This window comes from Amycolatopsis sp. CFH S0740 (genome assembly GCF_004522315.1).
GTDB lineage: Bacteria > Actinomycetota > Actinomycetes > Mycobacteriales > Pseudonocardiaceae > Amycolatopsis > Amycolatopsis nivea.
Map to the genome: position 1 here is coordinate 57,672 of NZ_SDLS01000004.1, position 57,671 is coordinate 115,342.

Genomic DNA, 57,671 nt, shown 5'->3' on the forward strand with positions numbered 1-57,671 from the left:
TCGCTGTAGAGCTCCAGGTCGTACTGGCCTTTCGGCGCGATCAGCCAGGTGTAGCTGGGCCGCAGGAACGAGATCACCCGCCGGACGCCGGCCTGGCCCTCGGAGTACTGGTCGTGCCCGCTCCAGCCGTTGTACGCGTGGTAGGTGTTGGTCGGCAGGACCACGGCGATCTTCTGCGCGGGCGCCGCGGGCCGCACCACGAACGGGATGTGCTGCACCCGGCCGAACCGGCCGGTCAACCGCGCGGCGTACACCCCGGACGGCCAGGTCGCGGGGATGTCCGCGGCGTAGCGCTCGGCCCAGCCGCATCCGGCGGACCGGTAGTTCGCGCCCACCATCTGCAGGCCGCCGGTGACGGTGGTCGTCCCGGTGACCGCCTCCGGGGTGTCCCCGCCGGGCGCGACGCGCACGAGCTGCGCGGTGACCGTGCTGAACGCCGTCGACAGCGCGATGGACACCCGCCCGCCAGCGGGCACGCTCTGCTGCTGCGGGTACCCCTGCAGCCCGGCGCTGCGTTCGACGGTGAACCCGTGCCCGACGACGATCCCGGTGCCGTTGTTGATCCAGCGCGGCCCGCCGTCGGTGTCGACCGTCTCGTGGTTGGTGAGGCGCAGTTCGACGAGATCGCCGTCGTCGCCCGGCACCGTCGAGTGGTCGATCCGGATGAGATAGACCGCGCCGTTGCCGCCTCCGGCGAACAGGTCCCGGCGGAACAGCTCGAACCAGTCGTTGTCGCCGATCGCGATGGGCTGCCCGTTGTTCGCCCATCCGCTGCCGTCGCGGTAGCGGAACCAGGTGAGCGCGCCGGTGCCGCTGACCGCGTAGATGACGTTCGCGGTGTCGGAGAACAGATAGCGCGCGACGTTGAACCCGTCGCCGAGCGCCTGCGGCGTTTCGAACGTGCCGTTGATCCGCCGCGACCGGTACAGGATCCCGTTGGCGTCCACGCACCAGATGACGCCGCCCGGGCCGCCGAAAATGCGCGGGAAGGCGTTGAATCCGGTGCCCACGACCACCCCGGTGCCGTTGTTGGCCCAGCTCCCCGCGCCGGTGTCCAGGTTGGGGACGAGCCGCTGGTAGTACAGCACCGTCCCGTCCGCGCGCACGCCGTAAAGGACGCCGTTCAGATCGCCCAGCACCGTGACGAAGTCCTGCCAGCCGGACCCGATCAGCAGCCCGCTGCCCTGGTTGGCCCAGTCGAACGCGCCGGTGGCCCAGCCCCGGTGCCGGTACCAGTAAAGCGCGCCGTCCGCCTGCACTGCGTAGACGATCCCGTCGCCTCCGCCGACGAGCCTGCTCCAGCGCTGGTGCGGATCGAACGCTCCGGTTTGCAGCGCTGCTTCCGGACGTGCTTCCGCTGCTTCGGCGATCGGCAATGCCGGACGGCCGCTGAGAATCCCCATGTCTCCCCCAGGAGTTCGGTGTGCGTCCCCTCGCACACGTCTGATGGGGTAAACGCTCGTCCGGGCGCCGGGCGTTTACCCGGCGGCCGGACTACCACCCGATCAGCCCAACGGCTCAGCGGGCGAGGCGTTCGAGCAGGACGACGGTCACCGTGTCCCCGGCCTCCTTGCCGATCGCTTTCCGCAGCGAGGCGTTGACCGGGAGTTTGTGGGTGCCGTCGCCGAGCGCCATGAAGGAACTGCGGAACGGTTCGCCGTCGACGGTGCCGCGGACCTTCACCAGGCCGCGGGTGCCGAAGAACTCCGCGGAACCGGGCCAGATCAGGTACGTGTGGCCGCCCTTGGCCGGGCTCTTGCGCAGGGTCGCGGTGAATTTCTCGTCGAGTTCGCCGGTCTTCATCGGGTTCTCCTTCGGATCGGGCGGGACGTTCACCTCGAGGTACGAACCTGGCCGCGGGATTTCGACACGGTACCGGCGGATCCGCGGAAATACCCAGGATCGCGCACGCCCGGCGCCGGAACGGTCACCCGTCCCGGCGCCGGACCGCTCCCCCTTTACCGCGTCCCGCGCCGGCCCCGCGCCGCCGCCGCCGGGACTGGGCCTCCGGTGATCGTGAATTGCGAGCCCGGTTCGCGGACCACGTCGCCGGTCGACGAGTTCGTGATCGTCACGTTCGACAGCGTCGCGCTGCCCCGGGCGCCGCTCATCGCGAGGATGCCCGCGCCGTTGTTCGACTTGTCGATCTTGACGTTGCTGATCGTCACGTCCGGCATCGAGCCGCCGCCGGTTTTGAATTGGATTCCGTCGTAGGTCGAATCGTGGATTTCCGTGTCCCGCAGCACGATGCCGGGGATGTCCTTGCCCTGGGCGAAGAACGTGATCGCGCCGAATTTCTGCTGTTCGCCCCAGAACACTCCGCCGCAGCGGTACAGGGCGTTGTTCGCGATCAGCGTCTGCCCGGAGAACGGCAGCGGGTCGTGGTCGGTCGCCAGCATGATGCCCGGGTAGTTCATCGTGTCGGAGACCAGGTTGTTCTCGATCTTGTTCCCGTACCCGCCGTAGACCGCGATTCCGTTGGCCCGCCACGGAAGCTGGACGGTGTTGTTGCGGAACACGTTGTCGTGCGCGATGTCGACGGCCGGGTCCTTCACGTACTGGTTCGCCCAGACCGCGAGCGAATCGTCTCCGGTGGTGCGGAACGACGAGTTCACCACCCGCGAGTTCCGGGTGCCGTTGGTGAAGTTGATGCCGTCGGCGTAGGTGTCGCGGATCCGCATGCCGCTGAACTCCAGCCCGTCGGCCGGGCCCCACAGCGCCGGGATGTTGCTGTAGTCCCGGCCGACCCACACGCCGACGTTCGCGTGCTCGATCCACACGTTCGAGATCTTCGTGCCGGTGCCGAACCGGCCGTTCAGCCCGACGCCGCCTTCCGCCCCGCCGTCGCCGCCGCGGATCCGTCCGGAGCCGAAGATCGCCAGGTCGGAGATCTGGACGTTCTTGTCGATGTCGAACCCGAAATTGCCCTCGTGCGGATGGTTGATGCCGCCCGCGTCCTGCGGCTGGATCAGCGAGTACAGCTGCGAGTACCACATCCCGGCGCCGCGGATCGTGGCGTTCGAGATGCCGATCTGGTTGTACTGCCCGCCGCCGTTGGGCACGTTCGGGTCGTCGGTCAGGATCTTGCGTTCCTGCCGCCACTGGCCCGGCGGGATCCAGACGCAGCTGATCACGCCGTTCTGGTCGTCGGTGACCGCGCGCTGGATCGCCGCCGAGTCGTCGATCCCGTCGTCGGGCACGGCGCCGTAGTCGGTGATCGACGTGCATCCGGCCGGTTTCGGCAGGGCCGGTGCGACCTGTTCGAGGTCGATCAGGTCGATGACGTAGTACGCCGCGGTGTCGCCGTTGTCGCGTTGCAGCTTGAACTTCGTGCCCGGCGGGTACGACTGCGTCAGCAACGCGTGCGATTCGTCGAACAGCCGCCGCGCGTCGCCGCCGGGAGTGTTCGTCAGGCCTTCGGGGTCGTCGGTGGTGCCGTAGAGCCAGCTGTGCGTGGACGACAGGTTCAGCTTCTGCGCGAAGACGCCGTTGACGTACAGGCTGATCGTCGCGTCCTGTCCCCCGCCACCGGGTGCGTCCGGGATCGAGTTGCGGACCACGATCGAGTTCGCCTGGTTCGTCGAGGTGAATTCCACGTACTGGCCCTGGTTCGCCAGGCGCACGGACTTCCGGCCGGACGATTCGGTGGCGAAGTTCGTGTGCCCGAATGTCCGCAGCGGATCGGTCTCCAGCAGCTGGCCTTGGTACTGCGCGGCTTCCGCTTCGTACTCGACGTACGGCAGCGCCGCGCCACGGCCGACCACCATCGCCTGCGAAAGCATGTTGTTGGCTTCGTTGGTTTCCTCGACCGTGTCCGTCGCGTCGGCCGTCGCGGTGACGGTCGCGTTCGCGGCGGTCCACGTGCCGGGCAGCGCGACGTTCGCCGTCGCCCCGGCTGCGATCGCGGGGGTGTCGCCGTTCAGAGTGGTTTCACCGGCGGTCAGCCGGGTCACCGAGGCTCCCGCGCCGCTCGTGCCGCGGTTGTGCACGGCGACGGTGAACGACACCGGCGCGCCGACGGCCGGGTTCGGCGGGTTCGACGTGATGCCGGTGACCTCGAGGTCCGGTCCCGGGGCCTGCGCGATCACCAGCTGCGTCGGCGCGGTGAACGTGTTGTTGGTTTCGTCCTGCTCGATCACCGAGTCGGCCGGGTCGACGGTGGCGGCCACGCGGTAGGTGCCCTGGGGTCGCTTGCCCGCCTGCACGGTCACCGTGGTGGACGCTCCGGCGGCGAGTGCACCGACCGGCGCGGACCCGAGGACGGTGCCGCCCAGGCTGACGTTGACCGTCGTCGCGGCGGCAGCGGCAGAGCCCGCGTTTCGCACGGTCGCCGACACAGCGAGGTCGCTGCTTTCCGTCGGGTTCGACGGGGTCCAGGTCGTGTCGGTGACGACCAAGTCCGGGTTGGGCGCGGGCGTGCCGAGTACCTGGAATTCGGCGGCCTGCCCGCCGGGCGCGCCGGAGTTGGCGAAGAACCGCAGCTGCACGTCCGAGGCGCGGCCGCTGACCGGGATCGTCACGATGTTCTGGTTGGCGGCCGGGTCGAAGCGGTAGTCGGCTCGTGCGGACAGCGTGGTGAACTCCCCTGCGCCCTGGGCGCGGCCGAGGATCTCGAAGTTCTGCGTCCGCGCGCCCCAGATCGGGTCCGGGTTGAGCTTCACGACGACCGAAGACAGGTCTGCGTCGGCGCCGAGCTTTACTGTCAGGGTGTTCGGGTAGCCTGCGGAAGACTCCCAGTAAGTACCCGTGTTGTTGTCATTCGCGTTGGCGGCCGCGAACGCGCCGACCGTCGAGGACGCTTCGATCGGCTTGCCCGCGGCGAGGTTCTGGCCGGTCTGCGTCCCGGCCCGGACCACGTGGTTGCTGTCCGCGGACTCGTTCCCGGCCGCGTCCTTGGCGCGGACGAAGTATTCGATCCGCGTGCCCGCCGGCCGGTGCTCGGTGAACGCGGTGCCGGTGACGGTGGTGACGGGCGTGCCGTCGCGGTAGACGGTGTAGCCGGTGACGCCGACGTCATCGGTCGAGGGCGACCAGGTCAGCTTGACCTGCCCGGAGGCGGGTTCGGTCAGCGTGACGTTCGCGGGCGCGGTCGGTGCCTGCGTGTCGCCGGTGTCCGGGCCGTACAGCTCGAACTCCGAGAGCTGCGCGGCGGGCCACTGCGTGTTCGCGGTGACGTCCAGCCGTACGTAACGCGCGGACGCGGTCACCGGGATGGTCACCGTGCCGGAGGCGAAGGTGTAGCCGGTCGAGCGGACCAGGTCGGTGAAAGACGTGCCGTCGGCGCTGCCGCGCACGGTGAGCGTCTGGGTGCGGGATTCCCAGGTGGCAGGCAGTTTCAGCACGATCCGCGAGAGCGGCTTGACGGAGCCGAGGTCGGCTTGGATCCATTGCGGGAAGGCGTTGTTGGCCGATTCCCAGTAGGTGGCTTGGTTGCCGTCGAAGGCGTTGGCGACCGGGTAGCCGGGCTGCACGCTGCTCGCCGAGACTGTGCGCGTCAACGGCACGTCGGCGGCGTTCGGAGCCGGACCTGGCGAGGGTCCGCCGGCCGCGGCGGCTGGGGTGAGGCCTGCCGCGAGCAGCCCTGCGGCCAGGAATCCGGTGACGAGCCGGGACAAACGCATGCGTGTCATAGCGTCTTCTCTTCTTTCGCGGGGACGGGGAGAAAGGGCGGGTGCCCGCCGGGAGGACCGGGCGGGCACCCGCGCGCTCAGGTGCGGTTGATCGTGAACGTGGTCGTCGTGTTCCGGATGTCCTGGTCGTTGTCGCTCAACGCGAGCCCGGTGAACGTCGCCGACCCGACCGCCGGGCCCTGGCCGGGTTCGGGCAGTTCGTTGGCCCAGATCCCGATGCCGGACTTGGCGTCGAACTCGTCGCCGCTGCGGTGCGCCCCGCTGATCGACACGTTCGTCAGCACCGTGTCCTGGACCGGGTTCTCCGGCTGGCTGCCGTCGTATTTGGTCTGGAACATGATGCCGCTGTAGGTCGGGCTCTGGATGTCCACATCGGACACCCGGATGCCGCGGAACTCCTTGGACGCGGAGAACATCCAGATCGCCGGGAACGTCTGCTTGCCCCAGAAATGGCCGCCGGTGCGGACGAGCGAGGCGTTCTGGACAGTCGTCGGCTGCGGGCCGAACCCGAGGAACGGGTAGCCGAAGTCGAGCGAGCTGAGCGTGATCCCGGAGTACGTCAGCGTGTCCGCGATGTAGAGGTTCCGGAAGGTGTTGTTGTACCCGCCGTACACCGCGATGCCCGCCGCGCGCCACGGAAGCAGCACGGTCAGGTTCTCGAACACGTTGTCGTACTGGTTGCCCTGGTTGAGATCCGTGGCGGCGAACAACGCGAAGCTGTCGTCGCCGGTGGACCGGGCCTCGTTGTTGGTGACGTGGTTTCCGGTGCTGCCGTTGGTGAAGTTGACGCCGTCGGCGAAGGTGTCGCGGATGCGGGAGTTCTTCACCGTCGAATTGTCCACATTGGTCGCCCAGAGCAGGCACATCTGGTGCTCCACCCAGATGTTGTCGATGGTCATGTTCGTGACGCCGGTGAAGTTGAAGACCTTGCCCGGGCCGTCGATGCGGGACGTGTAGTTGCCGAACACGGCGAACCCGCTGAAGGTCGACCCGCTCGCGCTGGCCTGCGCGTCGAATCCGATGTCGGTGTTCTCCTGTCCGGACGGCGCGGTGAACCTGGTGAACCACGGCCCGGCGCCGAGCACCGTGACCGGTTTGCCGTACACGGTGACCTTGCTCGTCATCGGGTACTGCCCGGCCGGAAGGTAGACGCCGGTCAGGTTCGGGTCCTGGCGGACCTTGTCCAGCGCGGCCTGCACGTCCTGCTGGCTGAACCCGGCCGGGACCGCGTAGTGCGCCGGATCCGGGTTCGCGGTCGCGGCGGCCAGCTCGAAGTTCACGAAGTCGATCGCGTAGTTCGAGCTGTTCGCGGCGTCCTTCTGCAGTTTGATCTTGTGCCCGGCGGGGACTGTCGTGCCGAGCAGCATGCTGGCCTCGTCGTAAATGTGGCGGGCCGGTCCGGCGCCCGGCGAGTTGCCCGGCGAGGCTTCGGCGCCGTAGAGCCACGCGTAATGCGAGGTCAGGTCGATGGCCTTGAGGAACGTGCCGTCGACGTAGACGTTCAGCGTCGAGTTCTGCCCGCCGCCGCCCGCGGCGTCCGGCATCGAGAACCGGGTGACGAGCGTGTTGGTCGCCGCGCGCGTGGTGAACTCGACCGAGGAGCCGGTCGCGTTCAGCGTCACAGCTTTGCGGCCCGACGCCTCGCCCGCGAGATCGCCGATCGTCCGATTCGGACCGATCACCGCCGCACCGCCCGCGACGACGCCGTCTTCAGCTTCGTACATGTCGTACGGCATGTTGGCACCGCGGCCGACGAACAGCGATTGCGTACTGGTGTTGTTGCCTTGTTTAGCCGGAAGCTCGTTGGCATCGTTCGCGACGACCGTCTTCACTGTGTACCGGCCGTTCGCGGCGGTCCAGTTCCCGAGGTTGACCGACGCGGTGTCTCCGGGCGCGAGAACACCGGCGGAGGAACCGCTCAACGTCTTGACGACCGTCCCGTTCTGGTCGGCGACCGTGACCGTGACGCCGTGGGCACCGTCCGCCGAGGCGACTGTGCCTTGGTTGCGCAGGGTCGCGGTGAAGGTCACCGTGTTGCCCGCCGCCGGATTGTTCGGCGACCACGCGGTGGCCGCGACGAGGTCGGAACTCTGCACCGGGCTGACGACCAGCGGCGCCGAACTGGTGTAGGAGTTGTTGTCCTCGTTCTGTTCGACGACGGTGTTGGCCTCGTCGACCTTCGCGGTCACGTCGTAACTGCCCGCGTCCCGGGCGCCGATGTTCGCCGACACCGTCGCGGACGCTCCGGCCGCGAGCGCGCCGACCGCCGCCGTGCCGACCTTCGTCTTGCCCAGGTACAGGTTGACGTCAGTCGCGCCCGAGGCGGCCGTCCCGACGTTGCGGACGGTCGCCGACGCCGTGATCGCGTCGGTCTCCACCGGTTTCTGCGGCGTCCAGGACACGGCCGAGACCGTCAGATCCGGGTTCGGCGCGGGCACGCCGAAGACCTGGAATTCCGCCGCCTGGCCGCCGCCCGCGCCGGAGTTGGCGGTGAAGCGCAGGCGGACGTCGCTGGCCCGGCCGCTGACCGGGATGGTCACGAGGTTGCCGCTCGCCGGGTCGAAGGTGTACGGCTGCGCGGGCGCCAGCGTGGTGAAGTCAGTCGCGCCCTGGTCGCGGCCCTCGACGGCGATCGTCTGCGTTCGCGTGCTCCACGCCGGGTCCGGGTTGAGCTTCACGACGACCCGGTCGAGGTCGGCGTGCGCGCCGAGCGCGACGGTCAGCAGGTTCGGGTACGCCCCGCTGCCCTCCCAGTACGTGGTCGCCGAGTCGTCGTTCGCGTTGGCCGCGACGTAGGTCTGCTGGGTCGACGAGGCCGTGATCGGCTTGTGCAGCGCGAGATTCGTGCCGCTCTGGGCGCCGTTGCGGGTCACCGTGGCACTGTTCGCCGACTGGTTGCCCGCCGCGTCGCGAGCCCGGACGTAATACGCAACGCTCGCGCTGGCGGGCTGATTGTCGGTGTAGGTCAGCACATCCCCCGCGACACTGCCGCGGAGCTGGCCGTTGGCGTACACGTCATAGCCGGCGACGCCGGTGTTGTCGGTGGACGCCGACCAGGTCAGCCGGATCTGGCCGCTCGCCGGTTCGGTGTAGGCGAGGTTGCCGGGCGCGGACGGGGGCTGCGTGTCGCCGCCCGCCGGGCCGTGCACCTCGAACTCCGACAATTGCGCGGCGGGCCAGCCGGTGTTGGCCGTGATGTTCAGCCGGACATAGCGGGTGCTGCCGGTGACGTTCACCGTGACCGTGTTGCCGGTCGCCGGGTCGAACCGATAACCGGCCGACGGCACGAGGTCGCTGAAGCTCGCTCCGTTCGCGCTTCCCTGCACCGCGAAGGTTTCGGTGCGGGCCTCCCAGTTCGCGGGCAGCTTGAGCACGAGCTGGGCCACGTTCGTCGCGGCGCCGAGATCGGCCTGAATCCATTGGGGGAACTGGTGGTTCGTGCTTTCCCAGTAGGTGGCCTGGTTGCCGTCGCCCACGTTGGCGACGGGATAGCCGGGGAGCTGGCTGCTGGCGGTGTACGTCGCGGTGGCGGCCTGGGCGGCGGGCTGGACGGCTGGCTTCGCGGCCGGAGCCGGCGCAGCACTCGCCGGCCAGGCGGGCGCGGTCAGGAGCAGGGACAGGGCGGCAATCGCGGCGCGCGCGAGTAGTCGCTTCGTTCTCATGGGTTTCCTCTGATCCAAGGAGGAGGGGACGACTCGGGAAGAAGCGCCCCGCGTGGCGCGGGACGGCAGGGACCAGGGAGCGGACCGGCGGGAACCGGGTCCGGGGGCGCACGAGAACAGCGCGGAGCGGTCGACATGGCACCTCTTCGTTGAGGCAGGGCAGGACGCTTGCCGCGATTGCCCGGGATCTCGTCAGGGATTTTCACTGATTCGTTCAAGAATTACAGCCCAACGACGGCGGTAAGTCAACGCCGTTCGTCGATCAGCGCCCCGCCCGACCAGCGGTTTCACGGAGAGAGCAAGCAAACCGGCCGCCTCGTCGGAAACTTGCGCTGGTTTGCGGTAACTTTCACTCATGACACGTCGTCTTGCCGAAGTCGCCCGCCAGGTCGGGGTCAGCGAAGCCACGGTCAGCCGGGTGCTCAACGGCAAGGCCGGGGTGTCCGCGAGCACCCGGGCCGCCGTGCTCACCGCGCTGGACGTGCTGGGCTACGAGCGGCCGACGCAGCTGCGCGGCGAGCGGGCCCGGCTCGTCGGGCTGGTGCTTCCCGAGCTGCAGAACCCGATTTTCCCGGCGTTGGCCGAGGTCATGGGCAACGCGCTGGCGCAGCAGGGCTTCACTCCGGTGCTGTGCACGCGGACCGCGGGCGGGGTGTCGGAGGCGGAGTACGTCGAGATGCTGCTGCAGCAGCAGGTGTCCGGCGTGGTGTTCGCCGGCGGGATGTACGCGCAGGCCGACGCCGCGCACACGCACTACCACCACCTCGTGGAACGCCGGCTGCCGACGGTGCTGATCAACGCGGCCGTCGACCACCTCGGGCTGCCGCAGGTGTCGTGCGACGACGCGGTGGCCGTCGAGCAGGCGGTCGGGCACTTGAGCTCGCTCGGCCACGAAAAGATCGGCCTGGTGCTGGGGCCGAGCGATCACGTGCCGTCGCGGCGCAAGCTCGAGGCATTCCGGGTGCACGCCGCGAAACTCGGGCTCCCGGTGCTCGACGAACTGGTGGAGCACGGGATGTTCTCCATCGAGGGCGGGCACGCGGCCGCGGCGCGGCTGTACCCGCGCGGCGCCACGGCGGTGCTGTGCGCGAGCGATCCGCTGGCGCTGGGCGCGATCCGCGCGGCCCGGCGGCAGGGGCTGTCTGTGCCCGGCGACATTTCGGTGGTCGGCTACGACGACTCGGCGCTCATGAACTGCACCGACCCGCCGCTGACCACGACCCGCCAGCCGATCGAGGCGATGGGCCGGGCGGTGGTCGAACTGCTGGTGAAACGCATCAACGGCGGGGAGGTCGCGGTGGAGGAGCTGCTGTTCGCGCCGGAGCTGGTGGTGCGTGGCTCCACCGCCCGCCGGACCTCGTGAGTGTTTATGCCGGTTCTAACCGGCATAAACACTCACGACTCACCCCCCGCACCCGCACCACCGCTAATGTCCACAAATTGCAGATTCTCATCAACTTCTTGCGGAGACACCGTCCGCGGCTCTAGGGTGACCGCCATCACCTGCTGTGCTCCCCCGCGAGATGAGGCTTGAGATGAGCAGACCCTGGTCCCCCGCCGTTCCCCGCCGGACGTTCGCCCTGCTCGCCGCGGCGGGCCTGCTCCTGGGCGCCAGCGCGTGCGGGGGCGGCGGCGATCCGGGGAGCTCCGCCGGGGGCAAGGTCACCATCACCGTCACCGGCCAGCCGCCGACGAGCCAGCCGTTCGAACGCGGCGTGTTCGACGCCGACGTCAAGGAATTCGAGGCGACGCACCCGAATATCCGCATCGAACCGCACGAAGGGTTCATGGACCCGAAGACGTTCGGCGCGAAACTGGCGGGCGGGCAGCTCGAAGACGTCTACTACGTCTACTTCACCGATCCCGCGCAGATCATCGCCCGGCACCAGGCCGCGGACATCACCGAAGCGGTCAAGAAAGTCCCGCACATCAACGACATCAAACCCGAACTGCTCGACAATTTCCGCGGCCCGGACGGCAAGCTCTACGGCCTGCCGACGATGAATTACACGATGGGCCTGCTCTACAGCCGCCCGCTGTTCCAGAAGGCCGGGCTCGACCCGGACAAACCGCCGCGGACCTGGGACGAGGTGCGCGCGGCGGCCAAGAAGATTTCCGCGCTGGGCAACGGAATCGTCGGATACGCCGATTACAGCAAGAACAACCAGGGCGGCTGGCACCTCACCGGCTGGCTCGCGTCGATGGGCGGCTCCGTCGCGCGCAAGGACGGCAGCAAATGGGTCGCCGATTTCGACAACGAAAAGGGCAAAGCGGCGCTCACCATGCTCCACGACTTGCGCTGGACCGACGATTCCATGGGCAGCAAGCAATTGCTGGAGGCCCAGGACGTGCAGCGGATGATGGGCGCGGGCCAGCTCGGCATGTACATGGCCGCCCCGGACAACGTCCCCGTGCTCGTCAAGCAGTTCAACGGCAAGTACGAGGACTACGGCATCGCCGGGATGCCGGACGGCAAGGGCACGCTGCTCGGCGGCGAGGGCTACATGATCAACCCGAAGGCGTCGCCGGAGAAGATCAAGGCCGGTCTCGAGTGGATCCAGTGGAAGTACCTCAACCCGGACCGGTTCGAGAAGCACATCAAGCAGTACGTCGACGGCAAGCAGCCGGTCGGGCTCCCGGCCGAGCCGACTCCGGACGTCTGGCAGGGCGCGGTGCGCGACCAGCAGCTGGCGCTGAAGGCCAAGTACGCCAACGTCCCCGCGCGGAACTACCAGTCCTATGTGGACTCCACAGGCACGATCAAGGGCAGCGTCGAACCGCCGAACGCACAGCAGGTCTACGCGATCCTGGACAGCGTGATGCAGGCGGTGCTCACCGATCGGAACGCGAATATCGACCAGCAGCTCTCGTCCGCCGCGGCGAAGGTCACCAGTGTCCTCGCCCAGGTCAAGTAGCCTCCTCGCCTGGCCCGCGACGTCCTCGTCGCCGGCCAGGCGACCGGCCGCCTCCCCCGCCGCGCGGCGCCGGGCCCGGCTGCGCCGCAAGCTCAAGGAGAACCTCACCGCCTACGGCCTGCTCTGCGCCGCGCTGGTCGTGTTCGCGATGTTCTCCTGGTACCCGATCGTGCGCGGAGTGCTGCTGAGCTTCCAGCAGGTCGACTTCGTGAACCCGCCCACCTGGGTCGGGCTCGACAACTTCGCCCGGCTGTTCGCGGACCCGCTGTTCGGCGTCGCCTGGCGGAACACGCTGCTGTTCACCGGTCTCGCGCTGGTTTTCGGGTTCGCGGTCCCGTTCCTGACCGCGGTGCTGCTCAACGAGATGCGGCACGCCCGCGCGTTCTTCCGGCTCGCGGTGTACCTGCCGGTGATGCTGCCGCCGGTGGTGACCGCGCTGATGTGGAAGTGGTTCTACGACCCGGGTTCCGGCCTGTTCAACTCCGCGCTCGGCGCGGTGGGCCTGTCCGGGCCGCAGTGGCTCGATTCGAGCGGCACCGCGATGCTGTCGCTGGTGTTCGTCTCGACCTGGGCGAACATGGGCAGCACCACGCTGATCTACCTGGCCGCGCTCGGCACGATCCCCGGCGAACTGTACGAGGCCGCGGAACTCGACGGGGCCGGGATGTGGAAGCGGCTGCGGCACGTGACGTTCCCGCAGACCCGGTTCGTCCTGCTGATGCTCCTGCTGCTGCAGATCGTCGCGACCATGCAGGTGTTCACCGAACCGTACGTGATGACCGGCGGCGGCCCGGACGATTCGACGGTGACCGTGCTCCTGCTGCTCTACCGCTACGCCTTCGTCTACAACGACTTCGGCTCGGCGAGCGCGATGAGCCTGCTGCTGTTCCTGGCGCTCGGCGTGTTCTCCGCGCTGTACGTCCGGCTGACCAGGAAGGCGGACCAGGCATGAGGACGCTCGTCTCGCCCGGCGCGCTGCGCAGCCGCCGCGGCAAGGTGGTCTACGGCGCCGTTTTCGCCTGCACGCTCCTGGTGTTCGTGCTCGCCTTCCTGTTCCCGCTGTACTGGGCGGTGACGGGGGCGATGAAGACGCCGCAGGAACTGGCGCAGACCCCGGCGACGCTCGTCCCGCACGAGTGGCATCCGGAGACCTTCGGCGAGGCGTGGGACCAGCTGAACCTCGGCAAGTACTTCCTCAACACCCTGGTCGTCGCGGGCGGCGCGTGGCTGGCGCAGATGGCGATCGACGTGCCCGCCGCCTTCGCGCTGTCGAAGCTGCGGCCGAAGTTCGGCAATGCCGTTCTCGGGATCATGCTCGCCACCCTGATGCTGCCCGCGGCCGCGTTGCTGGTGCCGACCTATGTCACCATCACCGATCTGCCGCTGCTGCACCTGAACCTGATCGACTCCCCCGCCGCGGTCTGGCTGCCCGCCGCCGCGAACGCGTTCAACGTCTACGTGCTGAAACGGTTCTTCGACCGGATCCCGGACGAGCTGATCGAGGCCGCGCGGCTCGACGGCGCGGGACCGGTGCGCACGCTGTGGCGGATCGTGCTGCCGATCTCGCGGCCGATCCTGGCCGTCGTGTCGATCCTCGCGGTGGTCACCGCGTGGAAGGACTTCATCTGGCCGCTGCTGGTGTTCCCGGACAGCGGCAAGCAGACGCTTTCGGTGATGCTGCAACGGGCCGCGATCGACATGCCGCTCAACGTGCTGACCGCCGGGATGGTGCTCGCCAGCCTGCCGATGGTGGCGCTGTTCCTGGTGTTCCAGCGGCAGATCCTGTCCGGGCTCACCGCGGGCGGGCTCAAGGGCTGAGCCCGCCCGCACCTCTCGCTTTCCCCCACCACGAGGAGGGTTTTTTCCGTGACCGCATCGCGAAGACAAGACAGCTGGTGGCGCACCGCGGCGATCTACCAGATCTACGTCCGCAGTTTCGCCGACGGCAACGGCGACGGCATCGGCGATCTCGCCGGCGTCCGCGCCCGGCTCGACCACCTGGCCGCGCTCGGCGTCGACACGCTCTGGTTCACCCCGTGGTACCCGTCGCCGATGGACGACGGCGGCTACGACGTCGCCGATTTCCGCGACATCGACCCGCTTTTCGGCTCGCTCGCCGAGGCCGAGGCATTGATCGCCGAGGCGCACGGACGCGGCCTGCGGGTGATCATCGACATCGTGCCGAACCACTGTTCCGACGAGCACCGCTGGTTCCGCGAGGCGCTCGCCGCCGGTCCGGGTTCGCTTGAGCGGCAACGGTTCTGGTTCCGTCCGGGGCGCGGTCCGGACGGCGCCGAGCCGCCGAACAACTGGAAGTCGCGCTTCGGCGGATCCGCCTGGACGCGGGTGCCGGACGGCGAGTGGTACCTGCACCTCTACAGCTCGCGGCAGCCGGATTTCAACTGGGACAACCAGGACGTGCGCGCGGAGTTCGAGGACGTCCTGCGGTTCTGGTTCGACCGCGGCGCGGACGGCTTCCGCATCGACGTCGCCGACGGGCTGGTGAAGGACGCGCGGCTGCCGGACGTCGAGGCGGGCGACGAGACGCCGTTCTCCGATCAGGAGGGGCTGCACGAGATCTACCGGTCGTGGCGCAAGATCGCCGACAGCTACCCGGGCGAGCGCGTGCTGGTCGGCGAGATGTGGCTGCCGGACATGTCCCGCACCGCGCGGTACCTGCGCCGCGACGAGCTGCATTCGGCGTTCAACTTCGATTTCCTGGTCTGCCCGTGGGACTCCGCGCGCTTCCGGGAGGTCATCGAGCGGACGCTGGAAGCGCACGACGCCGTCGGCGCGCCGCCCGCCTGGGTCCTGTCGAACCACGACGTCACCCGGCACGTCACGCGGTACGGGCGGGCGGGCGACACCGGGTTCTCGTTCGCGGACCGGCTGCACGGCAGTTCGGTGGACCTGGTGCTGGGCACCCGGCGCGCCCGCGCGGCGGCGTTGCTGACCATGGCGCTGCCCGGCGGGATGTACGTCTACCAGGGCGAAGAGCTGGGGCTGTGGGAGGTCGAGGACATTCCCGCCGAACTACGGCAGGACCCGGTGTGGACGCGCACGAACGGCGCCGACCCCGGCCGGGACGGCTGCCGGGTGCCGCTGCCGTGGTCCGGCGACGCGCCGCCGTTCGGCTTCGGCCCCGGCGGCGCGTGGCTGCCGCAGCCCGCGGATTGGCAGGCGTACACGGCGGAAGCGCAGGCAGGCGACCCGGCGTCGATGCTCAGCCTGTACCGGGCCGGACTGCGGCTGCGCGCGAATCTCAGCGGGGAGCTCGAGTGGCTTTCGCTCGGTGACGGCGTGCTGGCTTTCCGCCGGGGACCGGGATTCACGTTCGTCCTCAACTTCTCCGGTTCCCCGGTCCCGCTGCCGCCGCACGCGGAAATCCTGCTGGCCAGCGACCCGGTCACCGCCGAACTGCCGACGGACACGGCGGTCTGGCTGCGCTCCTGACCCTCGCTCGCGAAAAGCCGATCACCCCTGCGGTGGTCGGCTTTTCGCGGTGCTCCGCTGAGCGGGATCTCCTTGACAGCACCCCAGTGCGCGCCGACGATGATTCATCAGATGTATCGGCCACTCGCTTGCCCTGATTCCCCGGATGATCGAGAAATTCCGCGCTAGGCATCGGACCACTGGACTTCACTGTGGAGGTTCCATGACGACCTATCCTCGTCGGCACGCACTCGGCATGGCACTCGGCGGCGCGGTGCTGCTCGGACTGCCGAGCACCGCGGCAGCGGCGGGCGGGCCGGCGCAGCCGGTGGTGACGGACGGGGCGGGCACGCCGGTCGTGCCGCCGCCCCCGCCGGTGCCGGTCCCGCTCGACGCGTGGTTCGACAACGACGGCATCGACTCCGCGAGCGCGCACGACGGGAACTTCGACGGCTCCGGCTACACCTTCCCGGCGGAGCAGATCCCGGCGGGCAGCACGGTCACCGCGGGCGGCGTGCCGTATCTGCTCGGCTCGGCGGCGGCCGGGGCGAAGAACAACGTCATCGCGCTCGGCCAGCGCATCGACCTCCCGAAGGGCCGGTACTACGGTGCCGCGTTCCTCGTCGCGTGCAGTTACGGCAGCACCGGAGGCGACGCGACCGTCCACTACGCCGACGGCAGCACCAGCACCGCCACCCTGTCCGGCTCCGACTGGTGGGGCTCCGGCGGCGCCGTCGTCTCGACCTTCCGCTACGGCCCGGGCGGCGTCACCGACCAGAACCCGGTGTCGATCAGCACCGCGCAGGTGTGGATCGACCCGGCGCGCGAAGCGGTCGCGCTGACTCTGCCCAAGACCGCCGCACCGGCGGTGAACGTGGCGAGCCTGCACGTGTTCGCCTTGACGCTGCAGCCGATCGCGCAAGGCCGTTCGGCGACGGTCCTCGACGCCCGGGCGACCGCGAACCTGCTGCAGGACGGCGGTCCGCAGGCCGTCGAGGCGACGATCGTCAACACCGGCACCGTCTGGCTCGAAACACGCGACCGGATCACCGTCACGCTCGACGTCCCCGGCGGCCGGGTGCGCACGCCCGCGCCGATCCCCCGCCTCGCGCCCGGCGAACAGACCACGGTGCGGCTCGGCCTCACCGCCGACCGCGGCCTGCCCGCGGGGACTCCGGCGACCGGCCGGATCCGGGTGCTCGCCGACCGGTCGACGATCGCCACCCGGACCCTGCCGGTGCCGCTCGGCATCCCGGATTTCCGGCCGACCGACGCGTCGCTGTCCGCGCACCGCGCGCCGTATTGGTTCTGCGACGCCAAATTCGGCATCTTCATCCACTGGGGCGTGTACTCGGTGCCCGCGTGGGCTCCGGTCGGGCAGCAGTACGCCGAGTGGTACTGGAACAACCAGCAAGATCCCCACGGAGCGACCTACGCCTATCACGCGAAGACCTACGGCGAATCGTTCGTCTACGACGACTTCATCCCGAAGTTCACCGCCGCCCGGTTCGATCCGCGTTCGTGGGTGCGTCTGATCGAGGACGCGGGCGCGCAGTACTACGTGCTCACGTCCAAGCATCACGACGGTTTTGCCTTGTGGGACACCAAAGTCAGCGGCCGCAACGCCAAGAAGCTAGGCCCGCGCCGCGACCTCGTCGCCGACCTGTTCGCCGCCTCGCGCAAGTACACGCCGGGCCTGCGCAACGGCCTGTATTTCTCGCTGCCGGAATGGTTCAACCCGGACAACCCGTGGATGGGCCACGCGCCGCGCAATCCGTACACCGGCGCGCCGCTGCCCTACACCGGGTACACCGCCGGACGCGATTTCGTGAAGGACCTCCAGGCGCCGCAGGTGCTGGAGCTGATCTCCGGCTTCGACCCGGACGTGCTGTGGTTCGACATCGGCGGCGTGAACGACAGCCGCGAAGTGCTCACTGAATACTTCAACCGGGCCAAGAACCGGCGTCGCCCCAAGGACGTCACGTACAACGACCGCGGCGGCATCCCGGACCACGACTTCACCACGCCGGAGTACACGACGTACCCGAACACCGTCGTCGCCAAGTGGGAGTCGAGCCGGGGCCTGGACCCGTTCTCCTACGGCTACAACCGCGCGACACCGGACGACAAGTACATGACCACCGACGACGTGGTGCACACGCTGGTCGACGTGGTGTCGAAGAACGGCAACTTCCTGCTGGACATCGGCCCCGATTTCGACGGCACCATCCCGGCGGTGATGCAGCAGCGGCTGCGCGAGACCGGGGCTTGGCTGCGCACGAACGGGGAAGCGATCTACGGCACCACGTACTGGTCGCGCATGGCGCAGCTCGGCGACCTGCGGTTCACCGTGCGGCCCGGTTCGGCGTTCTACGTCATGTCGCTCGTCGCGCCCGGCTCGCAGCTCGTGGTCGACGCCCCGGTCCCGATCCGCCGCGGCGACCGCGTGAGCATGCTCGGTTACGGCGGTCCGCTGCACTGGAGTCAGAGCGACGGCCGGCTGGTCATCGACGTTCCGGCGGCGGCGCGTGCGGCGGGGAAGCACGCGTGGGTGTTCAAAGTGGACTGGCGCTGAAACTGACCGGGGCGGTCCGCGACGGGCCGCCCCGGCAACCGCTCTCCCGGTCTTGCGCGCGGGCCGCCACGTCGGCGTCCGAGCAGAATCCGCGGCCGCTGCGCTTCAGACACAGCAGCCCCAGCAACCGGCCGCTCGCGTCCACCACCGCCAGCCTGCGCCGCGACATTCCCAGCCACGTCGCGTACAGGTCGGCCTCCGGGGCCACGACCCGGCCGGTCAACTGGCCCGCCCGGTACGCCGGTAGCGCGTCCGGCTGCCCGTCCAGATCCGGCCGTTCCACGACGCTCAGCAGCGTTCCCCCGGAAACGACCAGCGCGGCGTGCACGTGATCGTCCTCGAAGAGCGCGCGCACCTCGTCGACCGTCGCCGACGCGTCGAGCACCTTCGGCGCCCGGAGCATCGCCTCGCCGACGGTCGACGCGCCGCGGAAATCCGGTTCCGTCACTGCGGGTTGTTCCACTCCGCGTCAGCCTGGTCCTCCGCCTTCGTGCGTTCGCGCGCCAGCTCCAGCGCCTGCCGCGCGGTGGCCTCGTCCGGGTACGGGCCGAGCCGGTCGACGCCGCGCGCTTGGCGGCCGCGCTCGACCTCGTTCGTGCGGGTGTTGTAGTACCACTCTTCAGACATCGTCAGCTCCCAAGAGAATCGATCGAGCGCACCGAATCGACCCGCAGCGCCTGCATCGCCGTGACCAGTTCGGCCAGGTCCCGCGGATCGGTCAGCGTCCGGTCGGTCAGTTCCCGGATCCGGCGCAACCGGTACCGGACGGTATTGGCGTGGCAGTGCAGCACCTGCCCCGCGCGTTCGGAGGAGCCGCCGTGCGCGAAGTACGCGTCCAGCGTCTCCAGCAGCACGTCGCGTTCCTCGGCGGGCAGTTCCAGCACCGCCCCGAAGACCTGCTCCCCCAGCCGGCGGCCCTCGTCCGGGTCGTAGGCGACGAACGCCGCCAGCGGACTCGGGTCGAACGCGCGGACCTCGCCCCGTTCGGGCGGGATGCCGGACAGCGCCGTGCGCGCCAGGTGGACCGCGCGCGGGGTTTCGGTCAGCGAACGGAACAGCGGGCTGACGCCGGTGCGGGCCAGCGCCAGTTCGCGAAGCAGGCCAAGCATCGCGTCGTACTGCTCCTCGCGCAGCGACACCACGCCGGCCTGCAGCGTCGGCGACAGATGCCACGCCGACACGATGCCGAGCTGCCCGAGCCGCCGCTCGACGCCGACCAGGCTTTCTTCGGCCAGCCCGCGCGTCTCGGCGGCGACCACGGTCAGCTTGCCGTCCAGCGACAGGCCGAGCAGCCGTCCCGCCTCCCACGGCCCGGAATCGGAGCCGCGCGCGCCGGTCAGCAGCGCCTCGGCCAGCGCGGACCGCCGGCGCTGCTGCGCGACCAGCAGTTCCGCGCTCGCCGCCCGGTACGCCTCGGTGACGCGGACCGCGTGCTCGTCGGTGACCTGCCACAACAGGCTCGCGACGTCGATCAGCACGTCGGTGCTCCCGGTTTCGCGGGCGCGGCCCACGAGCAAGTCCCACAGCATCGCGCAGGCGATCCGGTACACCTGCAGTACCTCGGGCAACGGAGCGCCCTGGTGCGCCCGGCGGCGGCCGGTCTCCTTCGGCGCGCGCTGGTCCGGCGCCTCGCCGCCGCTGAGCGCGTCGACCATGAACCGGAGGTTCACCGCGATCGAGCGGTGCAGGTCGGCGCGCGGGACGATCTTCTCGTCCCGGTACATCCCGATCCGCTCGCAGCTCGCCGCGCAGACGTCGTCGATCAGCCGGGGCAGCCGTTCGTCGGCCCAGGCGACGAGTTCGGTCAGGGCGGCGGTCCGCACAGCGTTTTCCTCCCGGTCGGCCACGTCCGGGATCGTACCCGCGTCCCGGAGCGGCCGCCCACGCGGATTTCCCTCCCGGGGAAACGTTCTCCGTTTTCCCGCGCATTTTGTGGGCCGGCACAGAAATGTTTGTCGCGCTCCACAATAAGCCTGTTCGCATTCCCCGCCCGGATGCCCGGAGCGGGCCGTCGTGCTTGAATCGGCAGGGAAGCACAGACGCGGTCGAGAGGGTTACGGTGGACGAGCAGCGCGAGGGTCAGCCGGAGTTCAAGCCATACCACCACCCGGCCGCGGGCTGGGGCGCGGCGAAAAGCGTGACGCAGTTCCTCGTCCGGGAACGGGAACTCGTCGCCGGTCCGCGCGCGATCGTGAAGATGAACCACGAGAACGGCGGCTTCGACTGCCCGGGCTGCGCGTGGCCGGACGACACCAAGGGCCTGCATCTCGACATTTGCGAAAACGGGATCAAGCACGTCACCTGGGAGATGACGCGGAAACGCGTCGGCGCGGAATTCTTCGCCGCGCACACCGTGTCCGAACTGGACGGCTGGAGCGACACCGCGCTCGAGGCGCAGGGCAGGCTCACCGAGCCGCTGCGCTACGACGAGAAGACCGACCGGTACGTGCCGATCTCGTGGGCCAAGGCGTTCGAGCTGGTCGGCGCGACGCTGCGCGGTCTCGACTCCCCGGACCAGGCGGCGTTCTACACCTCCGGACGGCTCGGCAACGAGGCGACTTTCCTGTACCAGCTGTGGGCGCGGGAGTTCGGCACGAACAACCTGCCGGACTGCTCGAACATGTGCCACGAGGCGAGCGGCCGCGCGCTGCAGGCCGCCCTCGGCACCGGCAAGGGCACCGCGGACATCCACGACTGGGAGGCCGCCGACGCGCTGTTCATCATGGGCGTGAACGCGGCGTCGAACGCGCCCCGGATGCTCACCGCGCTCGCCGAAGCGCACCGGCGCGGCGCGCAGATCGTGCACGTCAACCCGCTGGTCGAGGCCGGGGCCACGCGCACGATCATCCCGCACGACTTCGTCCGGATGGCGACCTTCCAGGCGACCCCGACGTCCACGCTCAACCTCCAGCCGCGCATCGGCGGCGACCTGGCGTTCATCCGCGGCATGGCGAAAGCCCTGCTCGAGATGGCCGAGACCGATCCCGGGGCAATCGACTCGGAGTTCCTGGAGACCTACACCAGCGGCGTCGAGAAGTACCGGATCGTCTGCGAAACCACGTCCTGGGCCGAACTGGAGCGGCAGTCCGGGCTGACCGAGTCCGAAATCCGCGCGGCGGCGAAGATCTACCGCGACGCCGACCGGTCGGTCATCAGCTGGTGCCTCGGCGTGACCCAGCACGAGCACGGCGTGGACACCGTCCGCGAGATCGTGAACCTGTTGCTGCTGCGCGGAAACATCGGCCGCCCCGGGACCGGCCCGTCGCCGGTGCGCGGGCACAGCAACGTGCAGGGCAACCGCACCTGCGGCATCGACCACCGCCCGGCGCAGGAGTTCCTCGACAAGCTCGCCGAGGTCTGCGGCATCGACCCGCCGCGCCACCACGGGCTCGACACGATCGGCACCATCGAAGCGATGCACCGCGGCGACGTGCGCGTATTCGTCGGCATGGGCGGCAACTTCGCCCTCGCCGCGCCCGACACGCCCTACACCGCGGCCGGGCTGCGCAAGTGCGAACTGACCGTGCAGGTCAGCACCAAACTCAACCGCAGCCACCTCGAACACGGCAAGCAGGCGCTGATCCTGCCCTGCCTCGGCCGGACCGAAAAGGACTTCCAGACGGCCGGCCTGCAGTCGACGTCCGTCGAGGACGCGATGAGCATGGTCCACCTGTCCACCGGCATGAAGAAGCCCGCCTCGCCGCACCTGCTGTCCGAACCCGCGATCATCGCCGGGATGGCGAGCGCGACGCTGCCGGAAAGCCCGACGCCGTGGGATGATTACGTCGGCGACTACGACCGGATCCGCGACACGATGGCGCGGGTGCTGGACGGTTTCGAGGACTTCAACACGCGGGTCCGCGAACCGTTAGGCTTCCGCATCCACCAGGCCGCGCGCGAACGGGTCTTCCACACGCCGTCCGAGCGGGCCGAGTTCTCCACCGCGGAGTTGCCGGACGTCGTCCCCGCCGCCGGGACGCTGGCGCTGGGCACGATGCGCTCGCACGACCAGTGGAACACGACGATTTATTCGGACGACGACCGGTACCGGGGCATCAAGAACCTCCGCACGCTGGTGTTTTTGAACGCCGAGGACATGCGGGACCGGGGGCTGAGCGAGTTCGACGAGGTGGACATCACGGCCACGGCGAAGGACGGGACGACGCGTTCGGTGCAGCGCTATCGGGCGATCCCGTACGACATCCCGCGCGGGTGCGCGGCGGGGTATATGCCGGAGATGAACGTGTTGTGTGCGATTGGTGATTACAGCACGCAGAGCGATCAGCCGTTGATGAAGCATCTGAAGGTCACGGTCGAACGCTCCGCCTGAGCGCGGCGGCCCGGCACGGGGCGCGGACCAGCACCGCGCCCGAGTGGCGGGCAGCTGCGCGGCCGGAGATGAACGTGTTGTGCGCCACCGGCGAACACAGCAACGTCACGGTCGAACGCTCCGCCTGAGCACCGCGGTCCGGCACGGGGCGCGGACCAGCACCGCCGCCCCGATGCCCGCCGCCACGCCTACCAGGGTGTCCGCCACCCGCGCCGTCAGCAGCGTCGCGGGGGCGGCGGGGGCGGCCAGTTCCGTCATCACCAGGATCAGCGGCGTGAAGAACCCCAGCGCGATCCCGTAATGCCGGGACATGAACAGCTCCGTCGGGAACAGCAGCACGACCACCGCCAACGCCAGCGGCGCGGCCGCGAATCCCGGCAAGAGCAGCAAGGCCGTGACGACCAGTCCGGCGAGCGTCCCGACGACCCGGTGCGCGCTGCGGTCCAGCACGCTGCGCAGGCCGGGATGCAACCGGCTGCGCGGGTCCGCCGCTGCCAGCGGGACCGCCGCCGACGCCATCGCCCAGTTCGCGTGGTCCACGCCGAGCAGCAGACCGACCGCACCCGCAGCGGCGATCGCCAACGCGTACCGGGCGGCGTGCACGACGGCACAGGCGACACCGCATTCCGGGGCGCACGTCGGCGTCCCCGGCGTGGGCGGGCGTTCCGGACCGGTCAGTCCAATGAGGACGCAACCAGCGATTGTGCCCGCACACAAAGCGATTCCAGCCCACGGTTCGACCCGCCCAGCGGGCACCAACGCGATCGCACCGAGCGCGAAGATGCCGAAGAACGGTCCGCGCGGACTCAAGTCCAGGCGATTCGTCACCAGTGCGCAACCGAACGAGAACGTGGCCTCGGTGACGACCAGGAGCCAAGGCGGCGCGTGACAGGCGGACAGCAGCACGCCCAGCGAGACGCCGCTCAGGAGCACCGCACCCGCCTGGAGCTGGTGCCGGAAGCGGAGTGCGCGCGACTCGGCCCGGCCGTACATCCCGGCGAACGAACCGAACGCGGCGAAAATGATCAAGTCCGGACGTCCCGCCGCGAGCAGCGCCAGCCCGGGAATCAGCAGCCCGGCCGCGACCCGGCCGGCGTGCCACCATTCGCCGCCGTCGAACGAGCGCGCGGCTGCGGCCGAGGTCGCCACCGGCACCTGTCCTCCGCTTGATCGTCTGACGGGAAGTCACCGGGATCGGCCGGTCGTCCTACGATACCTGCGCGAAGGGCGGGAGAAGGCCGGATTGTGGGGCGCCACAATAATGTCTGCGCCGTCAGCCAAGCTGGCCGAGAGTGCGGACGACGTTCTGGTCCACGATGTCCAGCATCGCTTCCCGGTGCGGGAAGTCGCCGTCGAGCAACCGCAATGGTCCCGCGACGAGGGACAAATACATCGCGAGGCGATAGAACCGCATTCGGCGGTCGTCCAGGCTCGCAGCATGGAAATAGCGATAGTTTTCGCCGAAGCGCAATTCCAAGAAAGCGTGTTCCCATTCGACGTCGAAGAACATCGCGCCCTCGATGTCGATGAGCACCGACTGGTCGTGCTCGTCGACGAGGACATGGTCAGGGCCTAGTTCGCCGTGGATCAACCCGTACTCGGTGCGTGGCTCCACTGCTGCGTGCCGTTCCCCGAGCAGCGAGGCGAGGAGGTGTTCGACGGCCGCGATCTCCGGCACCCGGGCGGCGGCCTGGGCGAGGTGATCCAGTGCGCGGCGCAGCACAACGTCTTGCACCGGCAAGCCAGGCTTATCGGCACCCGGACGGCCGTAGTGAGCACGCCGGGTGCGGTGCAGGGACCGGACCGCGTCGCCGAGGCGGGCCAGCACGCGCGGGCGGTCCCCGAGGGTTTCCAGCGTGCCTCCGCGCACGTCCTCGACCACCGCGACGTCACCGGCGAGGAGGGTTTTGCTGCGGTCGAGCAGGAAGATCCGGGGCACCCGGACGCCAGCCCCGGACAGCGCGGCGTGCGCGGCCTCGAACAACCCGATTCCCGTGCTGTGCCCGAAGGGATCGCTTTGGTCGGGCGATGCCGCGTCCGGCCAGTAGTCCTCGTCAGCGTTCCAGACGTAGGCGACGCTGGTCGTGCGGTCGTCGAGCGTCAGCCGGTAGACGCCCTTCTTCGAACCGCCGCGCAATCGTTCCGCCGACACCAATTCGCGGGCACCGAACGCCGCGCACGCTACCTCGGCCAGGTCGTGACGGCCCAGCCTCCCCCGGGTTTTGCTCACTTTCGCACCCTACCGCCGCGCCGCATGTCACTCTTGGCGGGAAACGTGGTACTCCCTGCCGCTGGCGCGCCGGTCCTCGCCGATTGCGGCGCACACTCTTCCCACGAAAGGACAAGAGACCACCAGCCGCCTCGGGAGCTTCCAGTGAGACGCACCAGAATCGTTCTCTTCGCCCTGCTCGTCCTCTGCGCCGCGAGCCCCGCCGCCGCGTCGGCGAGTCCGGGGCGCGCCGCTTTCGCGCTCTCCAGCACCGCCTTCGCCGACGGCGGGATGATTCCCAAGGTCCACGACTGCGCCAGCAGCGGCGACGGCGACCCCGAGAAGAAGGACGAGTCGCCGCCGCTGGCCTGGTCCGGGGCGCCGGAACAGGCGAAGAGCTACGCGATCGTCATGCACGACCTCGACAACGGCATCATCCACTGGGTCATCTACGACATCCCGGCGACCGTCGCCGAGCTGCCGCAGAACGTCGACCACGCGTACCAGCCCTCGGTTCCTGCCGGGTCACGGCAGGCCTACTACCGCGGCAGCGCGAACTTCTTCGGATACCAGGGGCCGTGCACGACGAACCACACCTACGAGTGGGCCGTCCACGCGCTCAACAAGGAATCGCTCACCGAGCTCGACGCCAACTCGTCCACCCAGGCCGCCGAGACCGCCATCGAGGCGGCGACCATCGCGACCGCTTCGCTGCGCGGCAACTCGTAGCGGAGCAGGGGGCGCGGTTCAGAAAGTGATCACCTGACGGACCGCGCCCCCGTCCCGCAGCCGGGCGAAACCGGCGTTGATCTCGTCCAGCGCGATCGAATGCGTCAGCAACGCCTCCACCGGCAGCAACCCCGCCTGGTACAGCGCGATGAACCGGGGCACATCCCGCCGCGGCACGCACGAACCCAGGTAACTCCCCCGCAGGGTTTTCTCCTCGGCTACCAGGCTTTGCGCGGGCAGGGTCAGTCCGGCGGACGGGTCCGGCAGGCCCACGGTGACGGTGGTCCCGCCGGGCCGGGTCGCGTCGTAAGCCTGGCTCAGCGCGGCGACCACGCCGGTGGTGTCGACGGCGTGATCCACCCCGCCACCGGTCCGCTCGCGGATCTCCGCGACGTCACTCACCACCGTGGCGCCCAGCGAACGCGCCAGTTCCCGCTTGCTCGCGACCGGATCGATCGCGAGCAGCGTACTGGCACCCGCGGCCTTCGCGGCTAGCAGCGCGGAGAGGCCGACTCCGCCGAGGCCGAACACGGCCACACTGTCGCCGGGACGCACGTCCGCCGCGTTGAACACCGCTCCGGCGCCGGTCAGAACCGCGCACCCGAACAATGCCGCGATGTCGAACGGCAGGGCTTCGTCGATCCGCACCGCCGACCGGTCGGACACCACCACGTGCGAGGCGAACGCCGAAACCCCGAGGTGGTGCAACGGTTTCCCGGCCGGCGACGACCACCGGACGTCGCCGCCCAGCAGCGTGCCCTCGCGGTTGGCCACCGCGGCGGGACCGCACAGCGCGGGGCGGCCGGCCGTGCACGGAGCGCAATCGCCGCAGGAGGGCACGAACGTCAGGACTACGTGTTCGCCGGGCCGGAAGTCGCTGCCCGGCCCCGCTTCGACGACCTCGCCGGCGGCCTCGTGGCCGAGCACCATCGGCACCGGACGCGGCCTCGACCCGTCGATGACCGACAGGTCCGAATGGCACAGCCCGGCCGCGCGCACCCGCACCAGCAGTTCGCCGGGACCGGGCGGGGCCAGCGTCAGCGTCTCGATCTCCAGCGGTTTCCCGACCTCGCGCAGCACCGCGCCGCGGACCTCCATCACGCGCCGACCGGGACGCAGCGGGTGACTTGCCGGTCGGACAACAGCGGCACGACCTCGCCGAGCACGATCCGGGCGAAGTGCTCCGACGCGCAGTGCGCGGTGAAGTCCGCCTCGCTGTCGTACTCCTCGACGATCACCACGACGCCGTCCTCGATTCCCGTGTGGACGGTGTACCGCAGGCATCCAGGCTCGCGCCGCGACGCCTCCGCCATCGGGCCGAGCAGTTCGACGACCCGGTCCCGTTCCGCGGTTGCATACCGGGCCACCACTACGAAACTCATTCTTCTCCTGTACGCAGCCGGGACCGGGTCAGCGACCACAGCCCCGGATCGGAGGACGCGGCAGCCGCCGCGCCCATCGCCAACGAATGCGCCACCCCGTCGCGGTCGGTGACGAAACCGGCCGCGACGAACGGCGACATGACTTCCCTCGCGGACTCGGACATCCACGGGATGATCGGGGCGGGCATCAGCTCCACCAGGTCCGGCCCGCTGCGCTTGACCGCCTCCAGGCTCCGGTTGAGGTTCGAGCGGTCGGTGACGAACACCTTGTGCATGGTCAGCATCGACAGCGCCCGCGCCCGTTCGATCGGCGCGACCCGGGTGCTGACCACCCCGGCCGCCCCGATCTCCTGGAGGAAGTCCACGCCCGCGCGGTCGGTGGCGAGCCCGGGGCACGAATCGATGTTGACGAACACGAGCTTGTCCCGCCCGGCGAGCGCCGCCACGATCTTCGGCAGCTGCCCGACCGGAACCGACGCCAGGATCCCGACCCGGGACGCCGCGGCCACGAAATCCGGCACCTTCGCGACGCCGACGACCGACGCGCACACCGGGACGTCCTCGAACGCCGCCGTGATCTTCTCGTTCATGGCCTCCACCGTTTCATGCCCGCTGCCGCTCCCCCGTCCCCGCCGCCTCGAAGGTCCGTGCGGGTGGCCCTCACGGACCGGCACAGCCCCGCCGGCCGCGGCCGGTCAGCTCGCGAACCCACTGGACTCCCGCCGCTGTCCGTGAAGGGCTCCTTGAGGGAATCTGGTTCCCGCAAGGAGTCCTTCACGGACCTCAAGCCCGGGTCAGCCGGCCGAGTCCAGCGGGTTCGGGCCCAGGTCGGTGGGAAGCCCGAGCTTCCCCGGGTTCAGCAGCCCGGCCGGGTCCAGCGCCCGCTTCACCTCGACGAACGTCCCGAACCCGCTGCCGAGCGCATCCTCCAGATACGGGCCGCGCAGCAGCCCCGACCCGTGGTGGTGGCTCAGCGCCGCCCCGTGCCGTACCAGCACCGCGTTCGCGGCATCCCACGCCGACCGGTACCAGTGCCGCCGCTTCTCCGGCTCCACGTCGCCGCGCAGCGAGAAGTACAGGCAGGCCCCGTCGGTGTAAGCATGCGACTGGTGCGCCGACGCCGCCAAAGTCCCCGGCACGGCCTGGATCGCGGCTACCACCTCGTCGTAGATCGCCGGGAGCGCGGACCACGCACCGGCCATCTCGAGGGTGTCGGCGACGAAGCCCGGACCCGGGGTGAACCCGTCGGCGGACTTGCCGACCAGCATCCGCTCGTCCAGCCAGCGGTCGAACACCGGCTGACCGTCCAATTCGGACCCGGTCGCGGCGCATTCCTCGGCGCTGACCTGGATCATCGCGTCGACCAGCACCGGGTCGCCCTCGTCGGCGATGAGCAGCAGGTTGGTGTCCGGCTGGCCGAAGTGCGTGCCGCTCTCGTGCTTGTCGTACAGCCGCATCGCGGCCGGGGTCGCGCCGCGCTGCATGATCCGGCGGCAGGCGTCGAGCCCGGCGGCGAAGGTCTCGAAGCCGTACGCGATGGCCTTCGAGTACGTCGGCAGCGGGTGCGTGCGCAGCCGCACCGCGGTGATCACGCCGAGGGTGCCTTCCGAGCCGACGAACAGCTGCCGCAGGTCGGGGCCGGTCGCCGCGCGCGGATAGTCGCCGAAGCGGGCCAGCGTGCCGTCGGCGAGGACGACGTCGAGGCCGACGACCATGTCCTCGATTTTCCCGTACCGGGTGGACAGCTGGCCCGCGCCGCGGCAGGCCACCCAGCCGCCGACGGTGGAGATCGCGAACGCGGACGGCCAGTGCCCGGTGGTCGCGCCGTGCGTTTCCTGCAGTTCCTTCTCGAACAGGTCGCCGAACATGCCCGCCTGCACTTCGACGATCTGCGATTCGGCGTCGAACGACACGATCTTGTCGAGACCGCACACATCCAGCACGACCCCGCCGTACACCGGCAGCGCCGCCCCGGTGACGTTGCTGCGGCCCGCCGACACGGTCAGCGGCACCCGGTGCTCGGCGCACAGCCGCACCGCGGCCTGGATCTGCTCCACGGTGCTCACCTCGGCGACCACCGCGTCCGGGGTCGCCGGGGCACCCGCGGTCTCGCCGATCATCGAGCCCGCCCACCAGTCGCGCGTGCGCAGCACGACCTCGTCGCGTTCGGTGTGCACCGCGTCCGCCAGCTCGCGCAGCGCCTCGATCAGCGCGGCGGGCACGGCCACCGCGGCGGTCTGCAGCGACGCGTCGCCCTTGCCCGGTTCGGTGCGTCCGCCCCAGCGCGGCGGCGTCGGCGCGCCGACCACGTAATTGCCCCGGTTGAACGGGTGCGTGACGGTCTGACGGCTGATCATGCGTTGGCTCCCAACAGGTTGTCTCCGAACAGGATCGACTTCTCCCGGGCGACGTCCGCCCGGTACTGCTCCACTTGCGCCGCAACGGTTTCCGGGCTCAGGCCGAGTTCCGCACCGAGCAGTTCGCCGACAAGCGGAGCGGCCTCGACCGACGCGTCCCGCGCGAACAGCCGCAGCCGGGTCCGCCGCGACAGCACGTCGTCCACCGAACGCGCCATCTCCGAGCGCGCCGCGAACACGACCTCCGCCTTGAGGAACGGCTGCCCCTCGATGAGCGGCTCCCCCAGCGCCGGGTTCTCGTCGACCAGCGCGCTCACGAACCGCGCCTCGGTGCCGTACCGGCCGCCGAGGTGCGCGGCGACGCCACCGGTCGCAGCCGTCGCCTCGGCGTCGTATCCGGCGCCGCCGATCAGCGGCAGATTCTTGGTGCGGCACTTGGCTTTCCGGCCCAGCAGCCCGAGCGCCTTGTCCACGACCAGCTCGCCCATGTGCCTGCTCGTGGTGAGCTTGCCGCCGGTCACCGTGACCATTCCCGCGGACACGGTGATGTGGTGGTCGCGGCGCATGTCCAGCGTCGCGCCCTCCTTGCCGCCGACGAGCGGACGCAGGCCCGCGTAGCTGCCCAGCACGTCGCTGGCGTCGAGCTTGGTGTCGAAGGCGATCTGGGCGCCTTCGAGGAGGAAATCCATTTCCTCGCGGGTGCAGTGCACGTCGTCGGTCGAGCCGGTGTAGTCGGTGTCGGTGGTGCCGACCACGACGACGTCGCCCCAGCGCGTGCAGGTGGCCCGCCGCGCGCGGCCCGGGATCGGGACAGTGACGGTGCAGTCGTTGCGGATCTTCGACCACGGCAGCACGATGTGCACGCCCTTGGCCGGACGGACCTGCGGCTGGTGCCCGCTGTCGGCCATGCCCTCGACCCGGTCCGCCCACACGCCGGTCGCGTTGACCACGACGCGCGCCCGGATGTCGATCTGCTCGCCGTCGGCCTGCACGGTCGCGCCGGTGACCCGTCCGCCCGCGGTGCGCAATCCGGTCACCTCGGCGCCGTTGACCACCACCGCGCCGAGCCGGGCGGCACTGCGCACGATCGCCAGCGTCAGCCGTGCGTCGTCAGCACGGCTGTCGTAATACATCAGGCCGCCCTTGAGGTTCTCCGCGCGCAACGTCGGAGCGTGCGCGAGCACCTCGTCCACGGTCAACCGCTGGTGCAGCTTGCCGATCCGCCAGCCGCCCGCGAGGTCGTAGGTCCACAAGAGACTCTCGAACGCCTTGGCGATGCGCGCGTCGAACACGCCGTCCTTGGCCAGGATCGGGAACAGGAAAGGCAGCCGCTGCACCAGATGCGGGGCGTTGCGGCGGAACCGCTGCCGTTCGAGCAGCGAATGCCGGACCAGGTCGAGGTTGCCCTGCTCGATGTAGCGCAGCCCGCCGTGCACCATTTTGGACGACTTCGACGAGGTTCCGGATGCGAAGTCGTCGCGCTCCACCAGCGCCACTTTGAGGCCGCGGGAGGCGGCGTCGAGCGCGGTGTAGGCGCCGGTGACGCCGCCGCCGATCACCAGCACGTCGAACGTGCCGGTTTCGAGGTCGGTCAGCGCGGTGCGGCGGTCCAGCCGCAACGGCGCGGACAGGGTCGCCCTCGCGGCGACGGCGTTCGGCCGTCGGGACGGCAGTGTGAACATGAGCTTGTTCTCTCCACTCAAAAGTTGAAAACGTCCACAGAGGACGGTCAGGACAGCGAAGCCGCGAGCACGCTCTGCCAGCGGGCACGCAGTTCGCGCCGTTCGTCCTCGGGCAGCCGAGGCTCGAAGACCTCGCCGTTCCCCAGGTTCGCAACGGCTTCGGCCAACGACGGCCACACGCCGAGCCGGACGCCCGCGAGATACGCGGCACCCCGAAGGCTGGCGGTCGCCGAATCGGCCACTCTCTCGATCTCGACTCCGGCGAAATCGGCTTGGCTTTGCAGCAGGACGTCGCTGGCGGCCAATCCGCCGCCGGCACGCAGGCGGGTCACCGGCCGGTTCATCGTCGTCCGCAGCGCGTCGACGGTGTCGCTCACCGCGTGCGCGATCCCGTCGAGCACCGCCCGCGCCACCACGTCGCGGGTCGTGGCCAGGCTCAGCCCGGTCAGCAATCCGCGCGCTCCGGGCCGCTGCACCGGCGTGCGCAGCCCGGCCAGCGTCGGCACGAACCAGGTCGACGTGCTGCCCGGCTGGGCCGCCGCCAGTTCGCTGATCTCGGCGGCGGAACGGAACAGCCCGAGATCCTCGGTGAGCCACCGCAAGGCGGAACCGGTGGTCGAGGTGTAGGCCTCCAGGCTGAACCGGCTGTGTCCCGCGCTGCGCCAGCCGACGAGGCACAGCACGCCGTCGACCTTGCCGAGCCCGGCCGGCGGTTCGTCCCCGGCCAGCGCGCCGACGAACGTGCCGGTGCCGTGCACACAGGTGCCCTGGCCCGGGGTCAGCGCGCCGAGCGCGATCAGCGAGGCGTGCTGGTCGCCCATCACCGCGGCGATCGGCACCTCGATGCCGAGCAGACCCGGGTCGGTGCGCCCGAAATCGCCGTCGTCGTCGACCGGCGGCGGGGCCAGCTCGGCCGGGAAACCCAGTGCGGCCAGCCATTCCCGGTCCCACGCGTGCTCGCGCAGCCGGTACCCGCCGAAGGCGACAGCGTTGGTCGCCGACATGACATACCTGGTGCGGCCGCTGAGATGCCACACGAGCCAGGTGTCGACCGAGCCGAACAACACGCGCTCGGCGGGCACGTCGAGCTGGTCGAGCTGCCGCGCCGCCCAGAGGAACGGCGCGCGGGTGCCGACCGGGCGGCCGGTCCGCTCCCACAGCACCGGATCCCACTCCGGAGCGAGCTTCGCCAGCTCGTCCGCGTATCGGGTGTCCTGCCACACCACCGCCGGAGCCAGCGGCCGCCCGGTCTCGCGGTCCCACAGGATCGCGGTGGCGCGCTGCGTGCACACCGACATCCCCACGATCTCGACACCGTTCTCCCCCGCCCACGCGATCGCCTGGCGGGCGACGTCGACGGTGCGCTCCAGCAGTTGCGCCGCGTCCTGCTCCACCCGCGACGGTTCCGGATGGACGACGTCGACGGCGGTGTAGAACGACGGACCGGACATCCCGTCCTCGCCGACCACCGCTGCCCTCGTGCCGGTCGAACCCTCGTCGACCGCCAGGATTCCGCGCCGCGTCACGCCGTCCTCCCCGGCAGCGAGATCTCCTCGTCGTCCGGGTCGACGCCGCTGCGGGTCGGGTCCCAGCGCACGACCAGGCAGGACACCAGGCCGAGCGCGGGCACCGCGGCGAGCAGCGCGATCGTCGGCCCGAGGCCGATCGCCTCCTTGATCTGCGGGAACACGTACAGCCCGATGACGCTGCCGAAGCTGCCGAGCATGCCGGTCACGCCGGTGCCGAGGGTGCGCACGTCGCTGCGGTAGGACAGCGCCGCGATCGACTTGCCGTTCGCGCCGGGGCCGGCGGAATGGAAGAAGATGAACAGGAACGGCAGCAGGAACCCGATCGCGATCGGCAGCTTCCCGAAGCCCAGCCCCATCACCAGCAGGATGGCGAACGCGAAGGCGTAGCCGACCGCCGAGCTGACCCGCAGCCCGATCTTCCGGCCGAACCACGCCGACAGCGCGCCGCCGACGATCCCGGCGACGTTGAAGACCATCGACCCGAGCGTGGCCGTCTCGAATTCGTTGCCGAAGATCGCGAGGCTGATCACCGGCAGGTACCAGCCGATCGCGAAGTACTGCATCGCCTGGGTCAGCGAGATCGCCGTGGACAGGAAGGTGCGCTGCAGGTACGGCTTGCGGAACAGCACGCCCGCGTGCCGGAACCCGATCTTGCGCTCCTCGGCCGCGGCGTCGGCGCCGCTGGCCGTTCCCGGCTCCACGTCGAAACCGTAGATCCGGCGGAGGCTGCGCGCCGCTTCAGCCAGGCGGCCCTTGGACGCGAGCCAGGACGGGCTTTCGGCGAGGAACGCGATCTGCAGCACCAGCAGCGCGAGCGCGAAGACTCCGGCCGAACCCACCGACCAGCGCCAGATCTCCACCGAAACGCCGGCTTGGTAGAAAAGCAGCGTCAGGGCGAGGTTCACCGTGGTGGCGACGTACCAGACGGACTGCCACAGGTTCAGCCGTCCGCGCAGCTTCGCCGGGGTGTACTCGGCGAGCAGCGCCATCGCGACCGCGAAGTCGATGCCGTAGGCGACGCCGACCAGCGCGCGACCGGCCCAGACCGCCTCGAAACTGCCGCCGGTCGCGGTGAGCACCGCGCCGAGCCCGGCGATCGCTTTCGCCGCGATCAGCGGCTTGACCCGGCCGATCCGGGCGGCCAGCCAGCCGCCCGCCGGGTTGAACAGGATGGCGACCGCGGGTGCGGTCGCGGTGAGCAGGCCGACCTGGCCCGCGCTGAGCCCCAGTTCCTTGGTCATCGGAGCGAGGCCGGCGCCGAGCGCGGCGTTCGAGTAGGCGTCGAGGAACAGCCCGCCCAGGACCAGGTACCACAGCAGGTTCGCCTTGCGCGGCAACTTCGACAACGTGTTGATCAGCGCGGTGACCTGCGAAACATTCGCGATCGATCGCGGCGCTGCGACCGTGGGTGAACTCATGGACCGCCAACTTTCTGCGCTGGCTGTCAGCGATCCCGGCATACAAAAAACAGACACGACGAAGACCGCTGACAGTGGCTCTTCGTCTGTGCCTGTCTGAGAACGCAAGATTAAGCGGCGTGCTCGCGGGCGTCAAGCAGCCCGCGAGCACGCGTCGGTCAGAGCACCTTTTCCAGGAAGGCCTGGGCGCGCGGATTCGCGTTGCCGGCGGAGAAGAACTCGGCAGGCGGCAGGTCGGCGGCGATCTTCCCGCCGTCGACGAAGACCACGCGGTCGGCGACCTTGCGGGCGAACCCCATCTCGTGGGTGACCACGAGCATCGTCATGCCGTCCTTCGCGAGCTCGGACATGATGTCGAGGACGTCCTGCACCACCTCGGGATCCAGCGCCGAGGTCGGTTCGTCGAACAGCATCAGCTTCGGGTCCATCGCGGCGGCGCGGACGATCGCGACGCGCTGTTTCTGCCCGCCGGACAACCGGTTCGGATAAGCGCCGGCGCGTTCGAGCATGCCGACGCGTTCCAGCAGGGCGCGCGCCTTCGCCTCGGCCTCCTCTTTGGACCGTTTGAGCACGTTCATCTGTGGCAGCACGACATTGCGCAGCACTGTCATGTTCGGGAACAGGTTGAAGTGCTGGAACACCATGCCCATCCGGGACCGCAGCCGGTCGAGATCGACGCCGCGCCCGGTCAGTTCCTCGCCGTCGAACGAGACGCGGCCCGACGTCGGGGTCTCCAGGAGGTTGAGGCAGCGCAGGAAGGTGGACTTCCCGCCGCCGCTGGGCCCGATCACCGCGACGACCTGGCCGGGTTCGATCGCGAAGTCGATCCCGTCGAGCACCTGGACGTCCCCGTAGGACTTGGCGAGGCCGTGAACTTCCAACAGTGCCATCAGATGTACACCGCCATCTTCTTCTCGAGGGTGCGCGTGGTGCCGCTGATCAGGTTGGTGAGCAGGTAATACAGCAGGCCGATGAACAGGTACACGGTCAGCGCGTCGAAGGTGCGGGAGATGATGGTCTGCCCGACCAGGAACAGCTCGTGGATGGTCACGAAGGACACCAGCGCGGAGTTCTTCGTCAGCGACACGAATTCGTTGCCCAGCGGCGGAAGCATCCGCAGGAACGCCTGCGGGATGATCACGTGCCGCATCGCCGACACCTGCGACATGCCGCACGACCGCGCCGCTTCCAGCTGTCCGCGGTCGATCGACTGCACGGCCCCGCGGAAGATCTCTGTCACGTACGAGCCGCTGTAGAGCCCGAGCGAGATGATGCCCGCGGTCATCGGCGGGAGCTGCAGGCCGAGCTGCGGCAGTCCGAAGTAGATGAAGAACAGCTGCACCACGAACGGCGTCCCGCGGATCACCGACACGTAGACGTTGCCGATCCACCGGACCGGCGCGATCTTGCTGAGCTTGGCGAATCCGCCGAGCGTGCCGAGCAGCAGGCTCAGCGCCAGCGCGAGCAGGATCACCTGAAGGCTGACCAGCAGGCCCTGCCACAGCTGTCCCGAGGAGTCGACGATGGTGGAGATGTTGAACAGCGAGTGCCCGCCCGACTTCGCAGCGGTGCTTTCCGCGCCGAACCACTTTTCGGTGGACTGCTTGTAAGTGCCGTCGTCGCGCATCTGCTTGAGCGCGGTGTTGAAAGCGGTCCGCAGTTCGGTGTCGGCCTTCTGGAAGGCGTAGCCGTAGTTCTCCTCGGTCAGCCGGTCGCCGACCTGCTTGAGGCCGCCCTGCTGCGCGATGAAGTACTTCCCGGCCGGAGCCCCGGTGACGACCGCGTCCGCCTGGCCCAGCTTCACCGACGAGAACATCTGCTCGTTGGTCTGCGCCGTGATCAGCTGCGCGGCGGGCTGGTGCTGGGTGAGCCAGTCGACCGACTTCGTGCCCACCTGGACCGCGACCCGCTTGCCGGCGAGATCCTTGAGCGAGGTGACGGAGTTGTCCTTGTCGGACACGAAAACCGCGAGCCCGCCCGGATAGTAGATGTCCGAGAAGTCGACGGCCTTCTCCCGCGCGGGGCTGATGTAGATCGCCGACGCGCCGACGTCGATCTGGTTCGCCTGCAGCGCCGGGACGATGTTCCCGAACGGCATCTGGACGAAGTCGACCTTCTTGATGCCCGCGCGCTGCGCGAGCGCCCGGACGAGGTCGATGTCGAAACCGAGCTGGCCGCCCTTGGCGTCGGTGAACTCGAACGGCGGGAACGTGGCGTCGGTGCCGACCCGGAGCGCGGTCTGCCCGGACCGCAGCGCGGCGAGCTTCCCGCCCTGCGGCTCGGCCGCGCTCGCCGCGCTCACGGGCAGGAACGCGAGCAGGCAGGCCAGCAGCACGGCGCCGAGCCGCGGCCAGATTCGCTGAGGGGGCATGGTCACTGTCCTTCCGGGACCGGACGGCTCGTCACGAGCGTGTGCGCGAGACGGGCCGCGATCCGGGCTGTGCGGTGGTCGACGTCGTAGACGGGGTTCAGTTCGGTGAGGTCGGCGAGGGCGAGCTTCGGGTCGCTCGCGACCAGCCGGCACACCTCGAGGACGACCGCGGCGGGTACGCCGAGGGTCGCGGGAGCGCTGACGCCCGGCGCCTGCGCGGCGGGGAGCACGTCGAGGTCGATCGACAGGTACAGCGCGTCGACGTCCGCGACGAAGGCCCGGACGAAGGCGAGAACTCTTTCCAGACGGCGTTCCTGGCAGTCGACGTCCAGGAGGTGGCGGACGTTCAGCCCGGCGGCCGTCTCGAACAACGCGGCGGTGTTGCCGGGTTCGCTGATTCCGACCACGGCGTAGGCGAATTCCGCGCCGCGTTCGGCTTCCGCGGCGGCGATCTGCCGGAACGGGGTGCCCGAGGACGCCCGGTCGGCTGTCCGCAGGTCGAAATGCGCGTCGAGGTTGAGGATGCCGAGGCGGCGGCCGTCCAGCCGGCCGCTGCGGGCGAGGCCGAGGTAGGAGCCGTACGCCGTTTCGTGGCCGCCGCCGAGCACCAGCGGGAGGTTTCCGTCGCTGAGCTGCTTCGCGACCAGCTCGCCGAGGTTTTCCTGCCCCGCTTCCAGCTCGTCGCCTTCGACGACGACGTCCCCAGCGTCGCTGAGCACGAACTCCGGCCGGATCGCGAACGACGCCAGCGCCTGCCGGATCGCTTCCGGCCCGCCGCGCGCTCCCGGCCGTCCGCCGTTGCGCCGGACCCCGGCGTCGCTGGCGAACCCGATCAGCGAAACCCCGGGGCCGCTGGAGAATTCGTTGACGGCGTGGTGCCATCGGCGATGTTCCGGACCGCTGCCGTCCTCGCGTCCGGTCCACTTCCTGGTGCTCACACGTGCTCCTGCAATCGGCTGATGTCCTGCGCGGCGGCGTGGGTGAGCGTGACGAGGGAATCGCGGCGCGGACGCACGCGGAAATCCGGGGCCATCGTGCTCACCGCGCCGACGAGCTTGCGGTGCCGGTCCAGCACCGGCACGCTCACGCCCCACACCCCCGGGTCGACCTGGCCGACGCTCTCCGCGAAGCCCTGGTCCCGGACCCGGCGCAGCTCGGTTTCGAGCTTCGCGACCTGCTCCCCGCTCAGCCCGTGCGCCTTCGCCGAATTCGCGACCCGGTCCTCCGGCAGGTGCGCCAGCAACGCCTGCGCGCTCGCCCCGAAGACGAGCGGCTTGCTCAGCCCCGGCGAGAAACTGCACCGGATGACGCGGGTCCCCTCGGCCGCTTCGACGCAGAGCACGTCGTTGTCGCGCGCGATGAGGAACGCGGCGAGCTCGTCGGTGTCCGCGGCGAGCTGCCGGAGCCGCCGCTTGACGCCGCCCTGGCCGAGCGCCTCGCGGCGGTAGTTCTCGGCCATCTGGACGGTGAGCGAGCCCGCGCAGTACCGGCCGCGGGTGCGCGACTGGTGCACGAGGCCCGTCTCGACGAACGTCGTCAGGTAGCGGTACACGGCACTGGACGGGATCCCGGTGCCGACGGAGATCTCCTCCGCCGTGGCGCTCTCCCGCTCGGCGAACACCGCCAGGATCCGCGCCGCCCTGGTCCCGGCTCTCCGGTTGGCATCCGCGCTTGTCATGGCGGGCACGCTACGTCGCGGACGGGCGGGTTCCTAGCCGCTTTTCCCAGTTAATGGGAAGTTTATTCCCGGTGATTGGCTGTGTGCGGAGCGTCCGGAGCCCGCGGCTGCTCAGGGGGAGCGTTCTCCGCTGGGCGGGCACGTCGGATCCCGATAGCCCGGGCCGGTGATCCTGCTGCGGAGCTCCGTGTTGTCGCTGACTTTCCGGGCCTCGGGGAACTGGACGCGGAGCTGCTCGGCGATGCCCTCGGTGTCGGTCTGGTCCTTCGGCACCACGGTCACCGAAGCGGGCAGGGCGTCGGCTGACGTCAGCTCGAGCAGCTCCGGCTCGTTCGCGAACATCTTCCGGAACCTCACGTAGCCGTCCTGCTTGGTCTCGGTGTAGGACCGCAGGACCCGGGGATCGCCGCGCAGCGCCCGGGCGACCGCCATCATCTCGGCGTCGGTGCCGAGCATGACCGTCACGGTGTTGGCGCAGACGTCACGGTCGCCGATCGGGATCGCGCCGTCCGGCAGCGCGTACCCGGCCACGGTGCGTCCGCTGAACAGCCACCAGCCCGAACCGCCCAGCATGGCTGTGACGGCCAGCACGACCGCCGCGGTCGCCAGCCGGTATCGGCGATCCGTGCGCGGTGCGGCGGAGTCCTGGTCGCTCATCGTGTTTCCTTGTTCTGGACCAGCCGTGGTCGTCGAAGAAATCGACAGTGCTCGGGTAAGCCGCACAAGCAGTGCACCGTTGCCGCCTGAAAGAACTCCCCGTCTCGTGCTCGGTGGTAGATCTTTCCGGTTTCGAGAATCGTTACCGGCGCTGGACGTCATCAAAGACACATCACGGAAACTCCCGCGACACGGACGAATTGCATCCGGAATACTCCCCTGGTGTTCCTGACAGTCACCACCACCCACCAGCCCGCGTCCGACCTGGGGTACCTGCTGCACAAGCACCCAGGCCGGGTGCAGTCGTTCGAGCTTTCCGCCGGGCAAGCGCACGTCTTCTACCCCGAGACGTCCGACGAGCGGTGCACCGCCGCGCTCATGCTCGAGGTCGACCCAGTGGCGCTGGTGCGCGGCAAGACCGGTGCCGGCGACGGGTTCACGCTCGGCCAGTACGTCAACGACCGTCCCTACGCGGCGTCGAGCCTGCTTTCCGTGGCGCTCAAGGAAGTTTTCCGCACCGCGCTCGCCGGGCGGTGCAAGTCGCATCCGGAGCTGGCGGCCGCTGCGATCCCGCTCGACATCCGGGTGCCCGCCTGTCCGGGCGGCGCCGACCTGGTGCGGCGGATGTTCGAACCCCTCGGCTGGACGGTCGAGGCCGCCGTGCTTCCGCTGGATCCGCAGTTCCCGCAGTGGGGCGATTCACGCTATGTCGACCTGCGGCTCACCGGCGAGTTCCGGCTGTCCGACGCGCTCAACCACGTCTACGTGCTGCTTCCGGTCCTCGACAACGCGAAGCATTACTGGGTCAGCGAAGAGGAGATCGACAAGCTGCTGCGCGCCGGCGGCGACTGGCTCGCCGGGCATCCCGAGAAGGAGCTGATCACCCGCCGCTACCTCGCGCATCGCCGGGCATTGACGACCGCTGCGTTGACGCGACTGGCCGAAGTGGACGATTCCGAGCCCGAGGAAATCGACAACGCGCTCGCTGCGCCCGCGGTCCTCGAAGCGCCGGATCGTCCGGTGCCGTTGGCCGAGCAGCGGCGCGGCACGATCATGGCCGTCCTCCGGTCGCTGCAAGCGCGTTCGGTCGGCGACTTCGGCTGCGGCGAGGGCGCGCTGGTGCGCGACCTGCTGGCCGAGAAGTCGGTGGAGCGGATCGTGGCCACGGACGTCTCGGCTCGCGCGCTGCAGGTCGCGGCGCGGAAGCTGCGGCTGGAGCGCAGGTCCGAAATGGAGCGTTCGAGGCTGGAAATGCTGCAGTCCTCGCTCACCTACCGCGACGACCGGCTCGCCGGGCTCGACGCGGCGGTGCTGATGGAGGTCGTCGAGCACGTCGACCCGCCGCGGCTCGAAGCGCTGGAGCGCACGGTGTTCGAGTTCGCCGCGCCGCGTGCGGTCATCGTGACCACGCCCAACCGCGAGTACAACGTGCGTTTCGAGTCGCTGCCCGCGGGCAAGCTGCGTCACCGCGACCACCGTTTCGAGTGGACGCGCGCCGAGTTCCGCGCGTGGGCGGAGCGGGTCGCGAGCAGTCACGGCTACGGCGTGCGGATGCTGCCGGTCGGTTCCGACGACCCCGAGGTCGGTCCGGCGACGCAGCTGGCCCTGTTCACGAAAGGAGACGCGGCATGAGCACCCTTGAGATCCCCGATCTGTGCCTCGTCGTGCTCGTCGGCGCGAGCGGGTCCGGCAAATCGACGTTCGGCCGCGCGCATTTCAAGCCGACCGAGGTGATCTCGTCGGACTTCTGCCGCGGGCTGGTGTCCGACGACGAGAACGACCAGTCGGCGACCAACGACGCGTTCGACGTCCTGCACTACATCGTCGGCAAGCGGCTCGCCGCCGGACGGCTGACCGTGATCGACGCCACCAACGTGCAGCCCGAGTCTCGCAAATCGCTGGTCGCGCTGGCGAAGGAACACGACGTCCTGCCGGTGGCGATCGTTTTGGACCCGCCGGAATCACTGTGCGTCGCGCGCAACGCCGAGCGCCCGGACCGGACCTTCGGCGCGCACGTGGTCCGGCGGCAGCGAGATCAGCTGCGCCGCGGGTTGCGGAGTCTGCAGAAGGAAGGCTTCCGGACAGTGCACGTCTTGCGTACGCCGGAGGAGACCGCAGAGGCGACGATCACGCGCGTCCCGCTGTACAACGACTTGCGGCACGAGACCGGACCGTTCGACATCGTCGGCGACATCCACGGCTGCCGCGTAGAGCTTGAAGCGCTGCTCGGCGAACTCGGCTATGCCGTCGAGCGCGACGACGAGGGCCGTGCGATCGGGGCGCGGCATCCGGAGCGACGGGCGGTGTTCGTCGGCGATCTCGTCGACCGCGGCCCGGACACACCGGGCGTGCTGCGGCTCGTCATGGGCATGGTCCGCGCGGGAAATGCCTTCTGTGTCACCGGAAACCACGAGCACAAGCTGCTGCGTGCGCTGCGCGGCCGGAACGTGCAGGTCACCCACGGGCTCGCGGAGTCGATCGAGCAGCTCGCGGCGGAGACGGCCGAATTCCGGGCCGAAGCACAGGAATTCATGGACGGCCTGATCAGCCACTACGTCCTGGACGGCGGCAAGCTGGTCGTCGCGCACGCGGGGATCACCGAACGCTTCCAGGGCCGCGCGTCCGGGCGGGTGCGGAGCTTCTGCATGTACGGGCAGAGCACCGGCGAGACCGACGAATTCGGCCTGCCCGTGCGTTATCCGTGGGCGAACGAGTACCGCGGCCGCGCGATGGTCGTCTACGGCCACACCCCGGTGCCCTCCGCGGAATGGGTGAACAACACCCTGTGCCTGGACACCGGTTGCGTATTCGGCGGGACGCTCACTGCTTTGCGGTATCCGGAAAAGGAGATCGTCTCCGTCCCGGCGGCCGAGGTCTATTACGAGCCCGCCAAGCCGTTCCCCGCCAACCCGGCCGCCGCGGAGCCGGTCGCACGGCGCGACCCGGGCGTTCTCGACGTCACCGACGTCCTGGGCCGCCGCGTGATCGAGACTGCCTACCAGAAGCGGGTCGGCGTCCGCGAGGAGAACGCCGCGGCGGCTTTGGAGGTGATGTCGCGGTTCGCGATCGACCCGCGCTGGCTGGTCTACCTGCCGCCGACGATGTCGCCGGTCGCCACCGCGACGGCCGACGGGCTGCTGGAACACCCTTCGCAGGCGTTCGACTATTTCCGCGCGGAGGGCGTGGATTCCGTGGTGTGCGAGGAAAAGCACATGGGTTCGCGCGCCGTCGCCCTGGTGTGCCGCTCGCTCGACGCGGCCCGCGCCCGCTTCGGCGCACCCGGCGACGCCCTCGGCGCGGTGTGGACGCGGACCGGACGGCATTTCTTCCCCGAAGCGCTGACGGCCGAAGCGGTCGACCGCATCCGCGCGGCCGCGGAGAAGGCCGGTCTGTTCGACGAACTCGGCTCAGACTGGCTGCTGCTCGACGGCGAACTGCTGCCGTGGAGCGTGAAGGCCGAACAGCTGCTGCGCGACCAGTACGCGGCGGTCGGCGCTGCTGCGCGCTCGGCGCTCCCGGCTGCCGTGAGCGCACTGGCCGCCGCTGACGCGTCCGGCCTCGACGTGTCCGCGTTGCTGGAGCGCACGCGTTCCCGCGCCACCAACGCGGACGCGTTCGCCGAGTCGTACCGACGCTATTGCTGGCCGACCGACGGCCTCGACGGCGTGCGCTTCGCGCCGTTCCAGGTGCTGGCGTCGGCGGGCCAGGCCCACCACAAGCGGCCGCACGATTGGCACCTCGCCCTGGCGGACCGGCTTGTCGAAAGCGGCGACGGTTTCCTGGCCCCGACGGGACGTTTGCCGGTCAACACCACCGACCCCGCCTCGGTCGCGGCGGCCGTCGACTGGTGGACCGAACTCACCGCGAGCGGCGGCGAGGGCATGGTGGTCAAACCGGCCGCCAACCTGGTCCGCGGCTCGCGCGGGCTGGCGCAGCCGGGGCTGAAGGTCCGCGGACGGGAGTACCTGCGGATCATCTACGGCCCCGACTACACCGAGGAACGCCACCTGACCCGGCTGCGGCAACGAGGCCTCGGCCACAAGCGATCGCTGGCGCTGCGGGAGTACGGCCTCGGCCTCGAAGCCTTGGACCGCCTCGCCCGCGACGAGCCGATGTGGCGCGTGCACGAGTGCGTTTTCGCCGTGCTGGCCTTGGAATCGGAGCCGGTCGACCCTCGCTTGTAGACAGTGCGGCGGCATACAGAGAGACCGGTGCGTTCCCGCGGTGTTCCGCGGAAACGCACCGGTCCCGGTGCACTCACTCAAGCCGTATACGGCGACCGCTGCTCCAACGACGGGCTCACATCCGGATGCCGGCCCTCCTGACCCGGCACCGGCGTCACCGTCGGAGCCTGCAGGTCCGTCTCCGACCGGTGCGCCCGCCGCTCGTCCCGATGCGCGATCGCGTCCGCCACGTCCTGCTCCCCGCGAATCCGCGCCAGCGCACCCAGCGTCGCCGCGTGCGCCAACGCCAGGATCAGCAACAGCACGCCCACCCGGCCGACCACGCCCGGCAAGTCGCTGCCGCCGAGGTCGACGAGCGACACCAGGGCCAGGACGCCCAGGGTCACGAGGTGGAACAACACGGTCACCAGCCGCGTCATCGACGCGCCGGCTCCGGGGTCCCCGTAGGCGTTCGCGAGGTAACGGCGGCCGCTGCGGTAGATGATCTGGCCGTCCACCAGGACCAGCGCGATCCCGATCGCGAGGAACGAGAGGTATGCGTTGGTGCTCATGCCGGGTACTCCTTTCCCTGCGTGCTCCGATCCCCCGGTTACCCGCCGTGCCGCGCCGGAAACGGGCCGTTCGGGTGCCGCCGGACGGGGATGATTGGCGGCGCGCGGGGCGGGGTAACCCGAAACGCATGGTTCAGCGCGACACGAACGGAACGGCGTGCTGACCGCGGCTTCTCCCGTGGTCGAGCTGCGTCTGCCGGCACACGGGGAACTGCTCTTCCTGGCCCGGCTGGTGGCCGAGGACGTCGCCGCCTCGGCGGAGTTCACCGTCGACGAGGTGGCCGATCTCCGGCTGGCCGTGGACGAGGCGGTCGCGGCGCAGGCCCGCCGGGCGGACGACGGCGCGGTTCTCGAATGCGCGTTCCGCTGCGCCGGCCGGATGACAGTCACCGTCGCCACCACTTCGTCGTGGGCATTCCCTCCCGGACCGGACGAGGTCGGCTGGCACATCCTGCGCGCGCTGACCGACGCGCTCGACGCCTGGACCGAACCCGCGCCCGGCACGGACGGCTGGCGGCTGTGCGTCGAGTTCGCCAAGGAACCGTTCCCTGACCAGCGCTGAGTTTTGCTTCCGCCCGAACGGGAAACCGGCCCGCATGCGCCGAGTGGACGAACTCCTCGCCGAACACGGCACGACGTTCGCCGAGGAAGCCGGGATCAAGCTGGCCGACAAACCGCAGCCGCTGTACCGGTTGCTGGTCCTCGCCACCCTGCTGTCGACGCGGATCAGCGCCGGCATCGCGGTCGCCGCCGCACGCGAACTCTCCCGTTCGGGCTGGCGCTCCCCAGCCGCGATGCGCGATTCCACGTGGCAGCAACGCGTTGACGCACTCGGCCGCGCCCACTACGTCCGATACGACGAAAGCACTTCGCACCACCTCGGCGAAGGCGCCGAGTTCATCCGCGACCAGTATCGAGACGACCTGCGCCGCATGGCCGACGCCGCCGACGGCGACCCGCGACAGCTGGAAAAGCTTATCGCCGAGTTCCCTCGGATCGGCCCGACCGGCGCGCAGATCTTCTGCCGCGAGGCACAGGCGGTGTGGCCGTGGCTGCGTCCGTACTTCGACCGAAAAGCCTTGGCCGGCGCGAAGAAAGCCGGTCTGCCCACCGATCCGAAACGTCTGGCGAAACTGGTGCCTGGCGAAGATTCGGCCCGGCTGGCCGCAGCGCTGGTGCGGCGGAGCTTGCAGCGCTAGCCCGGGTGTTCCTCGACGCCCTCCCGAACAATCGCGACCGGACACGGTGCGTGATAGGCCATCGCGTGGCTCACCGAACCGAGGAACGCACCCCGCAACGCACCGCGACCGTGCCCGCCGACCACCAGCAGCGTCGCCGATTCCGCGTGGTCCAGCAGCACCTCGGCCACGCTGCCGAGCGCGACCTCCCGCCGCACCACGACGTCCGGATGCCGCTCGCCGAGACCGGTGAGCGATTCCGCGAGCAGCCGTTCGCCCTCGTCCTCCGGGGTCTGCTGCCCCTCGCCGCCGGAGCGGGCCGGGCCGAAGACGTCCTCCGGCGGTTCCGACCACACGTGCACCGCGTGCAAGGCGCATCCGTGCCGGTCGGCGAAGTCGTACGCGTACCGCACCGCCGCGACGCTCGCCGGCGATCCGTCCACGCCGACCACCACGCGCCCGGTCTTCTTCCCCGACGGACGGACCACGACGACCGGACGCGCGCCCGTGTGCACCACCTGCGAGGCGGTCGACCCGAGCAGCAGCCGGGGCAGCCCGCCGCGGCCGGACGCGCCGACCACGATCAGCTCCGCCTGCCGTCCGATGTCCGCCAGTTCCCAGCTCGCCCGGCCGAACCGCACCCGGGTGCGCACCGGCAGCCCCGGCCGTTTCCGGCCGATCTCGGCGGCAAGAGCGGCCAGTTCCTTCTCCGCGTAGTCCACCACGGACTGATCGGCCACGATCTCGCCCGCGACCGGGGTGATCACGCCGGGCACGAAGTCCACGTTCGGCATCGGCAGCGTCATCGTCCGGACGAGCACGAGACAGGTCCCGAGCGCCTCCGCCTCGGCGGCCGCCCAGTCGACGGCCAGGCGGGCGCCGTCGGATCCGTCGTCCCCGACCACGACTCCCGGTTCGGCCCGGTCCGCTTCGTCCATCACCGGCCTCCGTTCCCGTGCGGCGCTTTCCCGGGAGGTACCCGGTCGCCTCGCCCGGCAATCGGGCCCCGCGCCCAAGCTGGCTACCCCGTCACCGCGGCTTCGGCGGGACGGGCGGCTCCGGCGGCGGCAACGGCCCCGGCCCGGGACGCGGCGGCGGGGCAGGCTCCGGCGGGAACGGCGGCACCGGCTCCGGCGGCGACGGGACGGGCTCCGGTCCAGGCGGCACGGGGTGCACCATGACGGGCTCTTTCCTCAGTCGAATCCTCCGTACCCGGCTACCCGGCGGAGCGGCTCCGGACACCTCGGATCCGGCGGTCGGTCGCGCTGCCCGAGTGGGGAAACCGAGTCCGTGCTCCGCATGCTGCGTCTGCTGCTGAGGAAGCGAAACCCGTATCGGACGCCCCCGACCGCGACGAGAGCCGGAAGCCCGCGCCCGGAGCTCAGCAAGCCGTGCCCGACTCGCGATCACCCGAGCCCACGTCCCCGGCCGTTCCCCACGCAGAGAGCCGGAAGCCAGCCGCTGCTCAACCGGCAAAAACCCATCCCCGCCACGCGATCGCCCGGCCAGTGCCCTCGACACCCCGCCCGCGTACCCGGCCGTCACACCGGGTCGGGCTCCCCCAGCTCCGCGACCGGCCCGTCCAGTTCCTCGTGCCGGGCGGCGAGCGTGCCCGCCAGGTGCACCAGCTTCACGTTCAGCTGCTGCGAGGTCCGGCGCAGCAGGTCGAACGCCTGCTGCGCGTCGAGCCCGCGGCGGGCCATGATGATGCCCTTCGCCTGGCCGATCACGTCGCGGCTGTCCAGCGCGCGCCGCAACTGGGCCTGGTTCAGCTCGTTCCGGGTTACCGCGTCCGTTTCGGCCACCGCGAGGGTCGCGTGGGTGGCCAGGAGCAGCACGACGTCGCGGTCGGCGTCGGTCAAGCCGCCGGGAGTGCGCGAGTAGAGGTTGAGCGCGCCGGAGAACCGCGACACGGCGTCGTCGACCAGTGCGGTCGCCAGCACCGCGCGCCAGCCCAGCTCGGCTGCCGCCGGGGACCACCGCGGCCACTGCGCGTCCCGGCACAGGTCAGCGGCTTCCAGGAACTCGGATCGGTCCGGCACCGCCGCGTCGTGGCACGGGCCTTCCTCGAGCTTGTACTGCAGCAGGTCCAGGTCGGCGGCCGCCGGATCGGTGTAGGCCGCGGTGTGGAAGTTGCCGTCCGGCGCGCGCAGGGTGATCGACACCAGGTCCGCGGCGGGCACCAGCGACGCCGTCGCGCTCACGATCAACTGCAAAACGTCGCCGACGCTCTGTGCGGCAAGCAGCATCTCCGTGAGCGACCGGAACTCCTCGCCGGAAGGTCGCAGCGATTCGTCCTCGAACGCCAGCGCCTCAGACGCCGACTCGGAGAACGGGACGCCCTCCTCTTCGAGCACCTGGCGAGCCACCCCGCCCTCCCGGCACGCGAATACCGCTTCGCTCGGCTGGGCGGTCTCGCGCAGCGCGGCGAGGTCTTCGCTGGAGAACGAGGTCAGCTCGCTCAGTTCGAAGACCACCATTCGCGGCTCCGCGGCCAGCGCCTCGCCCACCTCGCCGCGCAACCCCGCGGGGTCGCCGCTCAGCCGGACCACGGCCGAGCAATCGACCTTCCCGCCGCTTCCGCCTTCCACAGTTCCCTCTCCTCCGGCCCGGACTTTCCCAGCGCCTGCCAAAGTACTCGGATCGCGGACGCGCGGCAGTCCCCTTCGCAGCCCCGCCCAGCTCGCGGGCACAGTTCAGGCCCGGCCCCTCCGCGAGGGCCGGGCCGGGTGAACAGGGTTAACCGACCTCCGCCGCCAGCGTCCGCGAGGCGGCAGTCGATTCGACGGCATCGGCAAGGCGTGCGACCACTCGCAGCTCCCGGTCGAGCCCGAGAACGCGCAGCGGCCGCAGAACGGCGCGCTGTGCGGCGACCACGACGAACGCGACGCCCGCCAGGGAAGCCTCCCGCGCGGCTTCGACCAGCACTTCCAGGCCGCTGACCGAGCAGAACGTCAGCCCGGAGACGTCGACGACCAGGACCCGCGGGGCCAGCCCGGTCTCCTCGGCCAGGACGTCCCGGAGCCGGTCGGTGCAGCGCCGGTCCAGTTCGTCGGACACCGCGACGACGGTTTCGTCCGCGGTGGCGGTGATTACGGTGCGCGCCGATGCGCCCGGCAGGCAAGCGAACGTTTCGTGCATCGAGCCCTCCTCGCAGATGCGAGACCGGGCCGAATCAGTGCGGCCCGGCCCCGGGCCCGGGTCAAGCGGGCCGCTTGGGGTCAGGCGACGGCACGTGGGCTGAACCGCTCCTGCACCGACCGTACCGCAGCGCAGTGCCCGCGACCAGCCCGAATCCGGCCCCGTCGGCAGCACTGTGGACTGTCCGGGCCGCGTCCTCGCCCGTGGAACCGTTCCGCACCCGGCGGTTCCGATCGTCCACAATGGACTCGAACCCGCGAGGTTTCGCCCGGACCGGCCCGGGTACCCGAACAGCATGGCGACCATCCACGCGACCGCGAGCCCGGACTTGTCCGAACTGCCCCCGGCCGACATCCGCCCGCAGCGGGCGTCGGCCCGCGACACCGGACGCATCCTCGCGCGGGTGGTCGCCCCCACCGTCGGCATCGGACTGATCAAACGCCGTCCCCGCGCGATGGCCGCGGCGCAGAAACTGCACGTCGACCGCTCGGGCATCCGCCTGCTGCACGACCTGCGCGCCCGCTACGGGCCCGGTCCGCTCGACCTGCCGGTCCCGGGCCGCTCGTTCCGCCTGGTGCTCGAGGCGAACCACGTCGGCTCGCTGCTGGCGGGCACGCCGAGCCCGTTCAGTCCGGACACCACCGAAAAAGACGCGGCCCTGCGCCATTTCCAGCCGCACGGCGTCCTGATCTCCGGCGGTGCCAACCGCGCGCGGCGGCGGAAGCTCAACGAAACCGTCCTCGAACCAGGCCGGGCCGCACACGAACTCGCGGGCACCTGGGCAGACACCATCCGCACCGAGGCGCACGAAATGCTTTCCGGCTTCCCCGACCTCGACGCGACCCAGTTCACCGAGCACTTCTGGACGATCATCCGCAAGATCGTGCTCGGCGGCGACACCACGGCCGACCGGCGCGTCACCGATCTGCTGGACCAGCTGCGGCTCAACGCCAACTGGGCGTTCGCGCACCCGCGCCGCGAGGACCAGCGCCGCCAGTTCCAGTCTTTGCTCGACCGTCAGCTCGGCCTGGACCGCCCGGGCAGCCTCGGCGCGGCGATGGCGAACCAGCCGGCCGCTGCGGAGGACGATCCGACCGGGCAGGTGCCGCACTGGCTGTTCGCCTTCGACGCCGCCGCGATCGCCACCCTGCGCGCACTTGCCTTGCTCGCAACGCATCCCGACGAGCTCGCCGAGGCCCGCCGGGAAGTCGCCGAAGCGGATCTCTCGAAGCCGCAACAGCTTCCGTACTTGCGCGCCTGTGTCCTGGAGTCCATCCGGCTCTGGCCGACGACACCCGCCCTGCTGCGCGAAAGCACCGAGGACACCGCGTGGGGCCCCGAGGGAACGTCGTTCCTGATCTACACGCCGTTCTTCCATCGCGACCCGGAAACGTTGCCGTACGCGGATTCCTTCGTCCCGGACATCTGGCTGGACGGCCGCGCCAAAGCCAATCCCGCGCTCGTGCCGTTCAGCGCCGGACCTGGCGTGTGCCCGGGCCGCGACGTCGTGCTCTTCACCGCCTCAACGCTGCTCGCCGCGCTGGTGCAGCAAGCGGGTTTCGCGCCGCGAGGCACCGCCGCCGACCTCCAGCCGGGACGGCTCCCCGCGACGCTCAACCACTTCGGCATCCGGTTCGCGCTGTCCTGAGCCTTCAGGTCCGTGAAGGGCTCCTCGAGGGAATCTGATTCCCTCGAGGAGCCGTTCACGGACCGCTGCTGAGTTCGCCTTACTTCAGCCGTTCCAGCAGCGCGTCGCAGAACGCGGGCAGGTCGTCCGGATTCCGCGACGTGATCACGCCGTCGTCCGTCACGACTTCGCGGTCAACCCACTCCGCACCAGCGTTGCGCAGGTCCGTCTGCAGCGACGGCCACGACGTCACCGTCCGGCCGCGCGCCAATCCGGACTCGGCGAGCAGCCAGGGACCGTGGCACACGGCCGCGACCGGCTTGCCCGCGGCGGCCGTTTCCCGGACCAGCGCGACCATCGGCTCGCTGGTGCGGATCTTGTCCGGCGAGTACCCGCCGGGCACCACGACCGCGTCGAAGTCCGCCGCGGCCACGTCGTCCACGGCCTGGTCGGTCGTGATTTCGGTGCCGTGCAACGCGGTCAGCTTCTTGCCCTTCGCCAGGCCGACCACCACCGGCTCGTGCCCGGCGGAGCGCAACCGCTCGCACGGCACCCGGAATTCGTCGTCCTCGGTCATTTCGTCCACGAGCACTGCCACGCGGGCCATGCTGTTCTCCTTTCGCTACGGATCTTGTGCGGGGTTCGCTACCCCGCGGTCAGCTCGGACGTTCCACGTCGCCGCGCCACGCACCCGTTTCGCGTCCGCGCTGTTCGATGAACTGCTTGAACCGCAGCATGTCGCCCTTCACGCGCCGGTCGAGGATGCCGAGCTTGTCGGCGGCGTTCTCGGCGAGGCCCTCGGGGTCGAGCTCCATCTGCGCGGTGACGCGCGTCTTGGTGTCCCCCAGCCGGTGGAAGGTGATCACCCCGGCGTGGTCCGGCCCGGAGTCCGAGCGCCACGCGACCCGCTCGTCCGGGTGCTGCTCGGTGATCGTCGCGTCGAACTCCCTGCCGACGCCGCCGAACCGGGTCACCCAGTGCGTGTGCGTGGCGTCGAGCTGGCGGATCTCCTCCACGCCCTCCATGAACTCGGGGAACGATTCGAACTGCGTCCACTGGTTGTACGCGGTCGGCACCGGGACGTCCACGTCCACGATTTCGGTGATCGTGCTGCTCATGCGCTCCTCCTCGCCATCGGGTACCGGACCCGGGTGCCCGGGACGCGGCGGGGCGAAACCGGCGCGATTGCGCGGCCGCGCTCCGGGTACCCGTCGAGCGAAAGGAGGCCGCCCATGCGAGTCGTGATCGTCGGCGGCGGGTTCGCCGGGTACCACGCGGCGCACAAACTGCTGCGCAGCCTCGGGGACCGCGCCGAGATCGTCGTGCTGAACCCCACCGACTATTTCCTGTACCTGCCGTTGCTGCCGGAGGTGGCCAGCGGGATCGTCGACCCCCGGCACGTCGCGGTGTCCATTCCGGACACTCTGCGCGGCGTGCGGCTGGCGCTGGGCACCGCCGGATCGGTCGACCTCGACGCCCGCACCGTGACCTACACCGACCCCGAGGACCGCGAGCGGAAGCTGGGCTACGACCGGCTGATCCTCGCCGCGGGCAGCGTCAACAAGCTGCTGCCGATCCCCGGCGTCGCCGAGTGCGCGCACGGATTCCGCGGCCTGCCCGAAGCGCTGTACCTGCGCGACCACGTGACCCGGCAGATCGAACTGGCCGCCGCGACCGACGACCAGGCCGAGCGCGACGCCCGGTGCACGTTCGTCGTCGTCGGCGCGGGGTACACCGGCACGGAGGTCGCCGCACAGGGCCCGGAGTTCACCGCTGCCCTCGCGCGCCGCCACCCCGAACTCGAGGGGCAGCAGATTCGCTGGCTGCTGCTGGACATCGCCGAACGCGTGCTGCCCGAACTGGACCCCCGGCTCGGCGCCACCGCCGACCGGGTGCTGCGCGAGCGCGGCGTCGAGGTCCGGATGAAGACCTCGGTCGACCAGGCGGACGTCGAAGGCGTCACGCTGACCACCGGCGACGCCGTCCCGACGCACACGCTCGTGTGGTGCGTGGGCGTCCGCCCCGATCCGCTGGTCTCCGACCTCGGCCTGGAAACCGTGAAGGGCCGGCTGGTCGTCACGCCGGAGCTGAACGTGCCGGGCCGCGACGACGTGTTCGCCTGCGGCGACGCGGCGGCGGTGCCGGACCTGACCCGTCCCGGCGAAACCACGCCGATGACCGCGCAACACGCGCAGCGGCAAGGAAAACTGGCCGGGAACAACGTCGCCGCGTCGCTCGGCGTCGGCCGCGCGCGCAAGTACCGGCACCACGACCTCGGCTTCGCGGTCGACCTCGGGTCCGGCCAGGGCGCGGCCAATCCGCTGCACATCCCCCTGGCGGGCCTTCCCGCCCGGCTGGTGACCCGCGGCTACCACCTGCTGTCGCTGCCGGGAAACCGCCTGCGCACCGCGACCGACTGGGCGCTGGAGAAGGCGGGCCGGCGACAGACTGTCCAGCTGGGACTCGTCCGTTCCGGCGCGGTCCCGCTGGACACCGCCTCGCCCGAGCTGCCGCGAACCCGGTGAGGCTGTCCCGAAAATTGGGAGGAAGAATCCGAAATGGACACACACGAACTGCGCGCGCTGCTGACCGACGGACCGTTCGTCTCGGTGCACTTCGACGAATCGCACGACACCGAGGACGCGGCGAAGCAATTGCGGTTGCGGCTCAAGGAGATTGAGGCCGCGCTCGAGGACCAGGGCGCTGACCGGCCGAGCGTCGATGCCGTCCTGCGCGCCGTTGAAGAAAGCTCGCCGCCGGTCGGCCGGGCCGGGCGCACGCTCGTCGCCGCGCACGGCAACGTCCTGCTCGACCGGCGGCTCGCGGCTCCGCCGCCGACGCAGGTGGCGCGTTTCTCCGCGCTGCCGTACTTCCTGCCGACCGTGAGCCATCTGGAAGAAGCGCCCGCGCATCTGGTCGTGCTCGTCGATCGGACCGGCGCGGACATCGAGGTGCACCGACCGGACGGCAGTGTCGAAACCGAGACCGTGCACGGGCAGGAGCACCCGGTGCACAAGGTTCGCGGCGGCGGTCCCGCACACCGCGACATCCAGTCGCACGCCGAGCAGACCGCGCACAACAACCTTTCGGAGATCGCCGATCACCTCGCGAAGACCGCCGAACGCGTGCGGCCGCGAGCGATCGTGCTGGCCGGCGAGGTCCAAGCCCGCACCGAACTGCACGAGCGCCTGCCCGAACCGGCCCGTTCGCTCGCCGCGGAGGTCGACGCGGGCAGCCGAGCCTCCGGTGCCGGCCGGGCCGACCTGAACCGGGCCGTGCACGAAGTGCTTACCGGGCAACGATTGCGCGAGCTGGACGATCTTGCCGAACGCTTCCGTGCCGACGCCGCTCGCGAATCGGCCTTGGCGGTCACGGGATTGTCCGCCGTCACCGCTGCCCTGGCGGAGGCGAATGTCGAGACGCTGCTAGTCGGCGACTCCGGCGAGGCCAGTGTGTACACCGGTTCGGAACCGACGCAGGTCGGCGTCGCCCAATCCCGTTTGGACGCACTCGGCGTGGCCGACCCAGCCCGTCGACGCGCGGACGAAGCCCTGCCCTACGCGGCGGTGGCAGTCGGCGCGGACGTCGTGGTGATCGACGAACGGCTCGACCTGACCGACGGATTCGGCGCGCTGCTGCGCCACCCGTGACCCACAGCTGTGCCCGGGTGCCTCGACACCCGGGCCCAGCTTCCTCGATCCGCTACCGCAACGCAGGCAACAACTCCCGCTCCGCGAACTTCATGAACTCCGGCTGATACTCCGGCCCACCGACGCTAGATCCGTGAACCCGGCCTGCACGACGAGCACCTCGACCTGACCGATGGATTCGGCGCGCTGCTGCGCCACCCGTGACACACAGCTGGGCCCGGGCGCCTCGACACCCGGGCCCAGCTTCCTCGATCCGCTACCGCAACGCAGGCAACAACTCCCGCTCCGCGAACTTCATGAACTCCGGCTGATACTCCGGCCCACCGACGCTAGATCCGTGAACCCGGCCTGCACGACGAGCACCTCGACCTGACCGATGGATTCGGCGCGCTGCTGCGCCACCCGTGACACACAGCTGGGCCCGGGCGCCTCGACACCCGGGCCCAGCTTCCTCGATCCGCTACCGCAACGCAGGCAACAACTCCCGCTCCGCGAACTTCATGAACTCCGGCTGATGCTCCGGCCCACCGACGCTAGATCCGTGAACCCGGCCTGCACGACGAGCACCTCGACCTGACCGATGGATTCGGCGCGCTGCTGCGCCACCCGTGACACACAGCTGGGCCCGGGCGCCTCGACACCCGGGCCCAGCTTCCTCGATCCGCTACCGCAACGCAGGCAACAACTCCCGCTCCGCGAACTTCATGAACTCCGGCTGATGCTCCGGCCCACCGATCTGCACCAACGCCAGATCCGTGAACCCCGCCTGCGCGAACTGCTTCGCCGCGTCCACAATGGGCCCGGCATCCGGACCGCACGGAATCCCCGCCGCCACGTCGTCCTCGCGCACGTACTGGGTCGCCGCGTCGAACGCCTGCGTTCCCGGCAGTTCCGCGTTCACCGGCCAGCCCGAGCCGAACCACCGGAACTGCTCGTGCGCCCGCCGGATCGCCGCCCCGCGGTCCGGGTCCCAGCAGACCGGCAGCTGCCCGATCTTGCGCGTCGGCGGTCCGAGCCGCTCGTGGTCCCATTCCGTGCACAGCTCGGCTTTCGGCTCGACCGCGACCATCGCGTCGGCGACCGGCGCGAACCGCTTCACCGACTTCGGGCCGGACACCGCGATCGCGATCGGCACCCGGGTCGGCGACAGGTCCCACAGCTTCGCCCCGTCGGCCCGGTAGTGCTTTCCGGTGTAGGTGAACGTTCCGCCGTCGAACAGGCCGCCGATGATCTGGACGGCCTCGGCGAGCCGGTCGTGCCGGACCGACACCGACGGCCAGCCCATGCCGACGACGTGCTCGTTCAGGTTCTCCCCCGAGCCGAGCCCGAGGGTGAACCGGCCGTCGGACAGCAACTGCACCGTCGCCGCCTTCTGCGCGACCACCACCGGGTGGTACCGCATGGTCGGGCAGGTCACGAGCGTCATGAGTTCGAGCTGTTCGGTCGCCTGGGCCACCGCGCCGAGCACGCTCCACGCGTACGGTGCGTGCCCCTGTTCGGCCAGCCACGGCGAATAGTGGTCGCTGCAGGCCGCGAAGTCGAATCCGGCCTGCTCAGCGGCGGTCGCGCAGCCGACCAGCTCGCGCGGCCCGGTCTGTTCAGTCATCAAGGTGTAGCCGATGCGCATGTTCTCCCCCGTTCGACGGGCTTTCTGCTCGCGGCGCCAGCGCTTGCGGCTGCCCCGGAACCTCTCCGCCGCCCGGTTACCCGGTGCGGGGCGAGTTCACCCGTGCTGTCTGTCCGAAGGAGACTTCCCAGGTCAGGACCCGGCCAGCGCCGCGTCGACGGTCGGGTACAGCGGCAGGGTCTGCTCCAGCCCGGTGAGCTGGATGGGCCGCATCGTCGCCCGGCCGGACGCGACGATCCGCAGGCTGGCTCCGGACGCCCGGTGCTGGGTGATGGTCACCAGCGCGGTCAGCCCGGCGGAGGCCAGGAATTCCACCGCGGCGAGGTCCAGCACCAGCACCGGCGGAGCCCCGGCGAGCGCCTCGTCGACCGCGGCGGTCAGCAGCGGCGCGGTGACCATGTCGACCTCGCCGTACACCGCCAGCACCGCGACCGGGGGCCGGTCCTCCCGCTCGACGCGGAATTCGGGCACCGGGTCGGCACTGGGGTCGGTCGGCTCGTCCATCGTCACGGTCCCGTCCTCGGTAGTTCCTGCCGGGCAGGCGGCCCGGCCACCACCCCATGATGCCCGTCCGGGCCCGCCGACGCAGGCGAGCGGGGAATCAGCCGCTTCGTCCGGTTTCCCGGCGGCCCCGGAGCCGGCGCGCTCCCTTACGCCATTTGCCTGAATTCCTGCCGTCGAACCGATCAACGCGGTGACAAATTCACGGTGCGTGTCCGGGAATGCCCGCGGACCGCATTCTCCGCCGAAGTCATGTTTCACTCGAGCGAGTGAGGGTATCCGGGAGTAAGCACGCGACATTCCCCACCGAGAGAAGAAAGACGAGGTTCTCCCCGTGATTGTTCTCGGCGTCATTCTGCTCGTGATCGGGTTCATCACCTCGATCCAGATTTTGTGGAGCATCGGGATCGCCCTCGTAGTGATCGGCGCGATCCTGGCGGTGCTCGGCGGGACCGGACGCCGTATCGGCGGCCGCGCGCATTGGTACTGACCGCACGGAAAAGGAAATGCACGCCAAGGCTCACAGAGCCTTGGCGTGCTCTTCGTTCAGGCGAGCGCCGCCAGTTCCCGGGCAGCCCGCACTGTCGTCCACTCCCGTTCCCGGGCAAGCGCCAGTACTGAATTCGTCGTGTCACCGATAGCGTCGATCTTCGCGTTCACCGCCGCCTCGTCCATTCCGAGTTCTTCGCGGCCGACCGCGTGAATGATCCCGCCCGCACTCGCCACGACATCCGGAATCCACGTGACTCCCCGGTCGCGCAACACCGTCGCTACCTCCTCGGCGGCGATCTGGTTGTTCGCCGGTCCCACGATCAGCGACGCACCGCAAGCGGCGGCCGACTCGACCGTCAGCAAGCCGCCCGTCGCCGCAGGCACGAGCACGTCCAGTGGCTCCCGCACCAGGTCGGCCGTGGTCCAAGCGGCACCGAGCCGCTCCGCGACCGGCCGCAGCCCGTTGTCGACGTCGGTGACCACCACCTTCGCGCCGCGCTCGATCAGCGCTTCGCAGATCAGCCGCCCGACGCTGCCGAACCCGAGCACGCCGATCCGCGACCCGTCGACCGAGCCTGGCGCGACCCCGGCCTCAAGCGCCGCCAGGACTCCCCTCGCCGTCGCCACGCTCGACGTCCCGCTGCCGCCCTGGCTCTCCGGACGGCAGAACGCCCAGCCGTGCGCGAGCCGGTGGATCTCCGCCATGTCCTCGGACGTCGACCCGATGTCCGGCCCGGTGCGGTACCGCCCGCCCAGCGCGGCGATCGCCTCGGTGATGTCGGCGATCAGGTCCGGCCGCCGCGCCGGGTCGATCCCATCCGCGGGCAGCGCCGCCACGGTTTTGCCACCCCCGTAGGGAAGACCGGCCAGTGCGCACTTCGTGGTCATCGCCGCCGAAAGCCGCAGCGCGTCGTCCGCCCCGTCCCGCCACGACGGGTACGCCTTGATCCGGCACCCGCCGATCGCCGGACCGCGCGCCGTCGAATGGATCGCGACGGCGATCGCGACCCCCGACCTAGCCCCGCGGACGACCTGCAGTGCTTCCCCGGCAAAACTCTCTGTTCGGTTCACGGACGCAACACTGCCCCTTCCACCGCCTGGTCGGAGCACCGACGGTGATATGTTCGGCAAATGAGCGAATCTCCGAACCTCGATCGGATCGACAGCCTCATCGTCCGCGAACTCCAGCAGGACGCCCGGATCCCGATGCGCGACCTGGCCGAGCGCGTCGGCGTCGCGGCGTCGACCTGTTCCGACCGGATCGGCAGGCTGCAGGCGCGCCAGGTGCTGACCGGATTCCACGCCGAGGTCGACCTGCCCGCGCTGGGCCGGTCGGTGCAGGCCATGGTGTTCGCCCAGATCCGCCCGCTCAGCCAGCCGATCATCGACCGCTTCCGTCGCGACGCGCTCGCCATGCCCGAGGTGATGGCCGTCTTCGTGCTCGCCGGCGGCGACGATTTCCTGCTGCACGTCGCGGTCCCGGACGTCTCCCGGCTGCACACGTTCCTCGTCGAGGATCTCAGCAGCCGCAAGGAGGTCGTGCAGTTCCGCAGTTCGATCGTGTTCGACCACAGCCGGAAGCGGGCGATCGAGAACCTCGCCGGGGAGCAGTGACCCCTCGGCCATCGGCCGGGACGGCTCGCCCTCAGCCCAGGTCGGCCTCCGGACGGATCTCGATCGCCGTCCCCGCATGATGCATTTCCAGCACCACCAGTTCGTTCTTCCCCTTCCGCCACAACGACTTCGGCGCGTACAGCGTCTTCTGCGGCCCGATCTTCCAGTACCGGCCGAGGTTGAACCCGTTCAGCCACACCACGCCCTTCTCCCAGCCGGGCAGGGCGACGAACCCGTCCGCGGGCTCGGCGACCTCGACGGTCGCGCGGTGGAAGGCCGGGCCGGCGCCCGGCGGAGCGGACGAGAACCGCAGCCGGGACAGGTCGTCCAGGGGCAGCGGACGGATCTCCCAGCCGAACAGCTTCTGCTGGGTGTTCATCGCGACCCAGCCGTCGATGCCCTTCCGATCGGCCAGGTACGGGCCGTAGTTCACCCGGCCCATCGGGTCGACCAGGATGTCCAGGCGCGTCCGCGGTCTCTCCAGCTTCAGCTCCAGCGTCCCGTCCGGATGGTTGCGGTCCAGGATCCCCAGCTGCACCCCGTCGGCGAA

At 70.1% G+C, this 57,671-nt stretch carries 48 protein-coding genes (2 of these 48 cut by a window edge); 17 read left to right on the top strand and 31 right to left on the bottom strand.

Annotation, left to right across the window (positions count from 1 at the left end; translation table 11 throughout):
- The 4 genes from EIZ45_RS09000 to EIZ45_RS09015 all read right to left on the bottom strand — a co-directional run.
- Nucleotides 1–1,403: the 5' portion of a N,N-dimethylformamidase beta subunit family domain-containing protein gene (locus EIZ45_RS09000; RefSeq protein WP_134662215.1), read on the bottom strand. The gene continues 730 nt to the left of window position 1, outside the view; 1,403 of the gene's 2,133 nt are visible here — the first part of the coding sequence; it begins with the start codon at nt 1,401–1,403; its stop codon lies beyond the left edge, outside the window.
- 115 nt (nt 1,404–1,518) lie between these two features.
- Nucleotides 1,519–1,803 (bottom strand): DUF1905 domain-containing protein, encoded by a 285-nt coding sequence (locus EIZ45_RS09005; protein WP_037813387.1) that lies wholly within the window; start codon nt 1,801–1,803, stop codon nt 1,519–1,521.
- A 155-nt stretch (nt 1,804–1,958) separates the two neighbouring features.
- Nucleotides 1,959–5,630 carry a CARDB domain-containing protein gene (locus EIZ45_RS09010; protein ID WP_167756386.1) on the bottom strand — a complete coding sequence of 1,224 codons (3,672 nt, stop codon included), beginning with the start codon at nt 5,628–5,630 and terminating at the stop codon, nt 1,959–1,961.
- A 77-nt stretch (nt 5,631–5,707) separates the two neighbouring features.
- Nucleotides 5,708–9,292 carry a CARDB domain-containing protein gene (locus tag EIZ45_RS09015; RefSeq protein WP_134662216.1) on the bottom strand — a complete coding sequence of 1,195 codons (3,585 nt, stop codon included), beginning with the start codon at nt 9,290–9,292 and terminating at the stop codon, nt 5,708–5,710.
- 355 nt (nt 9,293–9,647) lie between these two features.
- Here EIZ45_RS09015 and EIZ45_RS09020 point away from each other — a divergent pair, with 355 nt between their 5' ends.
- The 6 genes from EIZ45_RS09020 (at nt 9,648) to EIZ45_RS09045 (ending at nt 18,214) form a co-directional block, all read left to right on the top strand.
- On the top strand, nt 9,648–10,655 hold the full coding sequence (locus tag EIZ45_RS09020; protein ID WP_043840052.1) for a LacI family DNA-binding transcriptional regulator: 1,008 nt from the start codon (nt 9,648–9,650) through the stop codon (nt 10,653–10,655).
- 172 nt (nt 10,656–10,827) lie between these two features.
- Nucleotides 10,828–12,207, top strand: coding sequence for an ABC transporter substrate-binding protein (locus tag EIZ45_RS09025; RefSeq protein WP_134662217.1), 1,380 nt, complete (start codon nt 10,828–10,830; stop codon nt 12,205–12,207).
- Nucleotides 12,185–13,159 carry a carbohydrate ABC transporter permease gene (locus EIZ45_RS09030; protein WP_037812909.1) on the top strand — a complete coding sequence of 325 codons (975 nt, stop codon included), beginning with the start codon at nt 12,185–12,187 and terminating at the stop codon, nt 13,157–13,159. Before EIZ45_RS09025 ends, EIZ45_RS09030 begins: the two co-directional genes overlap by 23 nt.
- Complete coding sequence (locus EIZ45_RS09035; protein ID WP_134662218.1) at nt 13,156–14,025, top strand: carbohydrate ABC transporter permease; 870 nt, start codon at nt 13,156–13,158, stop codon at nt 14,023–14,025. Before EIZ45_RS09030 ends, EIZ45_RS09035 begins: the two co-directional genes overlap by 4 nt.
- Before the next feature lie 48 nt (nt 14,026–14,073).
- A complete protein-coding gene (locus EIZ45_RS09040) occupies nt 14,074–15,660 on the top strand; it encodes an alpha-amylase family glycosyl hydrolase (RefSeq protein WP_134662219.1) in 1,587 nt (528 codons plus the stop codon).
- A 202-nt stretch (nt 15,661–15,862) separates the two neighbouring features.
- Nucleotides 15,863–18,214: an alpha-L-fucosidase gene (locus tag EIZ45_RS09045; protein WP_134662220.1), complete on the top strand. Its 2,352-nt coding sequence runs from the start codon at nt 15,863–15,865 to the stop codon at nt 18,212–18,214.
- Here the strand turns inward: EIZ45_RS09045 and EIZ45_RS09050 are convergent.
- Genes EIZ45_RS09050 through EIZ45_RS09060 form a run of 3 tightly spaced genes read right to left on the bottom strand, consistent with a single transcriptional unit; the run spans nt 18,195 to nt 20,061 of the window.
- Entirely contained in the window at nt 18,195–18,662 is a 468-nt protein-coding gene (locus tag EIZ45_RS09050; RefSeq protein WP_043840063.1) for a CBS domain-containing protein, read from the bottom strand. The genes EIZ45_RS09045 and EIZ45_RS09050 overlap by 20 nt on opposite strands.
- Entirely contained in the window at nt 18,659–18,841 is a 183-nt protein-coding gene (locus EIZ45_RS09055) for a hypothetical protein (RefSeq protein WP_134662222.1), read from the bottom strand. The genes EIZ45_RS09050 and EIZ45_RS09055 overlap by 4 nt, the downstream gene beginning before the upstream one ends.
- A 2-nt stretch (nt 18,842–18,843) precedes the next feature.
- Nucleotides 18,844–20,061, bottom strand: a complete 1,218-nt coding sequence (locus EIZ45_RS09060) for a CdaR family transcriptional regulator (RefSeq protein WP_134662223.1) — start codon at nt 20,059–20,061, stop codon at nt 18,844–18,846.
- A gap of 212 nt (nt 20,062–20,273) precedes the next feature.
- Here EIZ45_RS09060 and EIZ45_RS09065 point away from each other — a divergent pair, with 212 nt between their 5' ends.
- A complete protein-coding gene (locus EIZ45_RS09065) occupies nt 20,274–22,544 on the top strand; it encodes an FdhF/YdeP family oxidoreductase (RefSeq protein ID WP_134662224.1) in 2,271 nt (756 codons plus the stop codon).
- Nucleotides 22,545–22,649: 105 nt separating this feature from the next.
- Here the strand turns inward: EIZ45_RS09065 and EIZ45_RS09070 are convergent, their stop codons facing one another.
- Both EIZ45_RS09070 and EIZ45_RS09075 read right to left on the bottom strand, forming a co-directional pair.
- Nucleotides 22,650–23,699 carry an FUSC family protein gene (locus tag EIZ45_RS09070; protein WP_134736041.1) on the bottom strand — a complete coding sequence of 350 codons (1,050 nt, stop codon included), beginning with the start codon at nt 23,697–23,699 and terminating at the stop codon, nt 22,650–22,652.
- A 118-nt stretch (nt 23,700–23,817) separates the two neighbouring features.
- The gene (locus EIZ45_RS09075; protein WP_167756387.1) at nt 23,818–24,774 is read right to left on the bottom strand and encodes a phosphotransferase family protein; all 957 of its coding nucleotides are present in this window, start codon (nt 24,772–24,774) and stop codon (nt 23,818–23,820) included.
- A 144-nt stretch (nt 24,775–24,918) separates the two neighbouring features.
- On the opposite strand from EIZ45_RS09075, the gene EIZ45_RS09080 reads away from it, so the two are divergent.
- Entirely contained in the window at nt 24,919–25,482 is a 564-nt protein-coding gene (locus EIZ45_RS09080; RefSeq protein WP_240690564.1) for a YbhB/YbcL family Raf kinase inhibitor-like protein, read from the top strand.
- 18 nt (nt 25,483–25,500) lie between these two features.
- Here the strand turns inward: EIZ45_RS09080 and EIZ45_RS09085 are convergent, their stop codons facing one another.
- The 12 genes from EIZ45_RS09085 to EIZ45_RS09140 form a co-directional block, all read right to left on the bottom strand.
- The gene (locus tag EIZ45_RS09085) at nt 25,501–26,580 is read right to left on the bottom strand and encodes a zinc-binding dehydrogenase (RefSeq protein WP_134662452.1); all 1,080 of its coding nucleotides are present in this window, start codon (nt 26,578–26,580) and stop codon (nt 25,501–25,503) included.
- Nucleotides 26,580–26,864, bottom strand: coding sequence for a putative quinol monooxygenase (locus EIZ45_RS09090; protein WP_134662226.1), 285 nt, complete (start codon nt 26,862–26,864; stop codon nt 26,580–26,582). The genes EIZ45_RS09085 and EIZ45_RS09090 overlap by 1 nt, the downstream gene beginning before the upstream one ends.
- The gene (locus EIZ45_RS09095) at nt 26,861–27,454 is read right to left on the bottom strand and encodes a glycerol-3-phosphate responsive antiterminator (protein ID WP_134662227.1); all 594 of its coding nucleotides are present in this window, start codon (nt 27,452–27,454) and stop codon (nt 26,861–26,863) included. Before EIZ45_RS09095 ends, EIZ45_RS09090 begins: the two co-directional genes overlap by 4 nt.
- A 204-nt stretch (nt 27,455–27,658) precedes the next feature.
- Nucleotides 27,659–29,221, bottom strand: a complete 1,563-nt coding sequence (locus EIZ45_RS09100) for an FAD-binding oxidoreductase (RefSeq protein ID WP_134662228.1) — start codon at nt 29,219–29,221, stop codon at nt 27,659–27,661.
- A complete protein-coding gene (locus EIZ45_RS09105) occupies nt 29,218–30,903 on the bottom strand; it encodes a glycerol-3-phosphate dehydrogenase/oxidase (protein WP_037812933.1) in 1,686 nt (561 codons plus the stop codon). The genes EIZ45_RS09100 and EIZ45_RS09105 overlap by 4 nt, the downstream gene beginning before the upstream one ends.
- Before the next feature lie 47 nt (nt 30,904–30,950).
- Nucleotides 30,951–32,429 (bottom strand): FGGY family carbohydrate kinase, encoded by a 1,479-nt coding sequence (locus EIZ45_RS09110; RefSeq protein WP_134662229.1) that lies wholly within the window; start codon nt 32,427–32,429, stop codon nt 30,951–30,953.
- Nucleotides 32,426–33,850, bottom strand: a complete 1,425-nt coding sequence (locus EIZ45_RS09115; protein ID WP_134662230.1) for an MFS transporter — start codon at nt 33,848–33,850, stop codon at nt 32,426–32,428. The genes EIZ45_RS09110 and EIZ45_RS09115 overlap by 4 nt, the downstream gene beginning before the upstream one ends.
- A gap of 158 nt (nt 33,851–34,008) precedes the next feature.
- Nucleotides 34,009–34,740 carry an amino acid ABC transporter ATP-binding protein gene (locus EIZ45_RS09120; protein WP_134662231.1) on the bottom strand — a complete coding sequence of 244 codons (732 nt, stop codon included), beginning with the start codon at nt 34,738–34,740 and terminating at the stop codon, nt 34,009–34,011.
- On the bottom strand, nt 34,740–36,221 hold the full coding sequence (locus EIZ45_RS09125; protein ID WP_134662232.1) for an ABC transporter substrate-binding protein/permease: 1,482 nt from the start codon (nt 36,219–36,221) through the stop codon (nt 34,740–34,742). Before EIZ45_RS09125 ends, EIZ45_RS09120 begins: the two co-directional genes overlap by 1 nt.
- 2 nt (nt 36,222–36,223) lie before the next feature.
- The gene (gene hutG, locus EIZ45_RS09130; protein WP_134662233.1) at nt 36,224–37,159 is read right to left on the bottom strand and encodes a formimidoylglutamase; all 936 of its coding nucleotides are present in this window, start codon (nt 37,157–37,159) and stop codon (nt 36,224–36,226) included.
- Nucleotides 37,156–37,899, bottom strand: coding sequence for an IclR family transcriptional regulator (locus EIZ45_RS09135; RefSeq protein WP_043840082.1), 744 nt, complete (start codon nt 37,897–37,899; stop codon nt 37,156–37,158). The genes hutG and EIZ45_RS09135 overlap by 4 nt, the downstream gene beginning before the upstream one ends.
- Nucleotides 37,900–38,010: 111 nt before the next feature.
- Complete coding sequence (locus EIZ45_RS09140) at nt 38,011–38,556, bottom strand: permease-like cell division protein FtsX (RefSeq protein WP_134662234.1); 546 nt, start codon at nt 38,554–38,556, stop codon at nt 38,011–38,013.
- A 222-nt stretch (nt 38,557–38,778) separates the two neighbouring features.
- On the opposite strand from EIZ45_RS09140, the gene EIZ45_RS09145 reads away from it, so the two are divergent.
- Both EIZ45_RS09145 and EIZ45_RS09150 read left to right on the top strand, forming a co-directional pair.
- Entirely contained in the window at nt 38,779–40,188 is a 1,410-nt protein-coding gene (locus tag EIZ45_RS09145; RefSeq protein ID WP_167756388.1) for a 3' terminal RNA ribose 2'-O-methyltransferase Hen1, read from the top strand.
- A complete protein-coding gene (locus EIZ45_RS09150; protein ID WP_134662236.1) occupies nt 40,185–42,740 on the top strand; it encodes a polynucleotide kinase-phosphatase in 2,556 nt (851 codons plus the stop codon). The genes EIZ45_RS09145 and EIZ45_RS09150 overlap by 4 nt, the downstream gene beginning before the upstream one ends.
- Before the next feature lie 77 nt (nt 42,741–42,817).
- On the opposite strand, the gene EIZ45_RS09155 is transcribed toward EIZ45_RS09150, so the two are convergent.
- Nucleotides 42,818–43,291, bottom strand: coding sequence for a hypothetical protein (locus EIZ45_RS09155; protein WP_134662237.1), 474 nt, complete (start codon nt 43,289–43,291; stop codon nt 42,818–42,820).
- 178 nt (nt 43,292–43,469) lie between these two features.
- On the opposite strand from EIZ45_RS09155, the gene EIZ45_RS09160 reads away from it, so the two are divergent.
- Both EIZ45_RS09160 and EIZ45_RS09165 read left to right on the top strand, forming a co-directional pair.
- On the top strand, nt 43,470–43,853 hold the full coding sequence (locus EIZ45_RS09160) for an anti-sigma factor (protein WP_134662238.1): 384 nt from the start codon (nt 43,470–43,472) through the stop codon (nt 43,851–43,853).
- A gap of 34 nt (nt 43,854–43,887) precedes the next feature.
- Entirely contained in the window at nt 43,888–44,490 is a 603-nt protein-coding gene (locus tag EIZ45_RS09165) for an endonuclease (RefSeq protein WP_134662239.1), read from the top strand.
- Here the strand turns inward: EIZ45_RS09165 and EIZ45_RS09170 are convergent.
- The 3 genes from EIZ45_RS09170 to EIZ45_RS46025 all read right to left on the bottom strand — a co-directional run bounded on the left by EIZ45_RS09170 (nt 44,487) and on the right by EIZ45_RS46025 (nt 47,610).
- Nucleotides 44,487–45,407 (bottom strand): universal stress protein, encoded by a 921-nt coding sequence (locus EIZ45_RS09170; protein ID WP_205669838.1) that lies wholly within the window; start codon nt 45,405–45,407, stop codon nt 44,487–44,489. The two genes, EIZ45_RS09165 and EIZ45_RS09170, sit on opposite strands and share 4 nt — an antisense overlap.
- A 603-nt stretch (nt 45,408–46,010) precedes the next feature.
- Nucleotides 46,011–47,060: a GAF and ANTAR domain-containing protein gene (locus EIZ45_RS09175; protein WP_240690565.1), complete on the bottom strand. Its 1,050-nt coding sequence runs from the start codon at nt 47,058–47,060 to the stop codon at nt 46,011–46,013.
- A 148-nt stretch (nt 47,061–47,208) separates the two neighbouring features.
- Complete coding sequence (locus EIZ45_RS46025; RefSeq protein ID WP_167756389.1) at nt 47,209–47,610, bottom strand: STAS domain-containing protein; 402 nt, start codon at nt 47,608–47,610, stop codon at nt 47,209–47,211.
- A 295-nt stretch (nt 47,611–47,905) separates the two neighbouring features.
- Here EIZ45_RS46025 and EIZ45_RS09185 point away from each other — a divergent pair, with 295 nt between their 5' ends.
- Complete coding sequence (locus tag EIZ45_RS09185) at nt 47,906–49,258, top strand: cytochrome P450 (protein ID WP_134662241.1); 1,353 nt, start codon at nt 47,906–47,908, stop codon at nt 49,256–49,258.
- A 79-nt stretch (nt 49,259–49,337) separates the two neighbouring features.
- Here the strand turns inward: EIZ45_RS09185 and EIZ45_RS09190 are convergent, their stop codons facing one another.
- Nucleotides 49,338–49,844, bottom strand: a complete 507-nt coding sequence (locus EIZ45_RS09190) for a type 1 glutamine amidotransferase domain-containing protein (protein WP_043840094.1) — start codon at nt 49,842–49,844, stop codon at nt 49,338–49,340.
- A gap of 49 nt (nt 49,845–49,893) precedes the next feature.
- Complete coding sequence (locus tag EIZ45_RS09195; RefSeq protein WP_134662242.1) at nt 49,894–50,355, bottom strand: SRPBCC family protein; 462 nt, start codon at nt 50,353–50,355, stop codon at nt 49,894–49,896.
- 114 nt (nt 50,356–50,469) lie between these two features.
- Between EIZ45_RS09195 and EIZ45_RS09200 the strand changes: the two genes are divergently transcribed.
- Together EIZ45_RS09200 and EIZ45_RS09205 are read left to right on the top strand one after the other, a co-directional pair.
- On the top strand, nt 50,470–51,762 hold the full coding sequence (locus tag EIZ45_RS09200) for an NAD(P)/FAD-dependent oxidoreductase (protein WP_134662243.1): 1,293 nt from the start codon (nt 50,470–50,472) through the stop codon (nt 51,760–51,762).
- Between the two features lie 33 nt (nt 51,763–51,795).
- Entirely contained in the window at nt 51,796–52,887 is a 1,092-nt protein-coding gene (locus EIZ45_RS09205; RefSeq protein WP_134662244.1) for a Vms1/Ankzf1 family peptidyl-tRNA hydrolase, read from the top strand.
- Nucleotides 52,888–53,551: 664 nt separating this feature from the next.
- Here EIZ45_RS09205 and EIZ45_RS09210 read toward each other — a convergent pair.
- The gene (locus EIZ45_RS09210) at nt 53,552–54,514 is read right to left on the bottom strand and encodes a TIGR03557 family F420-dependent LLM class oxidoreductase (RefSeq protein ID WP_134662245.1); all 963 of its coding nucleotides are present in this window, start codon (nt 54,512–54,514) and stop codon (nt 53,552–53,554) included.
- Between the two features lie 132 nt (nt 54,515–54,646).
- Nucleotides 54,647–55,018 carry an STAS domain-containing protein gene (locus EIZ45_RS09215; RefSeq protein WP_134662455.1) on the bottom strand — a complete coding sequence of 124 codons (372 nt, stop codon included), beginning with the start codon at nt 55,016–55,018 and terminating at the stop codon, nt 54,647–54,649.
- Between the two features lie 331 nt (nt 55,019–55,349).
- Here EIZ45_RS09215 and EIZ45_RS46030 point away from each other — a divergent pair, with 331 nt between their 5' ends.
- Nucleotides 55,350–55,505, top strand: a complete 156-nt coding sequence (locus EIZ45_RS46030) for a hypothetical protein (protein ID WP_086024889.1) — start codon at nt 55,350–55,352, stop codon at nt 55,503–55,505.
- Between the two features lie 56 nt (nt 55,506–55,561).
- On the opposite strand, the gene EIZ45_RS09220 is transcribed toward EIZ45_RS46030, so the two are convergent.
- Nucleotides 55,562–56,578, bottom strand: a complete 1,017-nt coding sequence (locus tag EIZ45_RS09220) for a Glu/Leu/Phe/Val dehydrogenase (protein ID WP_167754198.1) — start codon at nt 56,576–56,578, stop codon at nt 55,562–55,564.
- A 60-nt stretch (nt 56,579–56,638) separates the two neighbouring features.
- Here EIZ45_RS09220 and EIZ45_RS09225 point away from each other — a divergent pair, with 60 nt between their 5' ends.
- Nucleotides 56,639–57,121 carry an Lrp/AsnC family transcriptional regulator gene (locus EIZ45_RS09225; protein ID WP_134662247.1) on the top strand — a complete coding sequence of 161 codons (483 nt, stop codon included), beginning with the start codon at nt 56,639–56,641 and terminating at the stop codon, nt 57,119–57,121.
- Between the two features lie 31 nt (nt 57,122–57,152).
- Here EIZ45_RS09225 and EIZ45_RS09230 read toward each other — a convergent pair whose 3' ends face one another.
- Nucleotides 57,153–57,671, bottom strand: the 3' portion of a protein-coding gene (locus EIZ45_RS09230) for a beta-galactosidase (RefSeq protein WP_134662456.1). 1,311 nt of this gene lie beyond the right edge of the window; the window shows 519 of its 1,830 coding nt (coding positions 1,312–1,830); the start codon falls outside the window, past its right edge; its stop codon occupies nt 57,153–57,155.

Coding starts and splice junctions, on each gene's coding strand:
- EIZ45_RS09005 (WP_037813387.1), bottom strand. CDS start 1,803: ATGAAGACCGGCGAACTCGACGAGAAATTCACCGCGACCCTGCGCAAG.
- EIZ45_RS09010 (WP_167756386.1), bottom strand. CDS start 5,630: ATGACACGCATGCGTTTGTCCCGGCTCGTCACCGGATTCCTGGCCGCA.
- EIZ45_RS09015 (WP_134662216.1), bottom strand. CDS start 9,292: ATGAGAACGAAGCGACTACTCGCGCGCGCCGCGATTGCCGCCCTGTCC.
- EIZ45_RS09020 (WP_043840052.1), top strand. CDS start 9,648: ATGACACGTCGTCTTGCCGAAGTCGCCCGCCAGGTCGGGGTCAGCGAA.
- EIZ45_RS09025 (WP_134662217.1), top strand. CDS start 10,828: ATGAGCAGACCCTGGTCCCCCGCCGTTCCCCGCCGGACGTTCGCCCTG.
- EIZ45_RS09035 (WP_134662218.1), top strand. CDS start 13,156: ATGAGGACGCTCGTCTCGCCCGGCGCGCTGCGCAGCCGCCGCGGCAAG.
- EIZ45_RS09045 (WP_134662220.1), top strand. CDS start 15,863: ATGACGACCTATCCTCGTCGGCACGCACTCGGCATGGCACTCGGCGGC.
- EIZ45_RS09055 (WP_134662222.1), bottom strand. CDS start 18,841: ATGTCTGAAGAGTGGTACTACAACACCCGCACGAACGAGGTCGAGCGC.
- EIZ45_RS09085 (WP_134662452.1), bottom strand. CDS start 26,580: ATGGAGGTCCGCGGCGCGGTGCTGCGCGAGGTCGGGAAACCGCTGGAG.
- EIZ45_RS09090 (WP_134662226.1), bottom strand. CDS start 26,864: ATGAGTTTCGTAGTGGTGGCCCGGTATGCAACCGCGGAACGGGACCGG.
- EIZ45_RS09095 (WP_134662227.1), bottom strand. CDS start 27,454: ATGAACGAGAAGATCACGGCGGCGTTCGAGGACGTCCCGGTGTGCGCG.
- EIZ45_RS09100 (WP_134662228.1), bottom strand. CDS start 29,221: ATGATCAGCCGTCAGACCGTCACGCACCCGTTCAACCGGGGCAATTAC.
- EIZ45_RS09105 (WP_037812933.1), bottom strand. CDS start 30,903: ATGTTCACACTGCCGTCCCGACGGCCGAACGCCGTCGCCGCGAGGGCG.
- EIZ45_RS09115 (WP_134662230.1), bottom strand. CDS start 33,850: ATGAGTTCACCCACGGTCGCAGCGCCGCGATCGATCGCGAATGTTTCG.
- EIZ45_RS09120 (WP_134662231.1), bottom strand. CDS start 34,740: ATGGCACTGTTGGAAGTTCACGGCCTCGCCAAGTCCTACGGGGACGTC.
- EIZ45_RS09125 (WP_134662232.1), bottom strand. CDS start 36,221: ATGCCCCCTCAGCGAATCTGGCCGCGGCTCGGCGCCGTGCTGCTGGCC.
- EIZ45_RS09135 (WP_043840082.1), bottom strand. CDS start 37,899: ATGACAAGCGCGGATGCCAACCGGAGAGCCGGGACCAGGGCGGCGCGG.
- EIZ45_RS09140 (WP_134662234.1), bottom strand. CDS start 38,556: ATGAGCGACCAGGACTCCGCCGCACCGCGCACGGATCGCCGATACCGG.
- EIZ45_RS09150 (WP_134662236.1), top strand. CDS start 40,185: ATGAGCACCCTTGAGATCCCCGATCTGTGCCTCGTCGTGCTCGTCGGC.
- EIZ45_RS09155 (WP_134662237.1), bottom strand. CDS start 43,291: ATGAGCACCAACGCATACCTCTCGTTCCTCGCGATCGGGATCGCGCTG.
- EIZ45_RS09165 (WP_134662239.1), top strand. CDS start 43,888: ATGCGCCGAGTGGACGAACTCCTCGCCGAACACGGCACGACGTTCGCC.
- EIZ45_RS09170 (WP_205669838.1), bottom strand. CDS start 45,407: ATGGACGAAGCGGACCGGGCCGAACCGGGAGTCGTGGTCGGGGACGAC.
- EIZ45_RS46025 (WP_167756389.1), bottom strand. CDS start 47,610: ATGCACGAAACGTTCGCTTGCCTGCCGGGCGCATCGGCGCGCACCGTA.
- EIZ45_RS09185 (WP_134662241.1), top strand. CDS start 47,906: ATGGCGACCATCCACGCGACCGCGAGCCCGGACTTGTCCGAACTGCCC.
- EIZ45_RS09190 (WP_043840094.1), bottom strand. CDS start 49,844: ATGGCCCGCGTGGCAGTGCTCGTGGACGAAATGACCGAGGACGACGAA.
- EIZ45_RS09195 (WP_134662242.1), bottom strand. CDS start 50,355: ATGAGCAGCACGATCACCGAAATCGTGGACGTGGACGTCCCGGTGCCG.
- EIZ45_RS09200 (WP_134662243.1), top strand. CDS start 50,470: ATGCGAGTCGTGATCGTCGGCGGCGGGTTCGCCGGGTACCACGCGGCG.
- EIZ45_RS09205 (WP_134662244.1), top strand. CDS start 51,796: ATGGACACACACGAACTGCGCGCGCTGCTGACCGACGGACCGTTCGTC.
- EIZ45_RS09210 (WP_134662245.1), bottom strand. CDS start 54,514: ATGCGCATCGGCTACACCTTGATGACTGAACAGACCGGGCCGCGCGAG.
- EIZ45_RS09215 (WP_134662455.1), bottom strand. CDS start 55,018: ATGGACGAGCCGACCGACCCCAGTGCCGACCCGGTGCCCGAATTCCGC.
- EIZ45_RS09225 (WP_134662247.1), top strand. CDS start 56,639: ATGAGCGAATCTCCGAACCTCGATCGGATCGACAGCCTCATCGTCCGC.